This window comes from Halalkalibacillus halophilus DSM 18494 (assembly GCF_000423105.1).
Taxonomy (GTDB): domain Bacteria; phylum Bacillota; class Bacilli; order Bacillales; family Alkalibacillaceae; genus Halalkalibacillus; species Halalkalibacillus halophilus.
Window position 1 is genome coordinate 113,538 of sequence record NZ_KE383978.1, and the last position, 57,671, is coordinate 171,208.

The 57,671-nt window shown below is 38.7% G+C and carries 64 protein-coding genes, 1 pseudogene and 1 riboswitch (2 of these 66 cut by a window edge); of the genes and pseudogenes, 28 read left to right on the forward strand and 37 right to left on the reverse strand.

Annotated features, from left to right (window positions below):
- The 4 genes in view from G532_RS0112355 to G532_RS0112370 are tightly spaced (at most 20 nt apart) and all read right to left on the reverse strand, a layout consistent with a single transcriptional unit that may run on beyond the window.
- Positions 1-125, reverse strand: the 5' portion of a protein-coding gene (locus tag G532_RS0112355) for a GerAB/ArcD/ProY family transporter (protein WP_027965067.1). It extends 1,003 nt beyond the left edge of the window; only the first 125 of its 1,128 coding nucleotides appear in the window; its start codon is at positions 123-125; its stop codon lies off the left edge, out of view.
- 20 nt (positions 126-145) lie between these two features.
- Positions 146-364: a hypothetical protein gene (locus G532_RS0112360; RefSeq protein WP_156882594.1), complete on the reverse strand. Its 219-nt coding sequence runs from the start codon at positions 362-364 to the stop codon at positions 146-148.
- Between the two features lie 5 nt (positions 365-369).
- Entirely contained in the window at positions 370-1,563 is a 1,194-nt protein-coding gene (locus tag G532_RS0112365; RefSeq protein ID WP_169513913.1) for a Ger(x)C family spore germination protein, read from the reverse strand.
- Between the two features lie 5 nt (positions 1,564-1,568).
- Complete coding sequence (locus G532_RS0112370) at positions 1,569-3,083, reverse strand: spore germination protein (protein ID WP_027965070.1); 1,515 nt, start codon at positions 3,081-3,083, stop codon at positions 1,569-1,571.
- Between the two features lie 195 nt (positions 3,084-3,278).
- Between G532_RS0112370 and G532_RS0112375 the strand changes: the two genes are divergently transcribed.
- From G532_RS0112375 to G532_RS0112385, 3 genes are read left to right on the forward strand one after another with little or no spacing between them, the layout of a single operon-like run.
- Positions 3,279-4,205 (forward strand): prenyltransferase, encoded by a 927-nt coding sequence (locus tag G532_RS0112375; protein WP_027965071.1) that lies wholly within the window; start codon positions 3,279-3,281, stop codon positions 4,203-4,205.
- Positions 4,206-4,225: 20 nt separating this feature from the next.
- Complete coding sequence (locus G532_RS0112380) at positions 4,226-4,951, forward strand: DUF3784 domain-containing protein (RefSeq protein ID WP_051189172.1); 726 nt, start codon at positions 4,226-4,228, stop codon at positions 4,949-4,951.
- 44 nt (positions 4,952-4,995) lie between these two features.
- Positions 4,996-5,979, forward strand: coding sequence for an HNH endonuclease (locus G532_RS0112385; RefSeq protein ID WP_027965073.1), 984 nt, complete (start codon positions 4,996-4,998; stop codon positions 5,977-5,979).
- Position 5,980: 1 nt separating this feature from the next.
- Here the strand turns inward: G532_RS0112385 and G532_RS0112390 are convergent, their stop codons facing one another.
- Complete coding sequence (locus G532_RS0112390; RefSeq protein WP_027965074.1) at positions 5,981-6,304, reverse strand: nucleoside triphosphate pyrophosphohydrolase; 324 nt, start codon at positions 6,302-6,304, stop codon at positions 5,981-5,983.
- A 102-nt stretch (positions 6,305-6,406) separates the two neighbouring features.
- Between G532_RS0112390 and G532_RS0112395 the strand changes: the two genes are divergently transcribed.
- Positions 6,407-7,075: an HAD family hydrolase gene (locus G532_RS0112395; protein WP_027965075.1), complete on the forward strand. Its 669-nt coding sequence runs from the start codon at positions 6,407-6,409 to the stop codon at positions 7,073-7,075.
- Positions 7,076-7,192: 117 nt separating this feature from the next.
- On the opposite strand, the gene G532_RS0112400 is transcribed toward G532_RS0112395, so the two are convergent.
- The 3 genes from G532_RS0112400 to G532_RS0112410 are packed head-to-tail and all read right to left on the reverse strand — an operon-like array spanning position 7,193 to position 9,326.
- On the reverse strand, positions 7,193-8,101 hold the full coding sequence (locus G532_RS0112400) for a glycine betaine ABC transporter substrate-binding protein (RefSeq protein WP_027965076.1): 909 nt from the start codon (positions 8,099-8,101) through the stop codon (positions 7,193-7,195).
- 16 nt (positions 8,102-8,117) lie between these two features.
- A complete protein-coding gene (locus G532_RS0112405; RefSeq protein WP_027965077.1) occupies positions 8,118-8,780 on the reverse strand; it encodes a cysteine hydrolase family protein in 663 nt (220 codons plus the stop codon).
- A gap of 12 nt (positions 8,781-8,792) precedes the next feature.
- Complete coding sequence (locus tag G532_RS0112410; protein WP_027965078.1) at positions 8,793-9,326, reverse strand: GbsR/MarR family transcriptional regulator; 534 nt, start codon at positions 9,324-9,326, stop codon at positions 8,793-8,795.
- 180 nt (positions 9,327-9,506) lie between these two features.
- Between G532_RS0112410 and G532_RS0112415 the strand changes: the two genes are divergently transcribed.
- From G532_RS0112415 to G532_RS0112430, 4 genes are all read left to right on the forward strand, one after another.
- Positions 9,507-11,222 (forward strand): sigma-54-dependent Fis family transcriptional regulator, encoded by a 1,716-nt coding sequence (locus G532_RS0112415; protein WP_027965079.1) that lies wholly within the window; start codon positions 9,507-9,509, stop codon positions 11,220-11,222.
- A 124-nt stretch (positions 11,223-11,346) separates the two neighbouring features.
- On the forward strand, positions 11,347-11,802 hold the full coding sequence (locus tag G532_RS0112420; protein WP_027965080.1) for an SRPBCC family protein: 456 nt from the start codon (positions 11,347-11,349) through the stop codon (positions 11,800-11,802).
- An 11-nt stretch (positions 11,803-11,813) separates the two neighbouring features.
- The gene (locus tag G532_RS15310) at positions 11,814-12,110 is read left to right on the forward strand and encodes a 4a-hydroxytetrahydrobiopterin dehydratase (protein ID WP_245570150.1); all 297 of its coding nucleotides are present in this window, start codon (positions 11,814-11,816) and stop codon (positions 12,108-12,110) included.
- Positions 12,111-12,227: 117 nt separating this feature from the next.
- Positions 12,228-12,506, forward strand: a complete 279-nt coding sequence (locus G532_RS0112430; protein WP_027965081.1) for an RNA polymerase alpha subunit C-terminal domain-containing protein — start codon at positions 12,228-12,230, stop codon at positions 12,504-12,506.
- A 37-nt stretch (positions 12,507-12,543) separates the two neighbouring features.
- Here G532_RS0112430 and G532_RS0112435 read toward each other — a convergent pair whose 3' ends face one another.
- Entirely contained in the window at positions 12,544-13,896 is a 1,353-nt protein-coding gene (locus tag G532_RS0112435) for a hypothetical protein (protein WP_027965082.1), read from the reverse strand.
- A gap of 72 nt (positions 13,897-13,968) precedes the next feature.
- Between G532_RS0112435 and G532_RS0112440 the strand changes: the two genes are divergently transcribed.
- On the forward strand, positions 13,969-14,304 hold the full coding sequence (locus G532_RS0112440; protein ID WP_035513019.1) for a thioredoxin family protein: 336 nt from the start codon (positions 13,969-13,971) through the stop codon (positions 14,302-14,304).
- Between the two features lie 125 nt (positions 14,305-14,429).
- On the forward strand, positions 14,430-14,813 hold the full coding sequence (locus tag G532_RS0112445) for a hypothetical protein (RefSeq protein ID WP_027965084.1): 384 nt from the start codon (positions 14,430-14,432) through the stop codon (positions 14,811-14,813).
- Positions 14,814-15,022: 209 nt separating this feature from the next.
- Here the strand turns inward: G532_RS0112445 and G532_RS0112450 are convergent, their stop codons facing one another.
- A complete protein-coding gene (locus G532_RS0112450; RefSeq protein ID WP_035513021.1) occupies positions 15,023-15,862 on the reverse strand; it encodes a putative RNA methyltransferase in 840 nt (279 codons plus the stop codon).
- Positions 15,863-16,021: 159 nt separating this feature from the next.
- Between G532_RS0112450 and G532_RS0112455 the strand changes: the two genes are divergently transcribed.
- Genes G532_RS0112455 through G532_RS0112465 form a run of 3 tightly spaced genes read left to right on the forward strand, consistent with a single transcriptional unit; the run spans position 16,022 to position 18,580 of the window.
- On the forward strand, positions 16,022-16,996 hold the full coding sequence (locus G532_RS0112455) for an ABC transporter ATP-binding protein (protein ID WP_425402136.1): 975 nt from the start codon (positions 16,022-16,024) through the stop codon (positions 16,994-16,996).
- Positions 16,996-17,649, forward strand: a complete 654-nt coding sequence (locus G532_RS0112460; protein WP_027965087.1) for an ABC transporter permease — start codon at positions 16,996-16,998, stop codon at positions 17,647-17,649. Before G532_RS0112455 ends, G532_RS0112460 begins: the two co-directional genes overlap by 1 nt.
- Positions 17,650-17,668: 19 nt before the next feature.
- Positions 17,669-18,580 carry an ABC transporter substrate-binding protein gene (locus tag G532_RS0112465; protein WP_027965088.1) on the forward strand — a complete coding sequence of 304 codons (912 nt, stop codon included), beginning with the start codon at positions 17,669-17,671 and terminating at the stop codon, positions 18,578-18,580.
- Between the two features lie 52 nt (positions 18,581-18,632).
- Here the strand turns inward: G532_RS0112465 and G532_RS0112470 are convergent, their stop codons facing one another.
- From G532_RS0112470 to G532_RS0112515, 10 genes are all read right to left on the reverse strand, one after another.
- Complete coding sequence (locus G532_RS0112470; RefSeq protein ID WP_051189174.1) at positions 18,633-19,328, reverse strand: haloacid dehalogenase type II; 696 nt, start codon at positions 19,326-19,328, stop codon at positions 18,633-18,635.
- 26 nt (positions 19,329-19,354) lie between these two features.
- Positions 19,355-20,362, reverse strand: a complete 1,008-nt coding sequence (locus tag G532_RS15315; RefSeq protein WP_051189175.1) for a sensor domain-containing diguanylate cyclase — start codon at positions 20,360-20,362, stop codon at positions 19,355-19,357.
- A 270-nt stretch (positions 20,363-20,632) separates the two neighbouring features.
- The gene (gene phoU / locus G532_RS0112480) at positions 20,633-21,289 is read right to left on the reverse strand and encodes a phosphate signaling complex protein PhoU (RefSeq protein ID WP_027965090.1); all 657 of its coding nucleotides are present in this window, start codon (positions 21,287-21,289) and stop codon (positions 20,633-20,635) included.
- Between the two features lie 54 nt (positions 21,290-21,343).
- Positions 21,344-22,168, reverse strand: coding sequence for a phosphate ABC transporter ATP-binding protein PstB (pstB, locus tag G532_RS0112485; RefSeq protein WP_027965091.1), 825 nt, complete (start codon positions 22,166-22,168; stop codon positions 21,344-21,346).
- A gap of 15 nt (positions 22,169-22,183) precedes the next feature.
- A complete protein-coding gene (gene pstA / locus G532_RS0112490) occupies positions 22,184-23,068 on the reverse strand; it encodes a phosphate ABC transporter permease PstA (RefSeq protein ID WP_027965092.1) in 885 nt (294 codons plus the stop codon).
- Between the two features lies 1 nt (position 23,069).
- Positions 23,070-24,026 carry a phosphate ABC transporter permease subunit PstC gene (gene pstC, locus G532_RS0112495; protein WP_027965093.1) on the reverse strand — a complete coding sequence of 319 codons (957 nt, stop codon included), beginning with the start codon at positions 24,024-24,026 and terminating at the stop codon, positions 23,070-23,072.
- Positions 24,027-24,087: 61 nt separating this feature from the next.
- Entirely contained in the window at positions 24,088-25,113 is a 1,026-nt protein-coding gene (locus G532_RS0112500; protein ID WP_027965094.1) for a PstS family phosphate ABC transporter substrate-binding protein, read from the reverse strand.
- A 209-nt stretch (positions 25,114-25,322) separates the two neighbouring features.
- Positions 25,323-26,516, reverse strand: coding sequence for an MDR family MFS transporter (locus tag G532_RS0112505; protein WP_027965095.1), 1,194 nt, complete (start codon positions 26,514-26,516; stop codon positions 25,323-25,325).
- A gap of 15 nt (positions 26,517-26,531) precedes the next feature.
- Entirely contained in the window at positions 26,532-26,846 is a 315-nt protein-coding gene (locus G532_RS0112510) for a DMT family transporter (protein ID WP_027965096.1), read from the reverse strand.
- Complete coding sequence (locus tag G532_RS0112515) at positions 26,846-27,181, reverse strand: DMT family transporter (protein WP_027965097.1); 336 nt, start codon at positions 27,179-27,181, stop codon at positions 26,846-26,848. Before G532_RS0112515 ends, G532_RS0112510 begins: the two co-directional genes overlap by 1 nt.
- Positions 27,182-27,231: 50 nt before the next feature.
- Positions 27,232-27,329: riboswitch (guanidine-I (ykkC/yxkD leader) on the reverse strand.
- Between the two features lie 125 nt (positions 27,330-27,454).
- Here G532_RS0112515 and G532_RS0112520 point away from each other — a divergent pair.
- Positions 27,455-28,252, forward strand: coding sequence for an ion transporter (locus G532_RS0112520; RefSeq protein WP_027965098.1), 798 nt, complete (start codon positions 27,455-27,457; stop codon positions 28,250-28,252).
- Between the two features lie 175 nt (positions 28,253-28,427).
- On the opposite strand, the gene G532_RS0112530 is transcribed toward G532_RS0112520, so the two are convergent.
- From G532_RS0112530 to G532_RS0112585, 12 genes are all read right to left on the reverse strand, one after another.
- Positions 28,428-29,048 carry a spore coat protein gene (locus G532_RS0112530; RefSeq protein WP_027965099.1) on the reverse strand — a complete coding sequence of 207 codons (621 nt, stop codon included), beginning with the start codon at positions 29,046-29,048 and terminating at the stop codon, positions 28,428-28,430.
- Positions 29,049-29,410: 362 nt separating this feature from the next.
- Positions 29,411-30,547: a bifunctional cystathionine gamma-lyase/homocysteine desulfhydrase gene (locus G532_RS0112535; protein WP_027965100.1), complete on the reverse strand. Its 1,137-nt coding sequence runs from the start codon at positions 30,545-30,547 to the stop codon at positions 29,411-29,413.
- Between the two features lie 3 nt (positions 30,548-30,550).
- Positions 30,551-31,474 (reverse strand): PLP-dependent cysteine synthase family protein, encoded by a 924-nt coding sequence (locus tag G532_RS0112540; RefSeq protein WP_027965101.1) that lies wholly within the window; start codon positions 31,472-31,474, stop codon positions 30,551-30,553.
- A gap of 1 nt (position 31,475) precedes the next feature.
- Entirely contained in the window at positions 31,476-31,949 is a 474-nt protein-coding gene (locus G532_RS0112545) for an S-ribosylhomocysteine lyase (RefSeq protein ID WP_027965102.1), read from the reverse strand.
- A gap of 47 nt (positions 31,950-31,996) precedes the next feature.
- Positions 31,997-32,632 (reverse strand): class I SAM-dependent methyltransferase, encoded by a 636-nt coding sequence (locus G532_RS0112550; RefSeq protein WP_027965103.1) that lies wholly within the window; start codon positions 32,630-32,632, stop codon positions 31,997-31,999.
- Between the two features lie 133 nt (positions 32,633-32,765).
- Entirely contained in the window at positions 32,766-33,560 is a 795-nt protein-coding gene (thiD, locus tag G532_RS0112555) for a bifunctional hydroxymethylpyrimidine kinase/phosphomethylpyrimidine kinase (RefSeq protein WP_027965104.1), read from the reverse strand.
- A gap of 76 nt (positions 33,561-33,636) precedes the next feature.
- Positions 33,637-34,875, reverse strand: coding sequence for an MFS transporter (locus tag G532_RS0112560; RefSeq protein WP_027965105.1), 1,239 nt, complete (start codon positions 34,873-34,875; stop codon positions 33,637-33,639).
- A 395-nt stretch (positions 34,876-35,270) separates the two neighbouring features.
- Complete coding sequence (locus G532_RS0112565) at positions 35,271-36,008, reverse strand: ABC transporter ATP-binding protein (RefSeq protein ID WP_027965106.1); 738 nt, start codon at positions 36,006-36,008, stop codon at positions 35,271-35,273.
- 6 nt (positions 36,009-36,014) lie between these two features.
- Positions 36,015-37,619, reverse strand: a complete 1,605-nt coding sequence (locus G532_RS0112570; RefSeq protein ID WP_027965107.1) for an ABC transporter permease — start codon at positions 37,617-37,619, stop codon at positions 36,015-36,017.
- Between the two features lie 171 nt (positions 37,620-37,790).
- On the reverse strand, positions 37,791-38,855 hold the full coding sequence (locus tag G532_RS0112575; protein ID WP_027965108.1) for a Fe(3+) ABC transporter substrate-binding protein: 1,065 nt from the start codon (positions 38,853-38,855) through the stop codon (positions 37,791-37,793).
- Positions 38,856-39,022: 167 nt separating this feature from the next.
- Positions 39,023-39,955, reverse strand: coding sequence for a cysteine synthase A (gene cysK / locus G532_RS0112580; protein WP_027965109.1), 933 nt, complete (start codon positions 39,953-39,955; stop codon positions 39,023-39,025).
- Positions 39,956-40,033: 78 nt separating this feature from the next.
- Positions 40,034-42,022, reverse strand: coding sequence for a PAS domain-containing protein (locus G532_RS0112585; RefSeq protein WP_027965110.1), 1,989 nt, complete (start codon positions 42,020-42,022; stop codon positions 40,034-40,036).
- Positions 42,023-42,125: 103 nt separating this feature from the next.
- On the opposite strand from G532_RS0112585, the gene kynA reads away from it, so the two are divergent.
- Positions 42,126-42,953 carry a tryptophan 2,3-dioxygenase gene (gene kynA, locus G532_RS0112590; RefSeq protein ID WP_027965111.1) on the forward strand — a complete coding sequence of 276 codons (828 nt, stop codon included), beginning with the start codon at positions 42,126-42,128 and terminating at the stop codon, positions 42,951-42,953.
- 471 nt (positions 42,954-43,424) lie between these two features.
- On the opposite strand, the gene kynB is transcribed toward kynA, so the two are convergent.
- Both kynB and kynU read right to left on the reverse strand, forming a co-directional pair.
- Positions 43,425-44,042: an arylformamidase gene (gene kynB / locus G532_RS0112595; RefSeq protein WP_035513024.1), complete on the reverse strand. Its 618-nt coding sequence runs from the start codon at positions 44,040-44,042 to the stop codon at positions 43,425-43,427.
- Positions 44,043-44,057: 15 nt separating this feature from the next.
- Positions 44,058-45,332 (reverse strand): kynureninase, encoded by a 1,275-nt coding sequence (gene kynU, locus G532_RS0112600; protein WP_027965113.1) that lies wholly within the window; start codon positions 45,330-45,332, stop codon positions 44,058-44,060.
- A 112-nt stretch (positions 45,333-45,444) separates the two neighbouring features.
- Here kynU and G532_RS15320 point away from each other — a divergent pair, with 112 nt between their 5' ends.
- The 8 genes and pseudogenes from G532_RS15320 to G532_RS0112635 all read left to right on the forward strand — a co-directional run bounded on the left by G532_RS15320 (position 45,445) and on the right by G532_RS0112635 (position 51,335).
- The gene (locus tag G532_RS15320; protein ID WP_035513025.1) at positions 45,445-45,999 is read left to right on the forward strand and encodes a flavin reductase family protein; all 555 of its coding nucleotides are present in this window, start codon (positions 45,445-45,447) and stop codon (positions 45,997-45,999) included.
- A 19-nt stretch (positions 46,000-46,018) separates the two neighbouring features.
- Positions 46,019-46,603 carry an anthranilate synthase component II gene (locus G532_RS0112610; RefSeq protein WP_027965114.1) on the forward strand — a complete coding sequence of 195 codons (585 nt, stop codon included), beginning with the start codon at positions 46,019-46,021 and terminating at the stop codon, positions 46,601-46,603.
- Between the two features lie 4 nt (positions 46,604-46,607).
- Positions 46,608-48,341 (forward strand): aminodeoxychorismate synthase component I, encoded by a 1,734-nt coding sequence (pabB, locus tag G532_RS0112615; RefSeq protein WP_027965115.1) that lies wholly within the window; start codon positions 46,608-46,610, stop codon positions 48,339-48,341.
- Between the two features lie 65 nt (positions 48,342-48,406).
- Entirely contained in the window at positions 48,407-49,432 is a 1,026-nt protein-coding gene (locus G532_RS0112620; protein ID WP_027965116.1) for a threonine aldolase family protein, read from the forward strand.
- A 41-nt stretch (positions 49,433-49,473) separates the two neighbouring features.
- On the forward strand, positions 49,474-50,136 hold the full coding sequence (locus tag G532_RS0112625) for a lytic transglycosylase domain-containing protein (protein ID WP_051189177.1): 663 nt from the start codon (positions 49,474-49,476) through the stop codon (positions 50,134-50,136).
- Between the two features lie 138 nt (positions 50,137-50,274).
- Positions 50,275-50,364: pseudogene (locus G532_RS15915) on the forward strand (DUF2200 family protein); the annotation flags it as partial.
- Positions 50,365-50,550: 186 nt separating this feature from the next.
- Positions 50,551-51,003, forward strand: coding sequence for a hypothetical protein (locus tag G532_RS0112630; RefSeq protein WP_027965118.1), 453 nt, complete (start codon positions 50,551-50,553; stop codon positions 51,001-51,003).
- A gap of 5 nt (positions 51,004-51,008) precedes the next feature.
- Positions 51,009-51,335, forward strand: a complete 327-nt coding sequence (locus tag G532_RS0112635) for a helix-turn-helix domain-containing protein (protein ID WP_027965119.1) — start codon at positions 51,009-51,011, stop codon at positions 51,333-51,335.
- A gap of 211 nt (positions 51,336-51,546) precedes the next feature.
- On the opposite strand, the gene megL is transcribed toward G532_RS0112635, so the two are convergent.
- A complete protein-coding gene (gene megL, locus G532_RS0112640; protein ID WP_027965120.1) occupies positions 51,547-52,716 on the reverse strand; it encodes a methionine gamma-lyase in 1,170 nt (389 codons plus the stop codon).
- Positions 52,717-52,936: 220 nt separating this feature from the next.
- On the opposite strand from megL, the gene G532_RS0112645 reads away from it, so the two are divergent.
- Positions 52,937-53,305: an iron chaperone gene (locus tag G532_RS0112645; protein WP_027965121.1), complete on the forward strand. Its 369-nt coding sequence runs from the start codon at positions 52,937-52,939 to the stop codon at positions 53,303-53,305.
- 63 nt (positions 53,306-53,368) lie between these two features.
- Here G532_RS0112645 and G532_RS0112650 read toward each other — a convergent pair whose 3' ends face one another.
- Positions 53,369-53,944: a membrane lipoprotein lipid attachment site-containing protein gene (locus G532_RS0112650; RefSeq protein ID WP_027965122.1), complete on the reverse strand. Its 576-nt coding sequence runs from the start codon at positions 53,942-53,944 to the stop codon at positions 53,369-53,371.
- A 503-nt stretch (positions 53,945-54,447) separates the two neighbouring features.
- On the reverse strand, positions 54,448-55,341 hold the full coding sequence (gene rarD, locus G532_RS0112655) for an EamA family transporter RarD (RefSeq protein ID WP_027965123.1): 894 nt from the start codon (positions 55,339-55,341) through the stop codon (positions 54,448-54,450).
- 196 nt (positions 55,342-55,537) lie between these two features.
- On the opposite strand from rarD, the gene G532_RS0112660 reads away from it, so the two are divergent.
- From G532_RS0112660 to G532_RS0112675, 4 genes are all read left to right on the forward strand, one after another.
- Positions 55,538-55,828 carry a HesB/YadR/YfhF family protein gene (locus tag G532_RS0112660; protein WP_027965124.1) on the forward strand — a complete coding sequence of 97 codons (291 nt, stop codon included), beginning with the start codon at positions 55,538-55,540 and terminating at the stop codon, positions 55,826-55,828.
- Positions 55,829-55,840: 12 nt separating this feature from the next.
- Positions 55,841-56,287 carry a hypothetical protein gene (locus tag G532_RS0112665; protein ID WP_027965125.1) on the forward strand — a complete coding sequence of 149 codons (447 nt, stop codon included), beginning with the start codon at positions 55,841-55,843 and terminating at the stop codon, positions 56,285-56,287.
- Positions 56,288-56,437: 150 nt separating this feature from the next.
- On the forward strand, positions 56,438-57,418 hold the full coding sequence (locus G532_RS0112670; RefSeq protein WP_027965126.1) for an ArsR/SmtB family transcription factor: 981 nt from the start codon (positions 56,438-56,440) through the stop codon (positions 57,416-57,418).
- Between the two features lie 27 nt (positions 57,419-57,445).
- Positions 57,446-57,671: the start of an MFS transporter gene (locus tag G532_RS0112675; RefSeq protein WP_035513026.1), read on the forward strand. It continues 1,010 nt past the right edge of the window; only the first 226 of its 1,236 coding nucleotides appear in the window; it begins with the start codon at positions 57,446-57,448; its stop codon lies beyond the right edge, outside the window.

Consider the following 57,671-nt stretch of genomic DNA (forward strand, 5'->3'; position numbering starts at 1 on the left):
GAAATCCATGCGTCCTGCTTTGCTTGTATAGCCAAGGGTGAAGGAACAATTAAAATGGAGCTACCGACAGTAAATAAAATAACTAAGAACATAAATTGGCGAGGACTTATTGACTGGTTATCCATCTTTCCTTCACTCCCTTTTGCTAACCTAAGATTAGCTTATAAAAATCTTCTATATAATCAAGCGGATTAGGCAACGACACATCCAGTGTTTGTAATACACTGATTGAGGTGAAAAATAGTAAAATAATACTAAAGCTCCATATGTCTTTTCTCTTTCCATTTTTATTTAGAAATGGGTATTGCAAAGCAAAGATTGCAATAGCTATAAAAATAACCGCAAAAGCGTACCACATATTCATTCACCTTAACTTTCCTTAGTAATCGGCTGTGTGGCACTGCCTTTTCTACGGAGTTCCACTTTGACTTGTATCTCTACCACTAATTCTTTGAATTGTTCATCCCAATTATTTTCAACAGTTTTCCAGTACTTTGGATTTTTTCTATGAATTAAATCACCAAAGCCGAATATATCAGTCTCAAATTCATTTTGATTAATTGCTATGGATTCTTCTATGAGCCTCGTGATCTCCTCCTCCGTTTGCTGGTTTAATTGTTGAATGACATCTGCTTGGCTTAAGTCTACTGGGCAATCGATCTCCGCAATATTTCCTTCGAGATTTAATTCAATCGAGATAGATGGTTCGTCATTCTCAAACGTTACACCCATATTGTTATCTCCTCTTAAAATCTCGATTCCCGCCGTTCCCTCAGAACAAGGGTGAGTCACTACAGAACTGTTAATATCGCCTTGAGTATAGTTATAACCCAGGCTTTCATCTTCATTCATCCAACCAACTAACTGATCACCTTTCAACACCCCAAGATGATCTATAGTTATCTTAGTTGGAGCATCAATATTTTCTACATTCGATATGTTGGTACCAGATTCTGCTGGACCCTCCATAAGCAACCCAGTAATAACTGGATTTTGCCCCTTGTTTCGGATTTGAGTGATCAGTTCGTCAATGGTTATTCCGTGCGAGGAACCGTGGTTTTCTTCTACTGCTTCAATGGAGTGCATCAGTTTATTCGCAGGAATTTTCTCGTAGGGTGTAAGAATACTTAATAGTGTTTCTACATCTGTTTCTTTAGAAATGGTTACATAAAAGCCAGTTCGAAATTCATGGTCGCGATAAAATAAATCTAGCGGTTGCATAATCCCTTCTTCAGCTAAGTCTTTTCCAATCACAACAAGTCTCAATTGTGATAAATACATCTTACGTGGAGATTTGTGTGTCATTTTTCTAAATGCTTCTAATAGTGTTTTTCCAGTAGTCGAATAAGTAGAAGCTGGTGGGCGTGTGGTTGGTGCTTCCGTTGCGATTTCGGAAGGATTAATCACTTGTGTGACTAAGAGATATTCATCATCCTCTGTTTTATCTATTCCTGCTGCCACTACGATTCCAAGTTCATCTAATTCATCGCTGTCCCAGCAACCTGAAAGAAGGGCGCCGCATAATAATACTGTTATTAGGAAATAACCACGTTTGATAACCACATTCATCAGTTCTCCTTTGAGGTAGAATCCACTCGCTGTTGGTCCTTTTTTGTCATAGAGCTGGGACGTGATAGAAGACCCCAGTGTGGAAATCGAACGAGCACATCCTTTTGATCCTTTGGCATAAAAGGAGCAAATGGGGCCATATATGATTTCCCAAATGATTTTAAACTACATAAATGAAGGACCATCGCAATCATGCCAAGAATAATTCCATATAAACCAAAGGTAGCTGCTAGGAGCATTAATGGAAACCTTAGTATGCGTACGGAAATAGCCAAATTATAAGCCGGAAATACAAAACTACAAATGGCTGTAATAGATACGACAATTACCATAGCAGGAGAGACTAGGCCTGCTTGAACCGCAGCTTGTCCCAAAACCAAGGCACCTACAATTGAAACGGCAGAACCTACTGGTTTCGGAAGACGCACCCCGGCTTCACGCAGTACCTCGAAGGTCAACTCCATCATTAATGCTTCTGCTAATGCTGGGAAAGGGACCCCTTCTCTCTGGGCAGCTAAACTGATTAATAAAGGAGGAGGGATCATCTCTTGGTGAAAGGTTGTAAATGCTATATAAATAGAAGGCATAAATAAGGCGACAAAAAAACAGAACAAGCGTAAAATTCGTACGAAAGTGCCAATATCTGCTCGTTGGTAATAATCTTCACTAGATTGCATGAAATTGACGAATAACGCGGGAACTAATAGGACGTTTGGTGTGCCATCTGTAATAATGGCTACTCTACCTTCTAATATCCCACCTGCAATTGCATCCGGCTTTTCAGAATTATAAACGGTAGGAAAAGGGGAGTATTGAGCGTCTTGAATAAATTCCTCTAAATATCCACTTTCTAAAATTCCATCAATATCTATTTGATCTAAGCGCCTGTTTACTTCATCAATTACTTCCGATTCGGCCGTCCCTTCTAAGTAGACGACTGTCACATCAGTTTTTGTTTTTGTCCCAATCTTTTTAGGCTCCATCCGAAGATTAGAATCTTTAATTTTTCTTCGAATTAAGGCTGTATTAGTTCTCATCGTTTCTGTAAATGATTCTTTAGGTCCCCTTATTACACTTTCAGAAGTGGTCTCCTGAACGCCCCTATCTCTCCAGCCTTTGGTGCTTGCTGCGATTGCTTTAGATTGCTGTTCCAGGAGCAAGATCGTTTCACCAGAAATTAACCTTTCGAAAAGCTCGTTGTAACAATCTATTTCTTCTGCTTCTCCAATAGGCAAGGCACTTTCTTTAATGGATTCAAAAAGGTTGTGATTAGGCTTTTCAGTTGGCATCTCTAGCATCAAAGCTTCGAGAATGAAATTTTGAACAGAATTATTATCTACCAGCCCATCCATATAAATGATAGCTGCTGGAGTTTGATGGATCATCACTCGTCGGATTACAAGGTCAGAACTGTTCCCCATGGAAGTTTTTATTACTTCTAAGTTATCTTCTAAGTTTGGAGTGAGCGCGTTAGAAGCGGTTTGTGATTTTCGGTTCTTAGATTTTCGCTTCAATGAACTCCCACCTTTACATGCTTGTTTTTGGTTATTTTGCTCTAAAAAGAAGAAATTATAACTGTTGTCTGATAAAGTTCGAATAATTACCGTGATTGATTTATAATTAATTTAATATTCAAACGGATAAATACATAAAGTTTCAGAGTTTCCAAAAACCATTTAATGCGCTGCCGGTGATCAAGGGGAGAAATTATGTTCAGTCAAGGTGTATCTACTATAAAAACAGGCTGGTTACTACTTCGTGCTATAGCTGTTATCTCTTCTAGTATCGCCACCATTGTCTCGACGATGTTGCCTTTATATCTTTATTTCACTGTTCCAAACAGTCAATTGATGATGACTTTTACACTTTTAGTCGTTGGTGCTTTTATTATTCATGGTGTACTAACACATTTACTAAATGACTATATTGATGATCAGTCAGGTACAGATGCACATAGTCCCGGGATTTTGTCAGGCGGGAGTAGAGTTATTCAAACTGGATTGATCACATCTTCGACAATGTGGATGCTTGGGAAAGGGTTAATTGTATTATTAGTTATAACGACAATTGCTTTTGTAATATTTGAATTTTATATTTTAGCTATCTTGCTGATTGTTGGTATGTGGGGAGCGATTTCTTATTCTCTACCTCCATTAAGGTTGAGCTACCGCCCGTTTGTTGGGGAATGGGTTTCTACTTTTCCTTCTGTTCTGTTTTTAGGGCTCGCTGGTGCTTGGCTTACTTTGGGTACAACACCTGAATGGGCGGTTCAGAATGCTACGATTAACGCCCTCTTTTGTATTGCTTGGGTGATGGTTCACCATATCCCTGATCGTGAGGCTGACGAACAGGCACAGCCAGTTAAGGAAACAAGTGTTGTTTGGGCCGCCAATAAATTTGGTGTTGGATTTAGCCGTTTACCAGCTATTTTATATTTTGCCATGACAGGTTTATGTGCCTTTTGGTTAGGCATGGATCGAATGTGGGCGGCAGTAGGTGTATTGGTGATTGTAACTATTATTATCCGATTGATTGTTAAAATGGATGTAAATGACCATCAACAAGTCTCTAATTATGAGAAAATCATGCTTATTTTAGCTATGATTAATGCCGTTTGGATAGGGATTTTTATATAAAATAGATATGGGGGATAACGGTGTCTACTGGAATGATTATATTTGTAATTGTCATGGGTTGGACTTTACTAATTATGGGTGGAATCACTTATTTATTATATAAACAGAAAGACTATAGTTTAATATCAGGTTTTTCAAATCGGCCGGAAGAAGAACAGGAATATTTAATCGAAAACGGTTATATGGAAGCCATTAAAAGGATGATGCTACATAGTACATTAATTCTAGCACTTCTTCTCGTTTTAGGGGTCTTATCCGTACCCTATGCCCTCGAAGTAGGATTTGCCGTGTTTATTTGTTATATATTAGGATACACCGTTCAACTTCAAAAATATGAGGTGCCCCATAAACGGAAAAGAGGTTACTGGATTACTGGTTCGATTGCCCTCCTGGTGGTTGGAGGAATTACCGCTTTAACGGTTTATGCATTTATACCGAATCAGGTGACAATTACAGAAGGACATTTAGAGATCTCTGGCATGTATGGTGGCGAATGGACTCAGGAAGAAATTCAGGAAGTGACCTTATTGGAAGAGATGCCACCTGTGAATGTGCGAGTAAATGGCTTTGCGATGACGAATTTAAGTAAAGGTAAATTCCGCGTCGAAGGGTATGGTACTGCTTTATTGTTCTTAAGGGGTGATGCTCGTCCGGTACTATACGTGTCAACGGAAGACGAGGAGATATTTATGAATGGTGAGGATGAGGGGCAAGTTCGAGGTTGGTATGAGGAATTGAGTAGATGAAAATACCATGATAGCCTTACGTTTCTTAAAAAAGAGGTGATTTTATGAGTCATAAACTAAAAGTTGGAGAACTGAAAGAACATTACCTAGTAGATGAGGATATATGGAGAGTTTTCTCTATTATCCTCTCTAATAAATCAGCGAAATCTTCTACATATAAATATGCCCTGGTGAAATCACTTATAGAGAATTTATATTCTGTAAATGACAAGCTGGAATTAAGCTATGACCAATTATCATATAGTTTTACTAAAGTGTATTGGAACTTAGTCATTCATCATCACCTAGATAAACAAAATAGAGGTAGTAAAAATGCTAGAGCAGTTACGGTAATCAAAGAATTTAAAGAGAAGCATGATATACCTAACGAATTCAGCTTTGATAAGATAAATCATTCGTTACAATTAAAACTAGTATCTAAAATGAAATCTGTTATGAAGGAAAATGTGTTCGGTGCATTATACGGGGATACCAAAGCTACTTTTTACGAATTTAATCATTATAAAGAGTATTTTAGATTTCAACCCAGTGTCCACCGTTTTATGTTAAATTACCAGCTTTTATTAGTGAATTTAACTAATTATCACATGGCTAAAATGATCGAAGAGTTGAATGAAGTTCCGAGTATTAATTATTTATTAGATAAAGTTGAAAGTATCGCAAAACGTAGCTCCCTGAAACCTTATGAAAAAATATTATTAAATTATTTCGAAGCGAATTGTTTTTATTGTAGTAAGTCTTTGTCGAATTCAGAGAATGTAACGCATGTCGATCATTTCATTCCGTGGTCTTTTGTGCAATCAGACCAAATTTGGAATCTGGTATTATCCTGTAATAGGTGCAATACTTCAAAGAATGATAAGTTACCAGACAGAAGTTATCTGGACATCATCATTGATAGAAACAAACAGTTAGTGAATCAGCCTCCATTAGAAATCGATTCCATGGAGAATTACAAAGATAATAAAATTATATTACTTTATGATTATTCTATTAAAAACGGTTTTGATAAAATCTGGACGCCTTAGTTCAATCTTCAACATCTTTTAAATAGACTTTATGCTCAAATCCACCGCGGGTTTGAGCTTTTTCAACTCTCGATTTCTCGATGTCTTCTAATGCGATTCCATTCATCTTCGCGATCATGTTCGCTACTTCAAACACATCGGCTAGTTCTTCTGTCTTTTCTTCTGGGTTTGATGCGTGGATTAATTCTTCTACCTCTTCAATTAGTTTTAAATTTAATGCGCGTTTAAACTCTTTGTTCGTAAGTGTTTCCGTAGTACACTGTTTTCCGCTATTTCTAATCATTTGTGGAATATTATTTCTGACAAGTTTATTGTAAGTTGGCATAGAAACACCTCATCATATAGTATTTAATCTGGCTCATGCTTGATTATAACATCTATGCTACAATATAATTACTAAAATAATCCATTTAATGAGGTGTTGTTTGTGGCAGTGGTAACCGTTGATTTCGATGGAACGTTGTATCAAGGGAATTCGTTTAAAGTAATGTTTAAAGTTGCGAAGCAGGAATATGGAATAAAGCAGTGGTCGATTGTAGGTTTTGGTGTGGTGAAGAGTGTCATTCTTGGAATTTTTAAAGGGAAGGAAGCTTTTAAGCATCAATTCTTTCGTTCTTTTGTCCGTTCGATGAAAGGAAAGTCGAAAGAAGAGCTTCAGGAATTTTTCACGGTACTTGCTCAAAATGACTTGGAAAAGGTGAATGAACCACTAGTGAAGAAGGTGAAAGAACACCGAGCAAATGGTGATGATGTTGTTGTGTTATCAGGGGCGTTGATTCCATTTTTGCATGCGTTTGTTCGGGAAGTTGATTTAGAAGATGTAGATACCATTGGGACGCAATTAGAATATGATTCGAACAATATATGTACAGGCCGTATGAGTAAAATTGTTAATGGCGATGAAAAGGTAAACCAGATCACCCAATGGCTTAAGAGAAATAATAAAAAAAAAGATAGCGAAACGCTTTACGCCTATGCAGATAGTGATACAGATATGCCTTTACTTCATATGGTGGATCACCCTGTAGTAGTGAATCCTGATGAAGATATGAAAAAGGCAGCTAAGGATAATCACTGGCAGATTTTTCAAGGATAGGTTCGATTTAATTCGACAATATTTCCCGGGAAATAAAAATACGCAGCATAGTTGGTGCGACTATGCTGCGTTAATGTTTGGTGTGCTACAGTTGTTACAAATTCTCTGTACTTAATTTTATTGATCTAACCACTCGTCAACTGTGTCGCGGTTTTCTTCAATCCACTCTGCAGCTGATTCTTCAAAATCTACATCGTTGTGTTCATAGTCGTACATCATTTCTTCTAAATCATTCACGTCAATTTCCCACTCGGAAAGAATCTCATGGGCGCGTGTATATTCGTCATTTTCTTCGATTCCATCATAAGAAAGCACGTAGACATTATCGTGTTGAAAGTGCCCTTCTGTGTCTTCTAAAAATTTCAAATCATGTTCTGAAAACATGGAGTGTGGCCTCCAACCAGTGATCACTACAGGCTCTTCATTAGAGAGTTTTGTGTCTAGAACTCCAAGCATCGCAGCTTCACTGGAAGGGACAAGTTCAAATCCTTCTAGATCGTAATTTTCATCTTCCATCACGCTATGAGAAATTTCTACAATACCTGCGCCTTCTCCAATCGTAACAATTTCACCTTCGAATTCGTCTCCACGGCCTTCTAGGTCACCAATTGTATCTGCATCTACATATTCAGGTACGACCCAACCTAAAGGAACATCTTCATAACTTGTTGCCACTTGTTGTAGTTGATCTTCGTATTCATTCCATAATGCTTCTTCCGTGTATGGTAACCAAGCGTCCATGAAAAAGTGAATTTCTTCATTCGCCATACCTTCCCAAATGACTGGTTGATCAAGTAAAGTAATCTCTACATCATACCCGTCTTCTTCAAGGATTTGTTTTGCAATTTGAGTAGGCGCTTCGGTACTTGTCCAAGAAGTTTGTCCAAAGACAATCTCGCCACGTTCTTCTGTTTCTTGTGATTCTTCTGTGTCATTCTCTTGTGACTCTGTATCTTCTTCGCTCTCTCCACATGCTGCTAATATTAAGAAAGGTAATAAAATGACGCTAATCATAATTTTCTTCATGCAATAAAACCCCTTTTTATCTGTTTATAATCTCACTAAATTTTTCTTCCATCGTATCCTTGGTAAACTGCATCGTATCCGCTTGATCAGCTTCCCAAACAGAATATTTCTCTCCATTCATTTTTCGAATAAGGTTCTTACTATCATAAATTTTTAAGTTGTAGACCCAGTTCGCCATATTTAAAATCGCAGACTGGTGGGCACCTTCATTGCTAGCAGTACTCATATCATGGATTAAGTGGATATTGTAATCACGGAAGTATGCATCATAAACAGAAGTCATCAGACATCCATCCGTCACAAACCCACCAATGTATACATCTTTCACGCCTAAACTGCGAAGGGTGAGGTCTAAGCTTGTTTCAAAAAAGGCACTCCAACGATATTTGTCGATAACAAGTTCGTCTGACTCTGGTTTAATTTCATCAAATATTTCAATCTCAGAAGACTGGTCATTATAATATTTTGGGGTGCCGTCTTCGTTCAATGGTTCCCCTACTGATAAATTAACTTGGTCTGTACGATTGATTTGTCTTGTATAAATAATAGGTATTTCTAATGCTCTAAATTTTTCTAGAACTTTGCCTGCATTGGCAATGGCTTGCTCTACATTTAATAGTCCGAAGTTTGATTCTTTTTGTAGATCAATCAGGACAAGAGCTGAAGTTGATTTTTTCATTTGGAAGCTCCTTTAATCTTTCTTAGGTATATGGTTGAAAATATCTCCGGATTCCATCGTGTTTGCTAAGCGCATAATCCAATCAAGGTAATCTTTTGCACCTTCTGTTAACTCTAAATCCCTGTTCGCAATTCTTCTTGCTTCTTCGTCAGTAGAGTGGTGTGCAATATCTTCGATGGTTGGTTCCGTTTGGTCTACTGCTTTGGTTATTAAGTTTCTTTCTAAACGAATCATTTTAACAAAGAAATTAAGGAAATTACGTAGGAAATCTTTCTCCGCAATGAAGTGGTCCTTGCGTTCTCCTTTTCTCCATACCTTTGTCACCATTTCTGTTTCAATTAATTCTCTAATGCCATTACTAACACTTGCTTTGCTCATGGCAACTTGGTCTTTGATTTCATCCAGTGTCATAGGCTCTTCTGAAAAATAAAGTACACCATAGATTCTACCTACAGAAGGTGTAACTCCATAAATCACCATAGACTGAGCAATGGCACTAATAATAACGTCCTGAGATTCTTGTAAGCGCGCGTAATCATTGGACATAAAAATTCCCCTTTCCGGAAAGAGAGATTAAATATTTAATCTATACAGTATATATTATATGAATTAAACAAAATGTCAACATCCTTCGATATCATTCATTTAGTTATACTTTTGTGACAGTATTGCAAAATGCAAATAGGTATGATTATCTAGAATAAAATGAATATAGGAGTCGTTACTATGAGTATCAAGGTGAAATTCATTGCACCGTATCCTTCTATGGTTCAGTTAATAGAAGAAGTGAAGCATAATGAAAAGGATTTAATTATAGATGTCGAAGTGGGTAACTTACTAGATGGTGTTAAGATCGCACAAGAAGCGGAAAAAGAAGGCTATGATATTATTATTAGCCGTGGCGGGACTGCGTGGAGAATTAGAGAGTCTGTTGCAATACCTGTCATTGATACAAACATGTCCGGCTATGATATGTTGCGAGTTTTAACACTTGCAAATGACTTCCAAGTAAAAAAGGCGCTTGTTGGGTACCCGACAATGACGATGGGGGCACAGGCGATTATAGATTTACTGGAGTACCCCGTAGATTTATATACAATGGAGCACTTTGATGAGATCGATACTTTGATTCCATCCCTTCAAAAAGCAGGTTACACGATTGTAATAGGTGACGTTGGTACTATGGAAGCTGCCAATAAGTATGGCATGGAAGGTTTACTTATCCAGTCTGGAAGAGAAACGATTGTCGATGCTTTTGAGAAAGCGAGACAACAATATTGGTATCACCAACATAACCTTTCTATTAATCGATTATTAGTGGAAGCGTTAAAAGAAAAGGGAGAAGACTTTGTGATTTTCTCGTATGATCGAAAACTTATTTCTGAAACATGGAATGAATTCGATCAATGTCCACTTACAAAGGCGGAAGTAAATGAACTTTTAAAAGATGCTAGAAATATGGAAAAAGTCCATTGGCGCCGTTATCTTAAAGGCACGTTTCAAGTAGATGTTAAAGTAAAAAACATACAAGCTTACGGGGATAACTATACGTTACTTTCGTTTGTGCGTAGTGAGCAACAATTAAAAAGTTACTCCTGGGTAGAGGAAGAAGTTGTGAAGCAGAAACCAACAATTATTCATCAAAGTTACGCGATGGATGGAGTAATGCAAGTTATAGATGGTACGAAGAAGAGTCATCAATTGTTCTTTTTAGTTGGTGAAACTGGATCTGGACGTGGTATGATCGCGCGTTATATTCACTTTCTTAAAGAAGATAATAGAGTTTTATTAGATGTCGATGCGAGTCGATGTGATTTTGATGAGTTAGAGGAATTGTTGCCTGCGCATGCTCAAACCATCTTTTTGCGAAATGTACATTTATTAAAAGAACAACAATACATTCGACTGAGTAGTTTTATAACCGAAGCGATTGAACGTGAGAAAACAGTGATTGTATCAACGAATGAAAGTTTCTTGCACCATATGGAGTCTCCAGTTGCAAACCGTGGAGTAGAAATTTTTATCCCACCACTTCGAAATCGGATGGAAGATTTAAAAGGTTTAGTAATGTTTTTCATTGCATATTTTCATCAAAATATAGGCACAGACGTCATCAAAGTTCAAGAAGAGGCAGTAGAAGTATTGAAAGCGCACCATTGGGTTGGAAACGTGCGGGAACTCCAATCCTTTATGCAGACGGTTGTCATGGCGGAGAGGGGTTATGTTTTGAAAGCTACCCACATTCAATCGTATTTAGAGGGAAGATTAAATTCGGAACAAACCCCTCTTTACCAGCTTGATGGGACACTTGAAGATATGGAACTTAAAATCATCCAATCCGTTCTAGAGGAAGAAAATTTTAATCAATCTAAAGCAGCGAAACGATTAGGGATTAATCGATCTACTTTATGGAGAAAGTTAAAAAATGGTGAAAATTTTTAATAAATCAATACATGAAAAAAGGTAATATCGGGTATAGAATAGTTATAAGCTGAGACTAGTTGTGTAATCCTAGGTGTTTATTTACAATATGGGTAACACATATTTCTAGGAGGACGTAACAAACATGGCATTTCATAGAGAAGTTATCATCAATGCCTCAGTTGATGAAGTGTTCCGTGTCATTTCAACCTATGAGTTCGCGGAACAAATTAATGGCCCGGTTGTTAAAGTAGATTGGGTTTCAGATCAGCCGATTCAAGAAGGGTCAGAACTTAAAGAAACCCGTGGAATTAAAGGACAGTTTATTACATCTGTGCTAACTGTAACTGCATTTGAACCAAATAAAAAGTTCGCTGTAAAAAGCGAGCAGAACAACCTGTTTCTTCATTATACATATACTTTTTCTGAAGAAGTGGACGGGATTCGTGTTTCCTTCAATGGTGAAATTACAACAGCAGGTATTAGAAACCGATTATACAAGCCGTTGATTAATCGAATTATTAAAAAGGAAGACGGAGACCACTTAGAGAAAGTAAAAGTATATATTGAATCACCTAAAGAAGATTTGAAGGAGGACTAATCTTGACTACTGTGTCGAAAAATGAAGCCGAAAAAAAATTACAAGATCTTAATGGATGGGAACTTGAAGGAGACCATACAATCTCGCGTACCTTTAAGTTCGAACAGTATTTAGAAGGTGTGGATTTTGCTAGTAAAATAGCAAACCATGCAAATGAAAAGGACCACCATCCTAAAATGGTGATTGACTTTAACAAAGTTACAATCAGCTGGACCACGCATTCCGAAAACGGGTTAACTGATACTGATTTTGAGGGTGCAGAGTATTGCAACCGTTTATATGATATTAAGCAAGATACATCTAGATAAGTAAGGAGAGACCGTGCGAATGATAAAAAGTTTGCACGGTCTCTTTATATTAGTTAGACCTCTAAAACGCATAAAATGTTAATATGAAATGAATACATTGTGATTGGAGTGATCATTATGGCTGAAAAAATTTGTGAAAAAGGACATACCTTCTATAAAAGCAGTGATTGTCCAACTTGCCCGACCTGTGAACAAGAGAAAGCTCCAAGTAGTGGATTTCTATCCAAACTAAGTTCCCCAGCAAGAAATGCATTGTTGCATGAAGGAATCGATACATTGGAGAAACTATCCACGTTCACAGAAAAAGAAATTTTGAAAATACATGGAATTGGCCCTGCCTCCTTACCAACTATGAGGGATTCATTAAAGGAAGAAGGGCTATCTTTTCAAACATAAATTCCCTCGGTTGAAAAGTCGCACAGAAAATTCTCCTTTACAGCAGTAAATACCCAATCGTGATTCCAATCGATCCAAATAAAAGGGCATAGCCGATATTCCAACCTGTTAAACGGTAAGGATTTCGTTTTAAATATTGGTTTAACATCGTGATTGGGACATTAAATGTTCCTGTCATATCATTGGACACAACAGCAATAATCATAACAACAGATATACTTAATGGATTGATCGTGTCTAGGAATGGTGTCACGAACAGCCCTTGTAAACTTAATGTCACAAGTGGGTGGAATCCAACAAACGCAAGTACCATCGAGCTGAGTTGAATGAAGATGAATAGATATAGGGGTTGTGTTTCCATCCAAGCTAGCTGGGAGATGAATGGTTCAAATAACCCCGTTTCACCTACCACTTCGTTAAAAAATCCAACCGGTAGAAGTAGCATCATGAAATTTTGCATTGTCCAGACTTGCTCATGCCACACCTTCTGATTGTATCGGATAAAGGTACGCAATTTTTGAGTAAGCCATGCCCATAAAAAGGTGTATGGCATAATGACTAAAATAATCGCGTCAAAAAATTCTATTCCAAGTGTGACGTGTGTCAATGTTGCAAAGGCGATGAATCCTGCTAAGAATCCCACTAGTGATAATAGTTTCCAATAGGTTTCACGAGAGAGCTTTTCTTTCCCTGCAACAACTTGGTCAATGGTGTACTTACGAAACTTCAAATAACCAAGCGACATATCAATTGCTAGCATGGTTAAAGAGAATCCGAGTAGGATCGGGAGCAGGTGCAAGTAATAAGATCCTGTGATTGCGACTACTAAGGCAATATACACTTCAATCGGACTCCAAACATTTGCTGCTGCAAACGGTCTTAAGATCGAACGCGTTGCAAATTGTTGCGTCAGGGAGTCTTGAAAACGCGATGTTTTGTCTTTTACAAATTGATAAACTAACGGAATGGTAGATAGAAAAATAAATAGAGTTAGGATATAACTCGTAAAATATGACTTCGTATAAAATTTCCCAAGATGTTGCGTGTTCGTTTGTAAAACTTGATAAAGGGCCTCATCAAACTTTCCCACAATCATTAAATGATTAATAAAAGGAATTAAGTAAAGAAGTGATAGTAACAGCCCCATCGAGGTATAAAATAATATAAGATCTGAAATCGGCAAGTTGTACCAAATAAAAATTGCGCCGGCTACTAGTGTGAAAACCAATCCGATCAGTTGATATGTTTTATTCGCTCCTTTAACGGAAACAAGAAAAGCGAGTATTCCAATTATACCTTGTAAGTACAAGAGAACTTGGGAATCTATGAATAGATGTATAATATAAAGTGCAACAAAACTTGAATATAAATGAAATTGTATACGGTTCAACGTAGCACCTTCTTTCTATGAAGCAAGTATAGTATAACAAATGAATTTCAAATTGAAATCGAGGTGAAAGGAATGGCTTTTGCTAAACTGGATGATCTAGAAGCAATAGATGAAATAATCAAAGCGCACAAGTTTGTCTTTCTTTACATTTGGAGAGATGGATGCAGTGTGTGCCATGGTCTCTATCCGCAAATTGAAGCAGTTATGAAAAAGTATCCTCAGATCGAAACGGCTCATATTAACGTCGCAGAAGTCCCTGAAGTAGCGGGCAGGTTCGAGGTATTTACAGTTCCTGTTTTATTGTTATTTGTGGATGGGAAAGAGTATTTGCGAGAGGCTAGAATTGTACAGGTGGATCTGTTTGAAGAGAGAGTTAGAAAGTTAGTCGATAATTATGTTGATCAGTAGATAAGTCATTTTGTATGAAAGAGGATGCTACAACCTTTCACGAAAACGTCAATCGACTATAATAACAGTTCATTCCATATATGCTACGATGGAAGTAATATTTAGTCGTTTTTGGAGGGGTAAGGATGAATACTTATAGTAAACTATTACTAAGATTTTCCGCTTTATTTGCTTTAGTTGGGGCATACTTAGGCTCGCATATGGCAGGTGCGGGTAGTCCGGCTTTTCAAACGGTACACGCACATATTCTGTTGGTAGGTTGGTTAACATTATTCGCTTGGTCGATTTTTTATAAAGTGTATCAACCTGAAGTTGGATTACTAGTGAAGTTGCATGTGTGGACAGGAATTATTGGAGCATTCGGCTTAACACTTGGAATGTGGTTGTATTATTTACGTCCAATTGGTTTACCCGACCCGTTTGTGACCGTGTTTTTCATCGTTGGCGGAACGATTGCACTCATTGCCTTCTTCCTATTTGTGCTTGTCGTGTTTCGAAAAGTTGATTAATAAATAGAACTACAACTGGAAAGAGCGTTTTCCAGTTGTAGTTTTTTTATGGAGTTGCGCATTCGGGCGGAGGGGGATACTATTCGGGTACAAAAACTTGTATGCCGGCATAAGGGAGGTAGATTCGGGTGAAATAACTTGTATGCCGGCAACAAAAAGGGTATGCCGGCATCCAGCGTCTTTTGCCGGCATCAGGTGTGCTAACTAGATTACATTCTTTCGCCTACTAATACTTCCAGCTCCAGTGTGACGGGACTTCTGTATTCTAGTTGTTCTACTGAATGATTTGCTGTTAAAGGAGTCATTTGTACTAAGTGTTTAAAATTTTCCTCTGAAACATGTTCACTAGTTTCTATTTTAATGCGGTCTTTTAAATGAAAGTATTTTTTGAAGTGTGTTACTACTTGTTGATTCGTATATTCTTCCTTATCCGTTCCTTCATATAATTGATCGCGCAGTTCTTTTAAATAATTCGCTCCTGGAACTACTTTCACAAACAGGCCATCTTCTGTTAGCACATTTAGAAATGATTGATAGTTAGATGGTGATAAAATATTTAAGATCACATCAAAGCTATTGTTTTGAAATGGAAGGTTGGCTAAGTCAGAAACGATCCAAATAGGTTCTGCGTAACCACTTGCAGCTACTTGAATCCCTTCTTTTGCTAGGTCCACTCCGACTGTGTGATCTTGGAATTTTCTCTTTTCAGCTAATTGATATAAATGTGACCCCTCACCAGTTCCAGCATCTAAAATTCGAATGGATGGAGAGGGTAAAGCTTCAACTAATTTATCAATTAATTCTTGATAAAATCCGGTTTGGCATAGCTGCTGTCTTGCTTGGAATAATTCCTTACTGTAATTGCTTTTTTTTGCTTGGGGAGCCAGGTTCAAGTATCCTTGTTTAGCCAAATCAAACCGGTGATTATTGCTACAGGTTAATTGGTGATCGTCCATGGTCATAGGGGAATTACATATAACACATTTGAACAAGTGTATATTTTGAGAGATTTTTTGTTTGGCTTGTTCTTTTTTGCTGATCATGCTCATTATGGTCACTCCGTATCATATAATCTATCTTCAGCATACGGGTTCTTGCTTGCCATGTCACCTAAGAAATCGTTTCGATCAAGCAGAAAAGGGGTATATAGGAAAAGTCTAGGGTTTTTTGTGCTTTTTGTGTACAATAATAAAAAAGTAGGAAGGGGAGTGATTAGGATTATAGAGGTGAAAGATTTGTGGAAACGTTTCCAAGATGGAACGGAAGCTATAAAAGGTGTTTCTGTGAAATTTGAAACGAATAAGCTTACTTGTATCATCGGACCGAGTGGTTGCGGAAAAACTACATTGCTAAAACATTTAAATCAGCTAGAGGCACCTACTTCTGGTGATATTTTAATAGATAATGAATCAATTTTTTCACAAGATGAAGTTGCGCTTCGCAGGAAAATTGGATATGTCATTCAAAAGATTGGCTTATTTCCGCATATGACGATTGCTGATAATATTTCGATCGTACCTAAACTTCTTAAGTGGGAAAAGCGTACATATCAAAAACGGGTAGACGAAATGTTGGAATTAGTCAGCCTGGAGCCAGATATTTATGCTAATAGGTATCCGCTAGAGCTAAGTGGCGGGCAACAACAGCGAGTTGGAGTAGCCAGAGCGCTAGCAGCGGACCCAAACATCATTTTAATGGATGAACCTTTCAGTGCACTTGATCCCATCAGTAGGGAGCAGTTACAAGAGCATTTACAAGAAATTCAAAAGAGATTAAAGAAGACCATTGTATTTGTAACGCATGATATGGATGAAGCGCTGAAAATCGCTGATAAAATTGTGTTGATGAAAGACGGAGAAGTGGAACAAATTGGTACTCCTGATGAAATTGTAAATCATCCAGCAAATGATTTTGTACGTTCTTTCATTGGAACGGAAAGAATGCAACGTTTCCAAAAAACATCGAAACGTGATGTTGGTAGTTTACGTCAATGGTATGTATCAGAAATAGATGTACCAGCCCAACCAGTTGAAGCCGACTATTCAGTTGCAGAAGCGGTAGAATTGATGGTGCAACAAGATGTTCTTGCTATAGAAATCAAAGAAGGCGAGCAAATTTTAGGGTATTTAACGAAGGATCGTATTTTAGAGGCGCTAGTCTTAGAAAGAGGTGACGCTTCTTAATGGAATTCTTCTCTAATTTTTACGACATTGTAGTTAGTAGATGGGATTTAATTGAAAGTGCATTTATCGAGCATATGTATTTATCATTTGTTTCGATCGCGATTGCTATTTTAATATCTTTACCTTTAGGAATGTGGATTGCAAAAACAAAGCGATTTGCTGAACCAGTCATTGGTGTAACGGCAGTCTTACAAACGATTCCGAGTTTAGCCTTTTTCGGTTTTTTAGTACCGATTGTCGGCATAGGTACGAATACAGCGTTAATTGCCTTAATTATTTACGCCTTACTGCCAATCGTGCGTAATGTTTATACAGGAATTATTCGAGTGGATTCATCCATGATTGAAGCTGCAACAGGAATGGGGCTGACGAAGTGGCAAAGGTTACGTCAAATTGAATTTCCGTTAGCTTTTCCATTTATCATGGCAGGTGTGCGTACAGCTACCGTATTAACTATCGGTGTAGCAACACTAGCTACTTTTGTTGGTGCAGGTGGATTAGGGGATGTCATTTACCGTGGTCTGCAGTCAAATAATCAATACTTAGTGTTAGCTGGTGCAGTACCCGTTGCCTTGTTAGCTATAGGCTTTGACTTCGCACTTAAGTGGTTAGAAAATCGTGCAACACCAAAAGGAATGCAATTAAAGGATTAAGTATAGGAGGATTTTTTAGATGAAAAAATTATTATTAATAGGAATTATTGCTTTAATGACAGTTGTAGTAGCGGCTTGTGGAAGCGATGAAGAAGGTGGATCTGATCGTTCCTTAATTGTAAGTGGGAAAAATTGGACAGAACAATATATCCTTACTTATATTATCGGGGAATATATTCAAGAGAACTCCGATTATGATGTTCAGTATGAAGAGGGCTTAGGAGAAGTTGCTATCTTAACTCCAGCACTTGAAGATGGTGAAATCGACCTTTACGTGGAGTATACAGGTACAGGACTGGAAGCCGTTCTTGGTGAAGTGGTAGAAGAAGGAGAGTCTGCTGACAGTGTGTATGAACGTGTAAAGGAAGGGTATGAAGAAGAGTATAATGTGACTTGGTTAGAGCCTTTAGGTTTTGAAAACACGTATACACTAGCTTTTGCGGAGGATGCTGAATTTGAAGCCTCCACAGCAAGTGAATTAGTAGAACTTTCACAAGAAAGAGATATGATTTTCGGTGCACCGCATGCTTTTTATGAACGTGAAGGAGATGGGTACGACGCAATGGTTGAAACCTATCCTTTTGAATTCACAGAAACTCCAGGATTAGATGCAAATCTGATGTATGATGCTGTTCGCACAGGAGAAGTTGATTTAATTCCAGCATTTACTACAGATGGTCGGATTGAACGTTTTAACCTACAAACAACAGAAGATGACCAAGGATTCTTCCCTCAGTATGATGCTGTTCCAATCGTACGAATGGACACGTTAGAAGATTTTCCAGAACTTGAGGATTTGTTAAATGAACTTGCTGGCACAATGGATGAAGAAGTGATGCAAGATTTAAATGCGAGAGTAGATATTGATGAAGAGCGATATGAAGACGTTGCTCGAGACTTTTTAATCGAACATGACTTAATAGAGGAATAAACAAAAAGGCTAGGCTACGGATTAAGTAGCCTAGCCTTTTTATAGAAAAACCTTAATTACCTGCCAAAGAGCTTAAATCATCCATTATATAATTAGGAGGAAGGCTTAATTCGTCCTTAGTCTGTCCTGCTCGGTTCACCCAAACGGTCTGAAAGCCATAATTATTTGCACCGACTATATCCCATCCATTGGAGGAAACAAATAATGTATCTTCAGGGTTTGTCTTCGTATCCGTTTCTACAATTTGATAAGCAGCTTTAGTAGGCTTATACTGTTTCTTTGAATCGACGCTTAAGATGAAATCAAGTTGATCCAAGAACGCAGTACCTTGCAGTAAGCCACCTAACATGGTATTTGTCCCATTTGAAAAAACTCCAATATGATAGCCTTTTCTCTGTAACATTTTCAACACCTCTAGCGACTCTGGAAAGGCTTCGAGTTTCATGTAGGCAGCGAACAATGTATCTTCTTGATCGGTAGAAAGTACTTCTCCAGATGCATGAACCGCATGTCTTAATGCACGTCTAGTAACGCTATCAAAACTCTCATAACGGTCGATTAATTGAAGCAAAAACATATATTCGATTTGTTTTTTTCGCCATGTATGACTAATTTCTTCTCCTTTAAGTGGAAAAAGTTGATCACAGGCCTTTTTGACAGAAGAGACATCAAATAACGTTCCATATACATCAAAGACTATTGTTTTAATGTTAGAGTCTAAATGGAACGGGGGATTCTTTTCTTTCATGGTTAATTCCTCCAAAGAGTTGTTCTTTACTTACTCCGCGACTGATCTGATGTATTACTGTATAAGGAACTTTCGTGAATTACTTTGTTCCTACCAGAATTTTTTGCTGCAAATAAGGCATTGTCAGCTTTGCGAAGAATTGATTGTTGATTGTCGTCAGAAGAGAATGTCGCAACACCACAGCTAACCGTTATTTCACATTCCCCATATGGCATTGCCATCACTTGCATTCTTACACTCTCCGCTAAATCGACTGCGGTTTCTTCATCTGTTTCTGGCAAAATAACTGCGAATTCTTCCCCGCCGAATCGCGTGATAATATCCGTCTTCCTGAAACCATACATCAAAAGCTTTCCGAAGAAGATGAGAATTTGATCACCTACTAAGTGGCCCCACTCATCATTTACATTTTTAAAATGATCGATGTCTAACATGACGACAGAAAATGTTTTGGTAGAAGTCTTATGTGATTTAACTTGATCATCAAGAGATTCAATGAGTTTTCTACGATTAAATAAACCTGTTAATGTATCATAATAAGCTATTTGTTTTAACCGCTCATTTAATTCAATTAACTCCTGTGTTTTTTCTTCATTTTCTTCTAATAAGGTTTCTAACCTCTCTAATGCAGCCTGATTTGTAAGCAAAGACTCTTCTGTTTGTCTACTAATCGTTCGAATTTCATTTTCATACCTTATCCTTTTACTAAGTGGCATCACAACAAAGTTGATGTGTTTTTCATTACTCGAATTATTTTTCGATGCACTCATTAAAACTGGATGTGCATCTTCTGATTTTCCTTTTAAATGGATGAAAGCTTCTTGGATTTGACCATAAACCTCGATCTGTGGGTACAGAGAAGCGTTAAAATGAAATTGGTTTGCTATGGAAAATAGTATTTCTACATGCTGTCCTTCAAGTTCATCTTTGTTGTAACCTAACATGGTTAATAGTTCTTTATTACTATAAATGAGCTTGCCAACACTATTTATTGTGAATATGCCACAAGGTATGCGGTCCAGCTGATTACTCAATATTCTCACCTTGCTTTCTAAAAAAGTGGAGGTTAATTTTTATTATATTAGTTCTTTATACCCTGTTTGATAGGATTGAAAACAATTTATTATATAGTACGTTCGACAAAAAATGCGCTTACTAATAATTTAACACGTCAACGTAATATAGCAAGATTTAAAAGTGAAAATTTTCGGAAAATTATTTAGAGGAACATAAAGAACCGGCTTAGGGGGATAGCTAAGCCGGTTCCCGGGGTGATTCTATATCAATAAGGAGGTATGAGCAATTTAAGTATTTAAGTCAACGTGCTTTCCTTTGACTAAATAGATGATGCCTTCTGCGATATTCGTAATATGATCACCAGTGCGTTCTAAATAACGACTGATAAACGCCAGTTGAGTGATTGCTTCAATATCTTTTGGATTTTCAGCCATATGTTTCATTAAATTTTGGACTGTATGGCCATATTTTCGGTCGACTTGATCATCTAACTCTGCTATTTTATAGGCATATTCTAAGTCCTCTTCTACAAATGCATGTATGACTTCATCCATCATTATTTCTACATGGTTCCCAATGACGAGAACATCATTTTTATAGTCTGGTAAAGGTTCTTGACCAATACGTTCCACAGATTTAGCGACGTTTACAGCCAAGTCACCAATTCTTTCGATATCGTTTGTGACTTTTAACGTGACAATCAATCTTCTCAAATCAGTAGCGACTGGCTGTTCCTTCGCAATAAGCCAGATGGTTGTGTCATTGATTTTGTCTTCTAGATCATTGATTTCTTTGTCGCCATCAATGACTTCTTGAGCCTTCTGTAAGTCTTGATTGTCCAATGCTTGTATTGATTTCTTTAAAGCTTGCTTTGCCAGTGTATTCATTCGCATTACTTGTTGTTTGAGTTGACTTAATTTATATTCAAAACTTTCACGTACCATAGGAGACATCCTTTCTTGTTTCTCTGAATTGAATATCCGAATAAGAAGTACAGGTTAGCCGAAACGCCCTGTGATATAGTCTTCTGTTCGCTGATCGGATGGGTTAGAGAATAAGGTTTCTGTATCGTTATATTCCACCACTTCGCCATTTAGGAAAAACGCTGTCTTGTCAGAGATACGTGCTGCTTGTTGCATGTTGTGTGTGACAATGATGATGCTATATTTTTTCTTAAGCTCTTGGACAAGCTCTTCCACTTTAGAGGTGGAAATTGGATCAAGAGCAGAGGTTGGTTCATCCATTAAAATTACTTCTGGTTCGATTGCTAAACAACGAGCGATACATACACGCTGTTGTTGTCCACCAGATAAGCCATACGCGTTCTCTTTTAAGCGGTCTTTTACTTCATCCCAAATAAAAGCATCTCGTAAGCTTTTTTCTACGATTTCGTCTAATACTTTTTTGTTTTTAATTCCATGGATTCTAGGTCCATAAGCGATATTGTCATATACAGATTTCGGGAATGGATTAGGCTTTTGAAATACCATTCCGACTTTTGTTCTTAAGTCTTCCACTTGAAAATCACGATTTAAAATATTCGTGCCATTATATTTAATGTCACCACTAGTCTTCACAATTGGAACCATTTCCACCATGCGGTTTAACGTTTTAATAAAGGTCGACTTTCCACAACCGGATGGACCGATAATAGCGGTGATCTTCTTTTCCGGTATTTGTAAATTAATGTTCTTTAATGCTTGTGTGTTCCCGTACCACAGATTTAAATCGTTTGTTTCAAAAATAGAATTATGGCTTTCAGTGGATTGACTTTGTGCTTCATAGACTGTGTTATCTTTTCGTTCGTTTAATATTGTGTTCATCCCCAAACACCCCTTTTAAAATCTTTGTTGGTACTTGTTTCGTATAATAATTGCTGTTGAATTCAAAATGAATAACAGTAGTAATAAAATAATGATCGTAGCGGCTGCTAAATTCGCGTATTCGCTTGTTAACGATGCATCTAGTGTCCAGTAATAAATTTGCATTGGTAAAGCTGTGAAGCGGTCGGTTAATCCTCCTGGAAATGGTATTAACAAAGCAGGGATACCGATTACTACTAGTGGAGCAGTTTCTCCAATTGCTCGAGATAATGCTAGAATTGCCCCTGTTAAAATGCTCGGGATCGCAGTTGGTAATATGATGTTTTGTACGGTTTGCCATTTTGTTGCGCCCATGCCATAGGAAGCTTCGCTTAGAAACCCTGGGACTGCTCGTAATGCTTCCTGAGAAGCTACTATAATAATAGGAAGTACTAATAGTGACATAGTTAAGCCACCAGCAAGAACTGTGCTTCCCATTTCCATCAATCTAACGAATAAGGTTAAACCGAGAATCCCATAAACAATAGAAGGGACCCCTGCTAGGTTAGCAATGTTGGTTTGGATCAGCTCTTGAAGCTTGCCTTTTTTCGCATATAATTCAAGGTAAATCGCTGCTCCTATACCAATAGCCAAGGTAACTATGATCACTACAAGCATGAGCCATAAGGTACCTAGGATTGCTCCCATGATGCCGGCGTTTTCAAAATTAGTTGAAAGCGTACCAGTTAAGAAGTTCCAATCAATCCAAGCAATCCCTTGATACAAGACGCGAAAGATTAATATTGCGAGAACGATTAACCCAAAGAGTGTAGAACCGAGAAATAGTTTCCGCATCATCTTATTTGTTGTGACACGGCGTTTCATACGTTTTTCAACTTGTGCTTGATCCATGTAATTCATATTAGTATTCCTCCCTAAACTTGCGTGAAATATAGCGGGCAAGTAGGTTCATGCATAGTGTCATCACGAATAATGTCATGGCAACAGCATAGATACTGTAGTAAATAGTAGTACCTGCAGCGGCGTCTCCACTAGAAACCTCAACAATGAATGCTGTCATGGTTTGCATGGATTCGGTTACATCAAACCCAACATTCTTCGAGCTTCCACTTGCGATCGTAACAATCATTGTCTCTCCAATTGCTCTAGATATGGCCAGCACAAAGGAGGCAATAATTCCAGAAATGGCGGCGGGGATGATCACTTTAAATGTCACTTCAAGCTTCGTTGCGCCTAAAGCTAGTGCTCCTTCACGCATTGAGTTTGGTACGCTGTTCATTGCATCCTCAGATAAAGAAGCTACCATTGGTATAATCATAATTCCCATCACAATACCTGGGCTTAATATGTTCGTAGCTTCAACACTTGGCCAGACAGCTCGTATAATCGGTGTGACAAAGGTGAAAGCGAAAAAGCCATAGACAATCGTCGGTATACCTGCTAAAACTTCTAGCATGGGTTTTAACTTTTTTCGTAAACGCTCACTTGCATATTCGCTCAAATATATGGCGGCCATTATGCCAATAGGACCCGCTACTAATATGGCAATTAAGGTCGATAATAGCGTTCCATTGATTAACGGCAAGATTCCAAACTCAGGATTCTGACTAAGAGGTCGTAAGGTTGTGCCTGTAAAGAAATCCACAAATGATACACGTTGGAAGAATTCGATTGTTTCAGAGAATAATGTGTAAATGATCCCGACAGTTGTAAATACAGATACGAAAGCAAAAACAAATAGAATTCCTGGTATAATTTTGCCCATGACATGTACCAAGCTTTTTGAAGATCGCTTCTCGTTAATCAATTGTCGAACAGAGTGGGTAGAAAGCTGCTCTGACTTGGAATTGCTGGTCATATGGACACCTCCAATCAAAAAAATAAGGGGGATGAGAGGAAATCCCTCTCATCCATTGTTATTATTGAATATTTTCTATTTCGGATTTAATTTCATCTGCTTCTTCATCAGGGATAGGAGCAAATCCGGTTTCTCCTGCGAAATCATTTACTGCATCCATAACATACGTCGCGTAGTCTAAAACTGCTTCGTTCTCACTTGCATGGTTTACATTTAAATAAGTGAACACTGGACGAGTGAAGTTTGCATAATCTCCATCTTCTGCGATCGTGTCTAGAGATGGTTCAACTGGTCCGTCGCCAAAGTCAATGTTTACAGCTTTTACTTGCTCTTGGTTGTTATCGTAGTAGCCAAAGCCGAAAAATCCGATTCCATTGACATCTTCAGATACTAAAGTTACTAGTGTAGAATATTCTTGCTGTAGGTTTACATCTTCTTTTAAGTCTTGTTCTTCTAAAATTACTTCATAAAAGAATTCATATGTTCCGTGGTTTTCATTAGGTCCATACGTGTTAATCTTTTCATCAGGCCAATCAGAGTTGATGTCTGACCAGTTTTCTATATCACTATCTGCTAAGAAAATGTCGATAATATCTTCTTCCGTCATTTCGGTTGCCCAGTCGTTATCCGGGTGAATGACCATTGTTAGTCCATCTAACGCTACTTTCATTTCTTGAATATCGATTCCTAACTCTTCTGCCTTTTCAAGTTCTTCGTCTTTTATTTCACGTGAAGCGTTGTTAAAGTTCGTACCATTTTCAGCTAAAAATCTTTCAAAACCAGCACTTGTACCTGCACGACTAACTTCTACAGAAACACCTTGTTGTTCATTAACCATGTACTCTTCAGCTAATCTTGCCATAAGCGGGTAAACAGTTCCGGAGCCGTCAATGATGACGCTACCTTCAAGGTCTTCGTTTTCAGAAGTGGTTTCTTCGTCTTCAGAAGAACTTTCTTCATTACTGCTTTCGTCCGTTGTTTCCTCGTCAGCTGCACTGCTATCTTCGCCTTCATCATCACCACATGCTGCTAGGAACATGAGTAACACTAAACTGAGCAATACTAAAATCGATCCGAACTTTTTCACTTAAAACTCCCCCTTGGTAGGTTTTCAAATTTGATTACACTCTCATCATAAAGTGCAGCTAGGCGTATGTCTGTAAAGCTAACGTAAAGATATCGTTAAGAAATTGTAAATTGCTTATATGGCAAGGGTTAAAGGGGGATGTTAAAAAGAAAAACGACGCACAATTTGTCGTCGTTTGAAGTGTTTAAGTGTTATAGGTTCATATTTTTCTATATTTTTTCTTCTTCTGTTTCCTCAGGTATTTTCTTTTGGAGGATTCCAAGAATGGTTACTGTAATGTATGGGATGACTAGTAAAACTATCAAAATAGTAAATAAAATGAACATCGGATAATGATCGGCAATCAACCCTCCGAATGCAGGTCCGATCATCCTACCACTGGTTCCTACACTATTAATAATTCCTTGGTAAAATCCTTGCCTTCCTTTAGGCGCAAGAGACGCTGCAATGGTTGGGACAGCTGGCCAGACGAACATTTCACCTAAGGTTAAAATCACCATCCCCGTTGCGAAATCGAGAAACGTTTCTGCTTGGAGTAGATACGTAAATGATAAGATGAAAATGGTGTTCCCGATTAATATTTGTATTTTAGGCGAGGTAACATAAGTCGTGACAAATTTAACAAGTGGCTGCCCGGCAATAATTAGAAAGCCATTAATCGTCCACAATATACTATACTGATTAATTTCGATTCCAAGGTCCTGTGTGTATGCCGCAATAGTAGATTGCCACTGGACATAGGCGACCCAAGCCAGGAAGAAACCAATACTTAAAACAAGAAGTGCTACAAACGATTGCTTGTTTTTAATTTTCACACCTTGGCTTAAGACAGTAGAATAGGAGCGTGTTTCTACTTTTTGATCCATTGGTTTAAAGGTAAAGAAGACTAATATGTAAAAACAAGCGAAAAGTGTTGCGTTCGCAATAAATATGTAAGAAAACGAATAGTATGCAATAAACCCGCCCATGGATGCTCCTAGTGCAACTCCCATGTTTTGTGCAACGTAAATAGCATTGAATGGCTTCCTACCACCTTCTGGCCAAATAGAAGCTGCGAGTGCGTACATAGCTGGAACAATTACTCCAGAGCCAAACCCCATCGTGATTAATAAAATGGAATAGGGAAGGAGACTGTGGAATTGTGTGAGCATAAGCGCGGAGAGGAGGGTAACACTTCCTCCTGTAAGCATCGTACGGTACCCACCGAGTCGGTCAAATAGAGTGCCCCCGACTAGATTGCCGATAATCGCTGCCCCTTGATTTAGTAGTAAAATCATTCCGGCAAATGCAAGTGTCCGCTCCAATTCGTTATGCATATAGATTGTATTTAATGGCCAAATGAACGAAGCCCCAGTAACATTTATAGCCATAGCTAGTATGAGTAATTTAATTTGTTTTGGCATGTGATCACCTTGTTTCTATGAAATAAATTTGAGTCCAACTGTCGCGGCAATGATACAGAAAATGAACAATATACGTAAACGTGAAGCGGGTTCGTTAAATAGTAGAATACCCATGATTGTCACGCCCACTGTACCGATTCCAGTCCATACAGGATAAGCAATGCTCATCGCAAGTTCTTCCATAGAAAAAGATAATAAAGTGAAGCTAAGAATGAAAGAACCTCCAAGTAATATAAAGGATGTGAAATTCCGATGTTTATGAAGGTGGTTGATGGATAACACTCCAACCATTTCAAAGATGCCAGCAAAAATAAGTGCAGTCCAGTACATTATACTTCACTCCTTTCTAGTCGTTCAGAAACTAGTTTCAATCCAATAATTCCTATTAATAAAAGGATAATGAAAACTAATTTTTCCCACTGAAATGGCACGCCGAAAAACAAGATTTCTATTACTACGGTTCCTGCAGCGCCAATCCCAACAAATACGGCATAAGCTGTTCCAACAGGTAAGATTTTGGAAGCCATGATTAATAAATAAAAGCTAATAATGATCGCAAGCGAAGTTGCAATCCATTCTGGAAAGGTAGAAGCATGCTTCAAACCCACTACCCATAAAATTTCAAAAAATGCTCCAACGAACACTTTAATCCAAGCAAGTTGCATTTTCTCATCTCCTTTTATCCATAAAAAAATCCGCGAAATGAAGTGCATTCATCTCCCGGGCTTTTGTCCCTCCGTGTCACAGGAATCCTGTGTGTTTTCTCTCGGACCTGACCAAACAGAAATTTGCGGAACCCTAGAAAACATTTCTTATGAAATTAATAATAGTTTATCACGCAATCGTCGAAAATCCAACTAGACATTTTACACATGGAAGTGATATGTGTGGTAAAATGCTTAAAGTATTAGTTTGTAAAAGGTAGCGGGGGAGAAGCATTGAAACAACTACGATTATTTAGTGAGATAATAGTAAACCACCGTTTATTCCAACCATTTATTATTGCGTTAATCATTGTAAATTCAGTGATCGTGGGTATGGAAAGCTACCGTGGGCTTTATGAAGCTTACGGGGATTGGTTTATCCGGATAGATACAATTATTTTAACCATATTTACAATAGAGATTTTATTGAAATTATTAGCATCCCGTCCGATGTATCACTTTTTTAAAGACGGATGGAACGTATTTGATTTCTTAATTGTTGCAGCAAGTTTTATTTTCATGGGATCACCATTCGTGACCGTATTACGTATATTGCGTGTGTTACGTGTCTTCCGTACGATCTCAATGATTCCTTCCTTACGAAAAATGGTCAACGCATTAATTCTTACGTTGCCATCATTAGGAACGATTATGATCCTTTTAGGGATTATGTTTTACGTATTCAGTGTGATGGGAACGTTTTTGTTCCGCGATGTTGCACCAGAATACTTTGGCAATATCCAACTAACCATGTTGACGCTTTTCCAAATCATCACGTTAGAATCATGGGCAAGTAATATTATGCGACCAGTACTAGCAGAATTGTGGTGGTCATGGATTTACTTTATCGCCTTCGTGTTATCAGGAACATTTGTCGTCTTAAACCTATTTGTCGGTGTCATCGTAAATAACTTTGAGAAAATCGAGAAGATGGAAAACATGGACGAAGAAAATCCTGATGAATTAGAAGATGAAGTGAAGTTACTTCGTAAAGAGATACGTGAATTGAAAGAGATTATGCGAGAGAAATAAGGAAGCCAGCCGCTGTTAATAAATTGCGGCTGGCTTTTATATTGTGAAGTTTTACCTTAATGAGTAGAACATTTTCGAAAATGAGTAGAACAATCTCAATAACGAGTAGAACATTTTCCATAAAGAGTAGAACAATCTCAATAATGAGTAGAACATCTCCTCAAATGTAACTATTCTAGTGCTGTTGGGTGTTCGTTACGGTTTGATAACTATTCAATAGCTCAGTCATTGTTTGATCGTCAAACTGAGGCACTTGGTAATAATTTTTCTCATTTTGATAAAGGAATGTTTCATATGCCATTTCACATAAGTTAGGCACACTGTCTTGGAACACGCGGCGCATCACCGGGTTGGTAGTCTCAAGTGCAGCTGTTGTACATGCCGTTGCACAAGCTTTTAGATGGCCAAGCATAAAGCTCGAGTAGCACTGATCATCTAGTTGTTGTGGGTTTTGTTTCGGTTGTTGCGGTTGACTAGGTGTGAGACCGTATGTGACGTCATTCGCGGTTTCCATGTTATAGACAGAAGTTGTCTGTGGTGGTCGCTGGCCTGTTTGGTAAGCTTGCACCATAGTGTTGTACAGGTTGCTTAAGTATTCATACTGATTGGTCATAATGCCTTGTAGTTGTTGGCATTGAACATTTTGTTCGTATAATTTGTAGTGTTCCATTGCTCCGATGAGTGTTCCAATTGTTTCATGTGCGTCGAAAATTTCATGAGCACCATGACTTTTTTCCGTTGGTAAACTTTCGGATTGTTTTAGTTGATCGTTTGGGTTTTGATTTTGATGTTGCATATTCATCCTCCTTTAATTTGACTACGCTACTAGCATGGCAACTTTATGGAAAAATATGCACGGTTGATTTAATAAAATAATTAGTGATTTGGAAATAGAGGTTTACCGAGGAGAAATCAAACTTATAAATAAGTAGAGTTATGTACGAAACTTGAGAAGTATTCACTAAACTCAAAAGATATGTTCGAACATTTCTAGTTAACGTCTAAAATGTCCAAGTTAAGCGCTAAACTCGAGGAGATATGCTCCATTGTCAGGACTTAACGACGAAACTCGCCTGATATGCACAAAACTCATATTAACAATTTCAAACACAAAAAAAGCACACCAACCTTTTCAAAAAGTTGGTGTGCTTGCATCGGTTAATCTAATGCATGTTTTAAATCTTCTACTAAATCTTCTGCATCTTCAATTCCTACTGAAATACGAATTAATCCATCCGAGATACCTAACTCTAGTCGGCGGTCGTGAGGGATCGATGCGTGTGTCATACGAGCTGGCACGGAAATTAAGCTTTCCACTGCTCCTAAGCTTTCTGCTAAAGTAAAGTAGCGAACTTTGCTCAATACTTCATCTGCCTTTTCCGCTGAACCAACATCGAAGGAAACCATAGCTCCGAAACCATTCGATTGCTTTTGAGCGACATCATGCCCGGCATGACTACTAATCCCAGGATAGAATACTTTTTCTACTGTAGGGTGTTGTTGCAACAATTCAATTACGGATTTCGTGTTTTCTTCGTGCTCTTCCATACGAATTCCTAGGGTTTTCATCCCGCGCATCAGTAACCATGAGTCTTGTGGTCCTAAGATGGCACCAGAAGAGTTTTGAATAAAGTGTAAGTCTTCTCCAAGTTGGTCATTATTTACGACAACTAATCCGGCTACGACATCACTGTGACCACCTAAGTATTTCGTGGCACTGTGCAAGACAATGTCTGCACCGTGGTCAATCGGGTTTTGGAAATAAGGTGTTGTAAATGTATTATCCACAATCAGCAATAAATCATTTGCTTTAGCTACGTCAGCTGTTGCTTGAATATCTGTTACTTTTAGAAGGGGATTCGTCGGTGTTTCCACAAAAATAGCGCGCGTATTATCTTGAATCGCCGCTTTTGTTTCTTCTACATTACTTGTATCAACAAAAGTAGAGCTAATTCCAAGTCGATTCAACACACTAGTCATCACGCGGTACGTTCCACCATATACATCATCTGTAAATACGACGTGATCGCCACTATTAAATAACATCATTGTGGACGTGATTGCTGCCATTCCTGATCCAAAAGCAAATCCACGCACGCCATTTTCCACATCTTTAATTAATTCTTCTAATGCATGGCGTGTCGGATTTCCGGTACGGGAGTATTCATACCCCTGTCGCAGGCCGCCGATCCCATCTTGTTTATACGTACTAACTTGATATATCGGTGTGGAAACTGCACCCGTTTGCTCGTCACCAACAATGCCGCCATGAATCATTTGAGTTTTTTTACGCATAAATTATTCCCATCCTTCATATACATTTTGACTTAAGTAACGCTCGCTACTATCAGGGAAGACGGTCACGATATGGCTTCCAGGCTTAGCGACTTTCGCTTCATTTAAGGCTGCTTGAAAGGCTGCGCCAGAAGAACTGGCCACTAATAACCCTTCTTTTTGAGCGATATATTTCATTTGCTTAAAAGCAGTTTCATCGGAAATCGTGTGGATCCCATCAAAATAATTCGTATCCATATAAAAAGGTAAGAACTCCATGCCAATGCCTTCTGTTGCATGTGGCCCAGCAGCTCCCCCGTTTAGAATCGATCCTTCTGGTTCCACGATTACCGTTTTAATATTAGTATTTTGTTCTTTAAAGTATTTAGCACTACCCATGAAAGTTCCACCAGTACCTGCTCCAGCTACAAATACATCGATTTCCCCGTTTAAATCTTCATAAATTTCTGGTGCTAACGTTTTATAATACGTATTTGGATTCGCCTCATTATTAAATTGAGCAGGGGAGAAGGCGTTTTCCATCGATGCTTGTAATTCTTCTGACTTATCGATTGCACCTTTCATACCAAGCTCGGTTGGTGTGTTTACCACTTCAGCACCCAATGCCCGCATTAACGTTTGCTTTTCCATACTGAATTTTTGAGGAACGACAAATATGACACGAAAACCTTGGTTTACAGCCGCCAAAGCAAGCCCAATCCCAGTATTTCCTGCGGTTGGCTCGATGATCGTACCGCCTGGAGACAGTTGACCGCTAGATAGTGCATCTTCTAAAAGCTCCACACCTAGACGATCCTTCACACTACCGCCAGGGTTCATAAATTCTAGCTTCGCAAATAGTCGACATCCATTAGGAATGTCGACATTTGTTAGTTCCATTAAAGGCGTTTTGCCAATTAAATCTTGCACACGTGTTACATAGCCCATCTTACTGTTCCTCACCGAAAACATCATGCCATTCATCTTTGTGTTCTAGCATTTCTCGTGCGATTTCTTTTGCACCCTCTAAGCTATGATTGGCAGCCCAACCACATTGTACTTCATTACAAGCAGGAACTTCATCAGCTGCTAATACGTCTTGAAGTGTTTTTTCTAACGCTTCTGCAACTTCATCATAATTATCATGGTTTAAAACTGCTAAATAGAATCCAGTTTGGCATCCCATAGGTCCAATATCTATGACGTTTTCCATATGGTTTCGAATGTTTTCTGCCATGAGGTGTTCTATTGAGTGTAATCCGTCCATTTTCATGTGTGCTTTATTAGGTTGTTTGAAACGAATATCATACTTATGAATGGTATCTCCGTTCGCTCCTTCAGTAATCCCTACTAAGCGTACATAAGGTGCTTTTACTTTTGTGTGATCGAGATTAAAGCTTTCTACGTTCATTTTCTTCGCCATAAATAAATTCCCCTTTCAAAATTCTTCTTACTATCATGATAACGTAATTATATTTTTTTAGCATGAATGAGCCATACAAAGTCATTTAATTGTTCAAATTCTACTTTGAATCCATTTTCCTCTAATAATTCCTGCATCACTGGAAGAGTTGTGTAGTACTCACGCTCTAAATCCTCAGCAAGATCGTGAAACCCTTGTAGTTTCGCTTCTTCAATGATCTCATCATACGCCGACTGATCCAAAAACATCGTATCTGCAAAGACAATTTGCCCATTTTCATTTAAAAATCTATAGTAACTAGCAAATGCTTCCCCTTTTTCTTCATCTGTCAAATGGTGAAAAGCGTAGGAACTAACGATTGTTTCTGCCCCTGCTACTTGAGGATAATTCATAAAATCTCCATCATGAACAGTAATCATAGGGAATCTAAATTGTGCTTTCTTTCGCATGCTTGTATTGGGTTCAATAGGAATAACATTTTGTGTGTTTGATAGTAATTTTTCCGTTAAATTACCTGTTCCACATCCAAATTCTAGTGTTACTCCAGTAGCGAGTGTAGCTACTCTTTCTAATATATAATCATAACGTGCAAACACACGCTTATATTGCTCATTTTCTCCATGCACCGTGTCGTCATACGTGTCTGCCCACGTATCAAAAATATGCATAAATTCACGACCCATGCGGACTCACCTCTAATATTAAGTTTTCCTACCTATTTAGTAAGGATTAAGGTTATTATATCATGTTTGGTCTTGTCACGGCAAAAAAAATAGCCCATTTTTTATAAAATGGGCTATTGCCTACTAAGGTTATTTAAACGCGATTTGCGTATGCATTTACTGAGCCAACGTATTGATTTAATTCAAACCCCTGCTGAATCGCTTTGGAGATGAATTTTTTTGCTAACTTCATTGCTTCATTTGGATCTTTTCCTTGAGCAGTATAAGCAGCAATTGCAGAAGCAAACGTGCACCCAGCTCCATGCGTGTAATTTGTTTTGACAATATCATTTTCAAAAGTAACGAATTCTTCTCCGTCATAATACACGTCAATTGCTCGTTGTTCGTCCACGTCAGGCCCACCTTTAACAATGACATGTTTTGCACCTAAGTCATGAATACGTTTTGCAGCTTCTTTCATCTCTTCCACACTAGATATAAGAGGCATTTCCGCCAACTGACTTGCCTCAAAAAGGTTAGGAGTTGTAATATAAGCTTTTGGTACCAACACTTCACGCAGCGCCTTAGCGTTTTCAGGGTGAAGAGGTTCATCCTGTCCTTTACAAGCTAAAACCGGATCGACAACTGCTTTTAAATCATACTTTTCAATCGTGTCAGCTGCAAAATGAATAATCTCTTCTGTTGGAAGCATTCCCGTTTTCATCAAATCAACACCAACACCATCTAAGATCGTTTTGACTTGTGCTTTAACTGTAGATGTTTCCATCGGATAAACTTCATGCGCCCAATCTTTCTCAGGATTTTGCGCAACAATCGTTGTTAAAGCTGTCATGCCATAAACACCGATTTCTTGATATGCTTTCAAGTCGGCCTGGATTCCAGCGCCGCCACTTGTATCTGAACCTGCTAATACAAATATCTTTTTCATGATAAACCCTCACTTTCAATTTCCATTCCAACGTCTATTTTAACCTTGAGTCCATTTTAGAAGCAAATGTGAAAGTCTAGTAGGTCGACTTGGAATTCAAGGTTGCTTTCGATTGATTTTGTTCCTCTTTGTATTTCGTATAAAGTAATGCTAGACCGCACAGTAGTAATAGAATACTAGTCACATAGAAGACAGAAGCGATTCCAAAATAACCAGCAACGACACCACCCATGACAGGTCCAATCACATTTCCTAAAAATCTCAGACTTGTATTATACCCGAGAATTTCCCCTTGAATAGCAATCGGTGCCACTTGTCGCATGTAAGCCATTCGGATAGGGATAATACCTCCAAGTGTGACTCCGAGTAGAAATCTTAGGATGACAAGCTGCCACACATTAGTGACGAGTGCGCCAGGGAAGTAGACCACTGCTGCTAGTATTAACAGGAGGATCAAAATTTTATCATAACCAACCCTGTCGGCAATCATCCCCCACCTCCGAGTCATTAAGAGATTACCAAGTCCCGTAATGGAAAAGGCAATACCCGAGATCAGAGCAAGGTTGGCGGGACCGTTCAATTCACTAACGTAGAGTGCTAGAATCGGTTGCACAGCAAAGTGAGCTACTTGAATGAACATCGACACGATAATGACCATTAAAAGCATTGGTCTAGTAATGATATGTTGTAGCACTTCACGTTTCGAATAATGTTCCTTGTCGCTCTTTTCTCCATCTAAACGGTATTCTTTTAAGCCTAACAAGACAAATAGTCCTGCTAGAAAAAGTGCGACAGAAGTGTATTGGAACGTTTCCGCAAATCCAATCCAGTCAGCAAGTACACCACCTAATAACGGTCCCATTAGTGTTCCAGTAACTGTTCCCGTTTGAAGCGTTCCTAATACTCGTCCGGATATTCCTTTAGGTGTTTGCGTAGAGACCAGTGCTTGGGAAGTGGAAATGAACCCCGCGAAGATCCCCATTACTAAACGCAAAAGGAATAGTTGAATAACGGAGGTAACAAACCCCATTAAAAAGACGGATAAAGCTAAGCCAAAGCCCATCATCACAAGGATAGGCTTTCGCCCAAATTTATCACCGATTCTTCCCCAAATAGGTGAGAAGACAAAAGCAGTTAGGAACGTAATCGCAAATGTCCAACCTGCCCAGTTTCGTACATATGTTTCTGAAAAATCACCGAATGTCTCTATGTACAAAGACAAAAACGGCATTACCATTGTCATGCTGCCCGCAATAAAAAAATTGGCGAACCACATGATCGCCAAATTCCGCTTCGCAAGTTTTTCTTGATCCACAATGACCCTTCTTTCTAATCTTTCGCTTATCGTTTATTTCGTTAGTCTAAATATATCAAATTTTAGTAGAATTGTCGAATGGACTGTTTGATAGGGAGGGGAGAGGTTTTGGAAGAAGATGAGGGAATTCTAAGATGAGCGCCATTGCTAGATTTGTGGATATATGACGAGTTTTCTTGATATATTAGGACTTTTATGGATAAATCAATGACTTTCGTGGATAAGTAGTGGGTATTTCTGAATATAATAAATTTCTCGTGGATAAGGGGTGAGTTTTCTGGATATCTAAAGACTTTTCTGGATATCACGCTTCGCAAGTTTTATACGAATTCTCACTATCATGCAGTTGATCTCATAAAAAAGCGCAACCTCACAACTGAGGTCACGCTCGACAATTATACTCTAGATAATACGCGTGGTTTCACTGCTAAACGTTCAGAGAAACTACAATCCGTACCGAAAATTTCATTTGGAGTTCCTAGGTCAGCAATTTCTCCGCTACGTAAGACGACAATTCGATCAGCCAGCGCTTGAGAATCGTCCTGGTCGTGCGTTACGAAGATCGAAGTAACACCAGTAGATTTTAGAATGCGACGGAGCTCTTCACGAATTCTAATTTGTAAGTCGGCATCTAAATTACTGAATGGTTCATCAAATAGTAAGAGCTTAGGTTTCGGAGCCAATGCTCTAGCTAAGGCGACACGTTGCTGTTGTCCACCACTTAATTCGAAAGGGTAACGTTTTCTGTAATCTTGTAAATTAACAAGTTCTAAAACTTCTAAGACGCGCTGTTTCTTCTCTTTACGTGACCACTTCTGTAAACCGAATTTAATATTTTCTTCTACAGTCATATGTGGAAAGAGGGCATAATCTTGAAACACCATTCCAACCCCGCGTTTTTCCGGTTGGGTGAAGGTAGAATTACTACACATACAGTGATCGCCTACCATAATATTTCCGCTTGTTGGCATCTCAAGTCCTGCGATGAGACGAAGAATTGTACTTTTTCCACTCCCAGATTCACCAAGGATCGAAATAATTTCTCCTTGATCAATGGTCAGGTTGAAATCTTTAATTGTTTGTTCGTCAGCACCTTGGTAATTAAATGCTAAGTTACGTATATGAATGAACATATCACATTACTCCTTTTCTAAAACGTGATGGAAGACGTAGATCGCAATTCCACTAACCACAACGATAAAAATCGAAGGGATTGCTGCTTGATGAATCATTTCATCTGAAGCATATTGAAAGGCTTTTGTCGCCAATGTATCAAAATTGAATGGTCTTAATATTAAAGTTAACGGCAATTCCTTCATAATATCGATGAAGGCTAAAATAAACCCTCCGAAGATCGCTCCACGGATTAACTTCATATCGACTTTGAAAAATGACTTCGTAACACTCATGCCTAGCATACGCGAAGCTTCTGTGAAATTCGTTCCAATTCGGTCAAAGCCTGACTCAATGGAATTGTATGCTACAGCAAGGTATCGAATGACATAGGCAAAGACAAGCATGAAAATACTTGTACTCATAATTAAAGTTGGTTCTAAACCGAGCCATTCATAAAATCCGAATAATTGACGGTCTACTGACGTGAAGAGTGTAACCACCCCAACAGCAATAACCGCACCAGGTATAGAATAACCTATAATCGTTACTTTTGGAAAGGTTTTTGCTAACATTCCTCGGTTCAATCTAGCAAAATTACTAATAATAATCGCCATGACAACAATGATTGTGGAAGCAATGAATGCAACGGAGACGGAATTAATAATGAGCCCCAAGAATTCTGTTGCAAAAAACTGCTCGTATGTGTAAAAAGCCCATTGTAAAAGCTGGATAATGGGAATAATAAACGCGATTAAAAAGATGAACATACAATAACTAAAAGCAAGCCATTTCTGACGGCCCTTTAATTGAACGGGTTGCAGTAATTTTACTTTAGTTGTTGTGAAGCTGAATCGTTTACGACCACGCATGACTCTTTCTAAAATTAATAACCCTACCACAATAATCATTAGAGTTCCTGAAAGTTTAACCGCAGACTGTAAATCCCCCATGCCGAACCATGTTTGGAAAATGGCTGTCGTGAACGTCTGAATGCCGTAATATTTTACAACCCCGTAGTCATTTAATACTTCTAAAATAACTAAGCTAACTCCTGCTACAATGGCTGCCCGCGAGATCGGTAACACGACTTGAAAATAAATTCGCCAAGAACTACTTCCTAAAATCCGAGCATTTTCAATCAAGCCAGTAGATTGTCTCGCCAAGTATGCTTTCGTAATTGTGAAAACATAAGGGAAGAGGAAAAGGGTGAAAATAAATATCGCACCCGGCATATTCATAATGTTGAAATAATCCTGATTCACCGTTACGTCAAACTGATTTCGTAAAGTAGTTTGAATGGTACCTGTGTAGTTTAAAATTCCATGATACGTATATGCACCTATATAAGGAGGGATCGCCAAAGGTAAAATTAATCCCCACTGAAAGAATTTTCGCATTGGAAAATCATAAGCTGAAATAATCCAAGCTAAACTTGTTCCAATCATAAGGGTAAAAAACCCCACGAATACAATCAGGATTAGCGTGTTCTGTATATAGCTTTGAAGCATATATTCGCGAATATGCAACCAATTTTCATTTGGCTCTGAGAAAAACTGAACGAGAATAGACAAGTTCGGTAAAATAACGAACGATACGATCAAAATACTAAGGATCGTCCAGCCATTCATCGTTGTTTTTAATGATCGATACCACTTCAAAAAGACACGTCCTTTAATCCTACTAAGCAATCCTTCTCATCATACTACATAAAACGGCACTATTAAATGATAGAGGCCGCTCCTGAATCAGAAGCGGCTATAAGTTTTGAAGTTTGTTCACATATTTAGTTACATTACAATTTATTGCCAGCCGACTTCGTTAAACATTCTGACAGCGTCTGCATTGTTTTCACCAAGAATGGATAGATTGATATCTTGCTCTTCAAAATCTCCCCACTCTTGTAAAACGTCTGCAGGTTCTACGTTTTCATTTACCGGATACTCGTAATTTGCACTTGCAAATTGATCTTGTACACCTTCTCCAGATAAGTACTCGATTAATTCCACTGCATTGTCTACATTATTAGAATGTCTTGCTAATCCGATTCCTGAAACATTGATATGTGTTCCTGTTGTTTCTTGGTTAGGGAAAAATATTTCTAACTGTTCAGCTACGTTTACTTCTTCCTCATCAGCTGAGTTAAGCATACCGCCTAAGTAATACGTATTAAGAATCGCTACGTCACCTTCACCAGCAACCACGGCGCTCGCTTGGTCACGATCTCCCCCTTGAGGAGTACGCGCTAAATTCTGTACAATTCCCTCTGCCCACATTCTAGAAATGTCTTCTCCATAAATTTCAATGAAGGAAGCTAATAAAGATTGATTGTAGACATTTTCTGAAGAACGGATCAATACACGATCTTCCCATTCAGGATCTGCTAAAGCTTCGTAAGTAGAAAGCTCTTCTTCATCTACGCGGTCTGGATGATACGCAATAATACGAGCGCGTTTCGTTAAACCAACCCACTGGCTATCAACGTCACGCAATTTTTCTGGTACATTTTCCATCACGGTATCACTTTCAATTGCTTGTAGTAATTCTTGCTCTTTCGCACGGTGTAAACGTCCAGCATCTGCAGTAAAGAATAGGTCTGCTTCCGAAGCTTCTCCTTCACGCTCCATGCGTTCTATTAATTCATCTGCACTGCCGTTAATGATGTTAACTTCAATGCCTGTTTCTTCTGTGAATTCAGCGTAAATTTCGTCGTCTAGATCGTAGTGACGACTTGTGTATATGTTGACTTCTTCCTCTTCATCATTTCCTTCTCCATCACTTTCGTCCTCACTATTGTTACAAGCAGCAAGAACTAGTCCAGCTATAAGAATAATGAAAGCAAGAAGTGTAAATCTTGATTTAAGCATGTAAGTACCCCTTTTCTATTTATGTTTAATTGAGAATAATTATCAATCACACTCACTATTTTACTGATAATGATTCTCAAGTCAATTGTTTTTTGAAATTTTATTTAAAAATAAATCCTCTTCCACATAAAAAACACTCGCCTTTTAAGACGAGTGTCAGCAGGGGTTTATTCAAAATCAAATAGGTCTCCAGACAGATAGCGTTCTCCAGAATCTGGCGCAATTGCTATAATCACTTCGCCAGGTTGCTTGCGTTTGGCTACTTCAATCGCAGCATAACAAGAAGCACCAGCTGATGTTCCGACTAGAATCCCTTCTTTACGCGCTAACTTTCTTGTAATGTCATATGCTTGATCATCTTCGACCTGAAGGATTTCGTTATAAATCTCTTGGTTTAAAATATCTGGAATGAAACCTGGGCTTGTGCCGACAAGCTTGTGCTTACCAGGCTTTCCTCCAGATAGTACAGGGGATCCAGCTGGTTCAACGACATGAATTGTCATATCGGGATAAGCTTTTTTCAATTCCTCACCAGTACCGGTAATTGTCCCACCTGTTCCAGCCGTAGCAACAAATGCAGCTAATGGTTTATTGATCGAATCCATCGCTTCTTTAATTTCTTTAGCAGTTGTGAAGCGGTGAGCATCCGCGTTTGCGTGATTTTCAAATTGCATCGGCATAAAACTATTTGGTACTTCTTTGATCAGTTCTTTTGCCCGGGCAATTGCACCCGGCATTTTATCATCTCCAGGTGTTAGTTCCACTTTTGCACCATAAGCTTTCAAAAGATTGATGCGTTCCTTCGTCATCGTATCTGGCATAACTAAAATTGCTTGATACCCTCTGGCGGCAGCATTCATCGCAAGACCAATACCAGTGTTGCCGCTTGTTGGTTCTATAATGGTCGAACCAGGCTTAAGTTCACCAGCTTTTTCTGCTTCTACCATCATGTTATAGGCAGCGCGGTCTTTGACACTACCACTTGGATTATAAGCTTCTAATTTCAAATAGATATCTGCACCATTTTCAGGGCTTAATTTATTCAACTTCACTAATGGCGTATCACCAATTAGATCAGCTATATTATCTACAATGCGCATTTTAACACTTCCTTCGTTAGCATCTATTTCTTAGTTTACCAATAGGAATTGCAATCATTCAACGCTTTCGCTCTAACTTTATTGTAAATGAAGACATATAGCTGTCGTATCATCATTGCGGTAGAGATTTTCAGCTAAGTTACCTAAGAAGTTATAGACTTCATGAAAATCATCTGGAATTTCTCCATCCTTGATTTCATCGTACAATCCGTCTGTCATTAAGTGAAGAGAATCTCCGCGTTTTAACTGCAACTCATGTTCATCAAACATCACATCTTCTGAGAGCCCAATTAATCCACCCGGAGCTTTCTCAAGCGTCGTTTTACCATCCTTTGTTACCGCAAAATAATTAATTCCAGCAGCAACATAGCGAACTTCACCAGTAGTCAAATCAATATCAGCACAAAAAGCTGTAGCGAAATAAGAAGCAGGGAAGATCGGAATACACGCTTCATTTACCCATTCTACTTTTTCTTTTACCGACATGTTTCTTCTAGCAACTTGATTGAATAGCAGTTTAATTGTACTGGTCTGAAGAGCCGTTGCAACCCCATGCCCCATGACATCAATAAGATAAACGAATAGAGAATTCGATTGTTCATCATACTCATATCCATAGCTGTCGCCACTTACGTAGTTGCTTGCTCGGTGTAAAAATTTCATTTCATACGCGCGATTTTCTACATTACTTTGTAGCATCTCTTTTTGCAGTCTACCAGCATACTCCACGTCTTTTTGAAGTTGCAAGTTCAGTCGGATATCTTTACCAATTGCAACGATACCTTCAGGGTCGCCGTCATTGTTATAAACAGAGAGAAACTTCCATTCAAAAGGGATGTACTCCTTATCCTTAGTGATTAAGGCAGCTTCTTTTTCTAGACCACCTTGTTCTAATACCTGTTGAAGGGTGGAAGAGAAGTTTGGAATTTGAATGTAATCGCCCAATGAGTTGCTCATTACTTCAAACTCATGAAAATTAGTGAATTCAAACATACGAATATTCGTCTTACGAATGTTGCCATCAAGGTCCAACATAACGATTAACTCAGGAAGAGAATTAAATAAATGGTCCTGTTCGAAAACTTCCTGTATCAAGTGTTGTTCCACTGCTTTTCTTTTCGTAATATCTTGTTGCACGCCTATGAAGTATTGAACTTCTCCGTCCGATTCATAAACGGGATTAATACGTAGTTCATTCCAGAAGGTCTGACCACTTTTCGTATAGTTTAAAATTTCAGTATGAATGGCTTCTTTATGATTAATCGCATTCCGAATGTGATCAACCGTCTCAGAGTTTGTAAGACTTCCTTGGAGAAACTTACAATTTTGACCGACCGATTCATCGAACGTATAGCCAGTTAATTCGGTAAAAGCTTGATTGACATACAAAATAGGATCACCTGGCTGCGTCGCGTCTGTGATGACAATCGAAGAAGAAGAATTTTCAATGCCTGCACTTAAGTAAGTGTTCTTCTTCACTAGCTCTTGGATGCGTGTTTGATTTTCAGACAAACGCTGTACTTTTTGCTTGATTTCCAGTTCCGACATGACCCAGTTAGCGAATTTATTAAGATTAGCCAAGTCATCTTCTGAAAACGTACGGGGATTATTATTAATAATACAAATGGAACCTAAAATAAATCCGTCACTCAATTTTAAGGGCACTCCAGCATAAAAACCAATCGTACCGTCAAGGACCAGGGGATTGTTCTTAAAACGATCATCTTTCGTAGCATCTTCGACAATCATAGGTTCCTTATGTACTAATAAATGTTGACAAAAAGAGACTTCCCGCTCTGTAAACCCATCCTCAGCTATAGTGTCTGGAGCACCAATACAAGATTTGAGCCACTGCCGATCAGCATCAACAAAAGAAATGAGAGACATATCAGCGTTAAATAGATTTTTCGCTAAAGAAGTAATGTCATCAAAATTTTGTTCCTTTTCATCTAAATTTATATTAATACTATGAAGTGCACGTAGACGTTCGATTTCTTGTTCCATATCATCGTAAACTATCCCGTCATCCTGTAGCTTTTCACGCCACTTTTTCTCTATAGGATCCATGTTATTCCCCCCTTAAAATAAATCTTTACTTTAGATTTTATCATAGGTTCTAAATTTTCGGGGAATTTATGCTAAGATTGAGTAGAAAGGTGGTACATTTGAGATGACTGAACATGATAAGAATAGGATTCATACGGACTTCAGGGAGAAAATGACATATGGTGATTATTTAGATTTGGATTCCATTTTAAATAGTCAAAACCGTTTATCTGACCACCATGATGAAATGCTGTTTATTATTATTCATCAAGTGAGTGAATTATGGATGAAATTAACATTGCATGAGTTGTGGGCTGCAGTAGATTCAATCAAGGAAGAAAAGTACCAACCCGCATTCAAAATGTTAGCGCGAGTATCGAATATACAAAACCAAATCATCAAGGCATGGGACGTCTTAGCAACGATGACACCAAGTGAATATTTAGGTTTTCGAGACTCTTTAGGAAATGCTTCTGGCTTTCAATCCTACCAATATCGTATGGTGGAGTTTGCTTTAGGATATAAAACCCCACATGTGCTGAAAATATACGAGAAGGACCCAGAATTGCAGGCGAAATTAAAAGAAGCATATGAAGCACCAGGATTATACGATGTGGCCATTCAAGCACTGCATAATGAAGGATTTGCGATTGATGAAAGTGTAATCGATCGCGATGTGACCAAAACATACGAAGCAAATGAAAGCGTCGAACAAGCATGGACCGAAGTATATCAAGACACCGATCGCTACTGGGACTTATACCAACTAGCCGAAAAATTAGTTGATATTGAAGACTGGATGCAACAATGGCGTTTCCGTCATATGAAGACGGTTGAGCGAATTATCGGCCATAAGAAGGGGACAGGAGGATCATCAGGAGTAGGTTACTTGAAGCAAGTATTGGACCATTATTTCTTCCCAGAATTGTGGAACGTGCGCACGAAATTATAATCAATTATCATAAGGAAAGCGTTTGTTCTTTTAGAACAAACGCTTTTTTTTGATTCAGGTTGAGCCAATTGCCCGTCAGAGAGAGTCAATCGCTCGTCAGGAAGTCCAATCGCCCGTCAGAGAGGTCCAATCGCCCGTTAGCGAGAGTCAATCGCTCGTCAGGAGGTCCAATCGCCCGTTAGCGAGAGCCAATAGCTCGTCAGGAGGTCCAATCGCCCGTCAGCGAGCGCCAATCAACCGTCAGGAAGTCCAATCACCCGTTAGCGAGAGCCAATCAACCGTCAGGAGGTCCAATCGCCCGTTAGCGAGCGCCAATCAACCGTCAGGAAGTTCAATCAACCGTCAGTAGGCGCCAATCTTCCGTTAGAAAGCTCAATCAACCGTCAACGAGCGCCAATCAACTGTTAGCACGATCCAATCAACCGTCAGCACCTCCCATCGCTTAAAGTTCGATGCTAAGAGTCTTCCAAATTATAAATCCTCTAAAATAGCTCGCACCGGACTTCCATCCGCCCCTTCAATATTTAAGGGGAGGGCTGTCAATCGGTATCTTCCTGGTTCGATTTCGTTTAATTTTAATCCTTCTAAAATGTGGACGTTATTCGCTTCAAAGGCATGGTGGGTACTTAATGTTTTGCTATCGAGTGGGTCGACGGATGGCAGGTCGACCCCAAGTAGTTCAATCCCGTTTTCACGAAAAAAATCGCCTAATTCGTCATCTATTACGGGGAATGTTTCCGGAAATACGTGATCATCTTTCCAAGCGTTCGTTTTCAAGATTACTCGTTTTACTTCAGATAAATCTTCGTCCGCAAAGTCATTCACATTAATAATCTCCTTAGTAGAAACATCTACTACAAGTGCTTCACCAACAAACACGTGAAGTGGCAGTTGTTCGATTGTCATGCCGTGTTCGTTGAAGTGGTACGGCGAGTCGACATGTGTCGCGGTGTGGCAGCTTGTTGAAATCTGTCCTACATTTACTGAACCAGTTTCTTCTTTTGACCAAGTTAGCTCGTAGGAAAAAGGTGTGTCCCCTGGCCAAGTTGGCGTACGCCCATTTAACTTTCTAGAAATATCATAAATCATATTTATAAATCCTCCTTAAGCTATAACGCCGCGTTCATTTTTGTAATTTTTATAGAGTTCTTCTTTCATTATTTTTTCCATGACTTCGACAGTGTGGAAAACATCCGTATAAGTGACATAAAACGCAACTGGTGCTAAACGAATCACGTTTGGTGCGCGGAAATCTGGGATGATTTGATGTGCTTTTAAGGATTTACATATACGTGCAGCATCCGGGTGCTCTAAACATACATGGCCACCACGACGCTCGTCATCTAGTGGATTACCAATCTCGAACCCGTAATCTTCTAATTTTTCCTTTACCAAAAACATAAGAAAAGCCGTTGCTTGAAGTGACTTCTCCCTAATCTGATCAATTCCAGCTTCCTCAAATAAATCCATCGATCCAATCAATGGTGCAACACTTAAGACATGCGGCGTTCCAATTTGAAACGCTCCAGCATCCTCCGCAGGGGTAAAGGTATGCTCCATGTCAAATTGTTTTTGTTTATCAGATCCAAACCAACCTGTTAATCCGGGGGTGCGCTCAAAATGTTTTTCGTGGACAAATAAGCCCGCAACGCCGCCTGGACCGCTGTTTACATATTTATAGTGACACCAATACGCAAAATCAACGCCATGTTCATGAAACTCGTGTGGAATAGCACCAACGGAATGACACCCGTCGAACCCGATTAAAATTCCACGTTCATGCGCTGCAGTTGTTAATTTCTCCACATCTAATAACTGACCACTGCGGTATAAAACGGTAGGAAGGACGATTAATGCAATTTCATCTGTCATTGCCGCGATGAGGTCATCTTCACTAATTGTCCTACCATCCCGGCTTTTTACCTGGACAAGATGCTCTTCTGGGTCGTATCCGTGTAACTTTAATTGACTTTGTAACGCATAAATATCAGATGGGAAATTTAATTCATCTGCTAAAATTTTCGTGCGTGTTCCGGAAGGCTTGTAAAACGTACTTACTAATTGATGTAAGTTAGTCGTCGTCGAGCCTGTCACTACAACTTCTTCTTTTTTTCCACCGACAAGTCCAGCTACCCTTGCTCCGAGGTTTTCAGCCATGTAAAACCAAGGATGTTCCCCGCCAGTCCATCCATCAATTCCTAATGTGCGCCAAGCGTCCGTTACTTGATGTAAAGTCTTTTCCGCTCGTTTGGACATTAAACCAAGGGAGTTTCCATCTAAATAAATTTGCTCCTCATTTATATAAAATTCCTGTTTAAATTTCTTTAATGGGTCTTGTTGATCTAATTTTTCTGCGAAGGCTTTCGTTGCTTCAAACATCCTAATCCCTCCTAAGTTGATTTCAATATATCATAATTGAGGTAATGATGGCTCGTTTTCTGTTAAACTATGAAAAGATAGAAATGCGAATTCAGAAGGGAGCAACATCATAATGAGACAACCAACAGACCGCACTGTAATGCATAGTTATCCAGGAATGGTAGCGATTGTTACAACTCACTATAAGGAACAAGATAATGTCATGGCAGCGGGGTGGCATTCATACATTTCATTTGATCCCCCGATTTATGGTGTAGCAATTGGGCACGAACGCCATACATATAATATTGTAAAACAAGCTGGAACATTTGCGATTAATTTTCTCCCGATGGAAAAGGCTGAATTTATTCAACAATCCGGAGTTTATACAGGAAAAAATACCGATAAATTTTCACTCTGCGAAATGGGCTTTGACCGTGGTATTACAACCGACGCTCCGATTCTGCATGATGCTTACGTGGCTTATGAATGCCACACGATTGATGTAAATAAATACGGCGATCACGACTGGTTTGTAGGAGAAATGAAGAAGTTCTACCGGGATCCTGACTTATTCCAATCGGATGGACTTCCAGATGATGAAAAATTAACGATTCCGCTTTACCTCGGGCGTTCTGTTTACACTACAACAGGCGAACGAAAAGAGTTCCGAATCGATCAAGACTAGCGAGAAGAGGCGATTCCGCATGATTTTAATGATTGATCATAATGATTCGTTTACGTATACGATTGTTGATTATATAGAACAGTCAGGAAAAGAAGTAGAAGTTTTAAATGTCTCTGAACTAACATTGGACAAGGTCATTCAACGGAAACCAGAAGCAATTTTTCTTTCACCCGGGCCAGGAAACCCTAATGATTACTCCGTTACAATGGAAATCTTGCAGGCAACCTATCAAACCATACCAACATTCGGTGTTTGCTTAGGATTTCAAATGATTGTCCAAGTTTTTGGAGGAAAAATCGTTACTGCTCGTCAGCCAATGCACGGGAAAATAGCTCAGCTGACACATGATTCCAAAACGATATTTGAAGGTGCAAACTTGCCACTTCCCGTCACCCGTTACCACTCTTTGATTGCTGAGAAAGCGTCGGTTCCTCCGGCGTTGATTATTTCTGCAACAACTAACCTTGGAGAAGTCATGGCAGTTCGTCATCAAAAATTCTCGATAGAAGCTGTTCAATTTCATCCAGAAGCGATTTTAACGGAAGATGGATTAGCGATGATCAAACAATTTATAGAGTTATACGTTACCGAGAAAGTGAGCTGAAACAATGACGGATGTAAAATTGACCTTCCAATTCAAGCACCGGATGTTGCCAAATGAAGCGATGGAATTTACTAATCCTATTAAAATCTTAACCACAACAAAAGTGGAGGAGGTTCCTGAAATAATAGAATCGGCAGAAGCCTATCAAAAACAAGGCTATTATGTTGCTGGATATGTGAGTTATGAAGCTGCTGAGGCAATGATGCCGAACGTATCTTTTCATCAACCAAAAGAGCTCCCGCTTATTTGGTTTGCTGTATTTGAAGGGTATCATCAGCCAACGGGTAATCAAGCAACAACCTATGTATCTACCGAATGGAATCCTGATATTAATCGTGAGCAATTCAATCAGTCAATCGACGAGATCCATCGTTGTATAAAACAAGGAATCACGTATCAAGTCAATTACACATTCAGGCTGCGAACGATACTTGAACAAATAGATCGTGAAGCCTGGTTTTATCAACTAGCAGAAGCACAGCAAGCGAATTATGCGGCTTTTATTCAAACAGAGAGTCACGGCATTATTTCCGCCTCCCCTGAGTTGTTTTTTGCGTGGGAGGAATCCCTTATCGAAACGCGCCCGATGAAAGGGACCGCAAAAAGAGGGAAGACGTATGAACAGGACCAGCGTCAAATAGCATCCTTGAAAAACTCCGAAAAAGAACGTGCTGAAAATGTCATGATTGTAGATTTATTGAGAAATGATGTCGCGCGAATTGCGAAAACAGGGTCTGTAAAGGTGCCCAACTTATTTACGGTAGAAACGTATCCAACTGTCCATCAAATGACTTCAACGATTCAAGCGAAACCCAAGCCTAATACGAAGTTATGGCAAGTTTTTCAGGCGTTATTTCCCTGTGGATCAATTACTGGTGCGCCCAAAATGAGTACAATGAAAAAAATCTATGAACTTGAGACAAGTCCACGTGAAGTCTACTGCGGGGCAATAGGTGTATTGATGCCAGAAGGTAAAGCTGTATTCAATGTTCCGATTCGTACGGTGATTTATAACCGTGCTACACAAGAGGCTACATATGGTGTGGGTGGTGGAGTCACATGGGATTCCTCGGCGGAAGGTGAATTTGAGGAAACCGCCTCAAAAGCAAAAGTTTTAAATAAGCGTACGATTCCTTTTCAGTTACTCGAAACCATGCGAGTCAACGCACAAACGATTGATTATGAAAAAGAACATAAAAGCAGATTACTAGCTTCCGCCTATTACTTTCAAATACCAGTTACAGAGCAGGATGTAGATACAATTTTTCACAAAATCAAAGCGGAAACGAAATATGAGCGTTCTGTTAGATTATTAGTTGCACAGGACGGATCCTGGTCGTATCAAGAGAAAGAGAAGTCTCCATCTCGTAAGGATATTTTGAGGTTTTCCTTAGCAGAGAAACCCGTTGACGCAGAGGACATCTTTCTCTATCACAAAACAACAGAGCGCACGGTGTACAAAAATCGCCTAATCGCCGGTGTTGATGATACTTTGTTATACAACCGATCCGGGAAAATTACCGAATTCACAACAGGAAATCTAGCATATTTAAAAGAAGGTCGCTGGTACACTCCTCCTGTACAAGACGGATTATTAGCTGGGACCTATCGAGAGTTTTTGCTTAATGAAGGGAAACTCGAAGAACGGTCTTTACCATTAGATGAGTTAAATCAAGTGGAAGAAATAGCTTACTTTAATAGTGTTCGTGGGTGGATTTTAATTGAAAATTTAAAATAAAACAGCAATATGCTATGATTTGTGTACTAATGTAAGGATGAGATGAAGGTTTGGAGGCGAAGGTGATGATTGATTTAAGAAGTGATACAGTGACGAAACCGACGCAGTCGATGCGAGAAGCGGGGTACCATGCAGAAGTCGGCGATGATGTGTATGAAGAAGATCCAACCGTTACTATGTTAGAAAAAAAGACCGCTGAAATATTAGGAAAAGAAGCGGCACTTTTTGTAACAAGTGGGGTGCAAGGTAATCAAATTGCAGCTTTAACACATTGCCAACCAGGTAATGAAATCATTTTAGAGGAAAACTCACACCTGTTTTACTATGAAGGTGCTGCCATTTCAGCATTTGCTGGCGTGCAGCCCAGAACTATTAGAGGAACACGTGGGACGATGGCCTCAGCTGATGTAGAAGCGGCGATTCGACCAGAGGATGTCCATTTGCCGGAAACAGGCATGATTTGTGTGGAAAATACGCATAACCGTGCTGGAGGCGCAGTTGTTCCAGTGGAATCGATGAAAGAAGTAAAAGAAGTAGCAGATCGTCACAAAATACCAGTCCATCTAGATGGTGCAAGACTTTTCAACGCGGTTGCAGCAACTGGTATTTCCGCAAAAGAGTACGCCCAACACGTAGATACGGTACAAATTTGTTTATCAAAAGGCCTCGGTGCTCCTGTAGGTTCGATGATTGCTGGCTCAGAGTCGTTCATTAAACAAGCACGCAAATGGCGTAAACGTTTAGGTGGAGGGTTAAGGCAAGTAGGGGTTATTGCAGCTCCCGCATACATCGCTCTTACCGAAATGACGGAGCGACTAGTCCATGACCATGCCCACGCGAAACAATTAGAAGCTGGCATCCTCGATGTAGGGTTCGAAATAGCGGAGCGGGTGGATACAAATATTGTATTAATGGATGTGACCAGCACAAACGTCTCAGCAGCAGAGATGATTAACCTCCTAGATCAAGAAGGAGTAAAGGCTGTTGCATTCGGACCACAAACAGTGCGATTCGTCACGCATTACGATGTGGAAGAAATAGATATAGAAAGAACAATAAATATCTTAAAAAAGGTAAAAGATGTGGTATAATAGAAAAAAATGTCGGTAAATTACTTGGGGTGGATACGATGATGGATGTGAATTTTTTTCAAGCGATGATGCATTATCAACAAGCGATGGGACGTCAAAATGGCGTGTCGAATCATAATCAACTTGGTGGCATGAATGGAGACCAAAACTCTGCGAATGCATTTAGTGACCTGTTACAAATGCAATTAAACGGAGTGGGTAGTCATGCAGCAGCCCCGGTTAGTGCTTCGGGTTCCAATAGTAGTTGGGAATCTCTGTTCTTGCCAGGATCCGCACCACAGTACACACCAGCCTTTGAATCTGCACAGGAACAAACGATTAAACAGCTGCAAACGCAGCCTTCTGATTATGATTCTATTATTGATGAAGTTTCAAATCGTTACGGTGTAGACGGTGATTTAATTCGTTCGGTCATTCAAGTAGAATCTAACTTCGACCCATCCGTTGTAAGCCATGCCGGAGCAGAAGGCCTTATGCAGTTGATGCCTGGCACAGCCCAAGGATTGGGTGTAACAGATTCATTTGATCCAATGCAAAATATCGATGGTGGTACTCGCTTCTTAAAAGATATGATCGACCGCTATGACGGAGACATGGAATTGGCGCTTGCCGCTTATAACGCTGGACCAGGAAATGTAGATCGATACGGCGGCGTCCCTCCATTCGAAGAAACACAGAATTACATAAAGAAATTATTAGGATAACTAATAGAGAGTAGTTCCATTTTGAGTGGAGCTGCTTTTTATTTTTGTTTAGACAATTAAAGATGAAGATTATTTTGTGAGCGGTACGATGGGACGAAATTATATCCAGAAAAGTGACCACATATACTCGAGGCTTTAAAACCAACAATGCAGGAGATTTGCTATATAGATAAACTGATCGATCAATTAGCGAAAGGAAAAACGATGGGGAAGATTTTGCGAAAATAGAGGTTAACTGTGTAAATATTAAATTTTTTAGCAGTTTTAGATGCAAAATTAATCACTTTTCTTTAGTTAGGTAAAATTTCTAAGATATATTGTTTTCACAAAATGTGTAAAATTTAAAGTAACACGTTTTATGGAAAGGGGCATACAGTATAATTGTTTGAATATTTATATTGTATATGATATATTATGGCTATAATCAAATATTTAGAGAATGAACAAGGTGAGCAGCAAGCTTTTGATGAAATATCAAAAATTGCAGAAAAGGGTAAAGAATACCCATTATATGCTGAGTTAGCTTCATTTATTCTGCAAGGCTTGGATCTTTTAGAAGATGTTGGTGTTCCGCCAGATGGTGAACTTATACTAACAGGTAGGAATGCAAAAGACCATCTTAGGACATTTAAGATATACAAACCTCTCAAACATCACTCTCCGTTAATGGAATTTAGAATTAATTGGGAACAAATTGGTGCTTTTAGAGCTATTTTTTTCAGTATAGAAAAAGATGGAAAGGAAATACTATACTTCACAAGATCTTTGATTAAACAATCAACTAGTGATCCTGCTTTCGATAAAATTATTGAAGAAAGCGAATTGATGTTCAGGAAGTTTATGATAGATCAAAACAAAGGAGATTGATTCTAATGACTAAGAATCATGAGGATATAAAAAAGATTTTGAGTGAAGTTCCTGGTGCTCATGAACATATTATGAAACCATCCGTACAAAAAGGGAAATTATTAATAAAGCGTAGGATGGAGTTAGGGATGACGCAAAAAGAAGTGGTTGAAGCAATTAAGAAAAATGGTGGCTCGATCACGCAAGCGACACTCTCAAGAGCAGAGGGTGGAGATTCCGGAATAACAAATGGTACTTTTGATAAAATTGTTGAGATACTCGGTGGAGTGGAAGATATAAAAATGACTTTTAAGGATTTGCCCAAAAGACCAAAAGAAATAACTTATATGTAGTAATGAGGCTGGGACAGAAGTGTATGAAGCCATGAATATTCCGAACAAAGCAGATAAAAAGCGCAGTCTATTTCAGGAGCGAGTTAGTCGCACCGCCTTTTTATTGTTCGGATTTTCATATTAACACTTTGATTTGTCCCAGCCTCATTATTTGGTAAAAGCACTTTTGCAATCTTTTATGAACTGAATTGGTTTATTTAATTTAACACCTCTACCGCAACGCTTGCTCTAAATCCGCCCAAATATCCTCCCAAGCTTCTAAGCCACAGGAGATCCTTACTAATGAATCGGTAATTCCCATTTGCAAGCGACTTTCTTCTGGTACAACAGAGTGAGTCATGGTAGCAGGGTGTTGTATGAGTGTTTCCGTGTCACCAAGACTTACTGCTATTTTTATAAATGATAATCTGTTTAGGAATGCTTGTGCTTCCTTTTTCCCACCATCAAGTTCAAAGGCGATTACACCCGCGCCAAGTTTCATTTGCTTCTTGGCAATCTCATAGCTTGGATTTTCAGGGTCGAAAGGATAATGCACTGCCGTGATATTCTGGTGCTCCTTTAACTTTTCTACGATTTTTTCCGCGTTGGATGAATGTCGGTCCATCCTTACAGGCAACGTCTTTAATCCCCTAATTAATAGCCAAGCATCAAATGGTGAAATGGTTCCGCCAATATCTTTTTGAGTAGTCATAGCAACTTCTTCTATAAATTCCTGGCTGCCAACGACGATTCCAGCAATCACATCCCCATGTCCACCAATATATTTTGTGGCACTATGAATGACAATGTCACAGCCGAGATCGAGTGGTCGTTGTAAATAAGGGGAGGAAAAGGTATTGTCGACAACTACAGGAAGTTCAAATTCTTTTGCAACACGTGCAACCATTTCAAGGTCAATAATTTTCATCGTCGGATTAATCGGTGTTTCTACATAAATACAAGTCGTTTCAGGACGAATGGCCTCGCGTAATGATTCTTCGTTCTCCATAAAGCTGAAATCAGAGCTAATATTATATTTTGAGTGAAGCATTTCCAATAAGCCAAAGGTGCATCCATATAAACCTTGCGAACATAAAATATGGTCATTCGCTTTCGTTAAAGCAATAATTGTTGCTGAAACAGCGGCCATACCAGATGAAAAAGCCAGTGCAGCATCTCCGTTTTCAATAGCTGCCATTCGTTCTTCTAAGTTTTTAACAGTAGGATTGCCTAACCTGGAATAAATGTACCCATCTTGTTCCCCTGCAAAGCGTTGTTCCCCTTGCTCTGCACTATCGAATGTAAAAGTAGAAGTTTGATAGATTGGGGTAGCCAAACTATCGAAATGTTCCTTAGAGTCATATCCGTGATGAATGATTTCTGATTCAAATCGTTTGTTCATAAAAATCCCCCCTAAATAAATTTTCTCTCTATAAATTTAGTGTAACATAAATAATGAAAGCGCTTTCTTTTATTTTAATAGACGGGTAGAAAAAACTTTGTCGAGACTTGTCGTATTGGATAAAGCACGGTTATTCGTTCATGTTATAATAGAAAGAAAATAATGAGGAAAGTTCGTTCGCAAGTGAAAAGACTGAGGAAATTTAATGGAGGAGAAAATCATGGAAACTTTTTCGGATTACTTAGATACAATTGAAGAGCCGAAGCATCGAGAACGATTAGATGAAATATTAACATGGGTGAAGCAAACGTATCCTAATTTAGAACCAGTGATCAAGTGGAACACGCCAATGTTTGCCGATCACGGAACCTTTATCATTGGGATCGATAAAGCGAAACAACATATAAGTTTAGCACCAGAAGAAGTCGCAATGGTTCAATTCGCAGACGAAATCGAAAAGGCAGGGTATAGCTCTACCAAAGGATTATTCCGAATTAAATGGAACCAACCTGTAGATTACAATTTAATCGGAAGAATCATTGAGTATAATATGCAAGAAAAAGCCGAGTATAATAAATTTTGGAGATAATAAGTTTCTTCAACGTCAAAATACCCTCCTACTTATTAGGAGGGTATTTTTATTATGACACGCCTAAGAGTTCTCTATTATTTCTCTAGCTAACTCCTCGGCATCCCCTTCTCTGTCATCGGCTTCATAATACTGAATTAGATAATTAAGATCATCCACTTCGAAAGTGAGGTGGACGTAGTCTGAATCCTCTCCTTGAGGACCAAGGATGTGAACTTCATGCCCCTCAATTTCAATAACCTCTGCATTCTCACCCTCTCCATCAACTTCGCCTTCCAGAATAATTACAGAGGCAATCATTTCATCCATATATAAATCGCCATGAATGATTTCAATGAGAGGATTTGATTCTTCCCATTCTTCTTTGAAATTCTCATCAACCGGTTCTTCTAGAGAGTCATTATATTCAATAATGGCTCGCCAAGGTTCCCCTTTAATGACTTCCCCATCTTCCATATTTGTAGTATATTCAATGCGCACATTCCCAACTGGATAATCTAAATCAGGAATGTAAGGGTCAATCTCTAAATACTCATTTATCTCCCCTTTGATGTCTTCCGCTTCCGAAACACTTGTTTCTTCTTGGGCGCAACCTGCTAAAAAAAGAATCCCCACAATAAGTAATAAATATTTTTTCATACATATTCCCATCTCTAAATTGAATAAAAGTTCTTCTTATTAAGGGTGTTGCAGAAATGTACTTCTTAAAATTCTATTCCATAAATTTTCTTTATTGATAAAGATCTTCTGTTGTTTAGGTTAAGTATGTTTCGTCTATAAAGTTTGAGTTTTGTGCATATGGAGGGACATTCGAACATATCTTGATGATTTTCGCGTATAAGTCTTGGAGATTCGTCGTTATTTAAAAATTCTCGCGCATAACGTGTAAGAATGGTGCATAAGATCGTACTTTCGCACATTTACGATAGCTTTAGAATCTCAAACGCTCTTATCAAACGACTTTCAGACCAGCAACTCAAATAACTCGTTCATGATTACTATAAAATTCCCATTTTTTCTTTTCATTCTAACACAACAACTTAAATCCCAGTTGATTTATAATGAATTTTTTTCCTTATTTGTTATTTGTGTATGCCATTAATCATAGAAAAAGCACACCAAATGAATTTGATGTGCTTGACCTATGCGTGTGCATTTTTACGTAGATGCTTCATCCGTTCATAGGTATACAGAATTAAACCGATCCAAATCAACGTAAACGTAACCGCATGGACACTAGTGAAAGCTTCATCAAATAAAAATACTCCGAGTAAAAGCATAATCGTCGGTGCGAAATACTGTAAAAACCCAACCAATGAAAGCGGAATGCGTTTCGCTCCTTGGGCAAATAATAAAAGGGGGACAACGGTGACTAAACCTGCACCAATAAGTAAAAATCCTGTCCACGACATTCCAAGTGCTCCTACATTTACCCACTCTAAGTAGCTAATATATAACAATGCGATTGGCAGAATAATTAATGTTTCAATCGCAAGACCGAATATAGCATTTAACTGTACGACTTTCTTAAGCAATCCATAAACAGCAAACGACATTGCTAATACAAGTGCCACCCATGGAATGGAGCCAAACTGAATCGTCATAAACAACACACCAGTTAAGGCAAAGGCGATCGCAATCCACTGAATCCTAGAAAATTTCTCACCTAAAAAGAGAATGCCGAACAATATGCTTATTAAAGGATTTATGTAATACCCCAAACTGGCATCAAGGACATGGTTTGTATTAACTGCCCATATGTATGTGACCCAGTTGATACTAATCGCGATAGCCGCACCAGTAATTCCAAGACCTGTTCTCCAGTCTTTGAAAATAGATTTTAATTCTCCAGTAAATAGTCCCCATCTTTTTAAAGCTAAAATAAAAATGACCATAAATAAAAAGGACCAGACCATACGATGGGCGAGGATTTCCCAAGCAGGGACATGCTCAAGGATCTTCCAATATAACGGAAGGAAGCCCCAAATAATGTAAGCAAATGCAGCGTATATAGTCCCTAATTTTTCTTCATTCACTCGTTGCTCCCCCTCTCATGATGTATTTTAAAATATGTAAAGTACCAGAAAAGTTTAAGTGATTCTTCCATAGATTGCAATCATGTTGCTTAAATAGGTACATTTTCGGTTATGGTATAAAGAAGGGCTTACATTTGTTGTGAAGCCTAAGTTTCGATACACTTAAACTATTAAGGAAAAAGGGGCGTGATTTCAGATGGAAATTCATATAAAGGATGACGCAGCAAAATGGTTAATAGATGAAATGGATCTTGATAGCGGGGATGCTGTACGTTTTTTCCCGAAATACGGAGGGACTTCTGATTTTCAAGACGGATTTTCAGTTGCTATGGCAGTTGAACATGCCTCTAAACCCGTAGCAGAAGCGGAGCAAAGAAGTATTTCTTTTCAAATTGATGAACAGGACGAATGGTTCTTTAAAGAACAAGATTTGTATATAGGGTTAAAAGATGATGAAGTAGCTTTTAGTAATGAACCGATTGAGTAAAGAGGGATAAAAATGACTTGGACAAGAGAATCGGCGTTTGATTATTTAAAAGAAGTTTATAATGATGAAGTCATGCAACAAGAGAAGCGAAGAATCTTTAAACAATTGCATCGTCAGTTGTATGAACGCTTGGATGATTTAGCGATTAACCAGGCAATCAATGAACGAGCGGAGAAGCAATTGTATTTATTTAAGGAATTCACTTTCATGCCTGGGGATAATATTTTTCAATCGATGCGTTATTTATTCTTACTTGCTAGAGGAGAAGTAGAGCGCGACCGGGCAACGACGCGCCAGCACTTAGATCGTATCTATAATAGTTTGTTTAAAGCAGCTGGAATGCAGAACCCCATCATCCCAGAATCGTTTTGGGAAACGCCGCTTGGAGTAGCATGCACAGTGGCGGAAGAAGGAGTAGAAGCAATCTATCCAATGCTTGATGAAATGAAGGAAGCCTAGGTAACAAGAAGCACTCATTTAAAGATGGGTGCTTTTATTTTTGTTGTAGTTTGATGTTCATGAAATGTTATAGTTGATGAACATAAAATTATGTGTTTTAATATACATATAACATAACATTTAATAATCATTGAAAGAAGGGCTGGTATTATGAAATCAACTGTTATAGCTTCCCAAGTAATTGATTTCTTTGCGTTTTTATATAAAATCTCTAACATTCACGAAATAGAACAGGAAAATTATATCCGTGAAAAATTGGCAAATGATGACGTGGAAAAATGGATTAAGGAGATCTCCGAGTCATTAGGTCAACAAGACAAAAACGAGCTTGATCTATTTCTCCATACTGAATCACACATTGTTACGTTAATGTTCCCGGCAATTCATGAACAACAAGCACTGGACAATATTCCCAAAGCTATTGAAGTAATTAAAAATTTAACACCTGAGAAATTCCGGAAGCTATTGGAACCTAACGCTACAAATTCGGAAACTGCTTTAGAAAACTTAAACAATTTAAATATCCCTGATCCAGAGAAGTGGAAGTTAGTCTATTGCTATCAATTCCCTGAAGATACTATAAAGAGAATGGCACAGTTTCTTTCCAAGATGTATAAAGAAATCTATCAATCCTATGAAGAAAAATTGTTGGATCATAACTCTAAATATAGAGAAGAAATGAACAAGAACAAAGAGCATTTCTTATTAATGCTCCAAGATTATGAATTAATGGATGCCCAAACAGAGATCATTCTCGCTCCTTCTTACAGTTTAAATATAGGGCTTATGTACATGAGTTTAGGTGAAAATCTCTTTTTAGGCGTAGTCGGTGTTAAAAGGGAATCTGTAATGAATAATCAGCGCCAAGAACAGGAGCTACTTGAGATCTTAAAAATCATGACGGATGAACGACGTTTTCAAATCATGCGTTTGTTAAAGAAGCGGCCGCACTATGGGTTTGAACTAGCGCAAGAGCTTGGAGTATCAAACTCAACCATCACTCACCATATTAGTATTTTGCTGTCCCATCAGTTAGTAGAGTCTAGAAGAGATGAGAACAGAGTTTATTATTCCACGAATACAGAGGAAATGAAAACAGTCTTAGCTCAGTTAGAGACGTTATTTTCATAAAGAAATGAATGTAGAGGAGCGGTCATCATGACTGATCAATCGTCGGAACTTCAGCCGATCATAAAAAACAAACGCTTTATTTTATTTTTCATTACGTTTTTAGCTTCTAGTTTAAGTGTGTCTTTCTTCTTATTCACTGTGAATTGGTATGTCGTTGACGGCTTGGAACTCGAGGCAATGCTTGGACTTGTTTTTTTTGCAAGCTCTGTTCCACGTTTAGTGTTCATGTTGTTAGGAGGCGCCATTGCAGACC

Bases quoted from the DNA above. Each gene is read 5' to 3' on its own strand.
- G532_RS0112660 (WP_027965124.1), top strand. From the start codon at position 55,538: ATGGAAATTCATATAAAGGATGACGCAGCAAAATGGTTAATAGATGAA.
- G532_RS0112405 (WP_027965077.1), bottom strand. From the start codon at position 8,780: ATGAAAAAATCAACTTCAGCTCTTGTCCTGATTGATCTACAAAAAGAA.
- pabB (WP_027965115.1), top strand. From the start codon at position 46,608: ATGACGGATGTAAAATTGACCTTCCAATTCAAGCACCGGATGTTGCCA.
- G532_RS0112410 (WP_027965078.1), bottom strand. From the start codon at position 9,326: ATGTCCAATGATTACGCGCGCTTACAAGAATCTCAGGACGTTATTATT.
- G532_RS0112400 (WP_027965076.1), bottom strand. From the start codon at position 8,101: ATGAAGAAAATTATGATTAGCGTCATTTTATTACCTTTCTTAATATTA.
- G532_RS0112440 (WP_035513019.1), top strand. From the start codon at position 13,969: ATGGCTTTTGCTAAACTGGATGATCTAGAAGCAATAGATGAAATAATC.
- G532_RS0112625 (WP_051189177.1), top strand. From the start codon at position 49,474: ATGGATGTGAATTTTTTTCAAGCGATGATGCATTATCAACAAGCGATG.
- G532_RS0112620 (WP_027965116.1), top strand. From the start codon at position 48,407: ATGATTGATTTAAGAAGTGATACAGTGACGAAACCGACGCAGTCGATG.
- G532_RS0112420 (WP_027965080.1), top strand. From the start codon at position 11,347: ATGGCATTTCATAGAGAAGTTATCATCAATGCCTCAGTTGATGAAGTG.
- G532_RS0112360 (WP_156882594.1), bottom strand. From the start codon at position 364: ATGAATATGTGGTACGCTTTTGCGGTTATTTTTATAGCTATTGCAATC.
- G532_RS0112415 (WP_027965079.1), top strand. From the start codon at position 9,507: ATGAGTATCAAGGTGAAATTCATTGCACCGTATCCTTCTATGGTTCAG.
- G532_RS0112540 (WP_027965101.1), bottom strand. From the start codon at position 31,474: ATGGGCTATGTAACACGTGTGCAAGATTTAATTGGCAAAACGCCTTTA.
- G532_RS0112670 (WP_027965126.1), top strand. From the start codon at position 56,438: ATGAAATCAACTGTTATAGCTTCCCAAGTAATTGATTTCTTTGCGTTT.
- G532_RS0112385 (WP_027965073.1), top strand. From the start codon at position 4,996: ATGAGTCATAAACTAAAAGTTGGAGAACTGAAAGAACATTACCTAGTA.
- kynB (WP_035513024.1), bottom strand. From the start codon at position 44,042: ATGATTTATGATATTTCTAGAAAGTTAAATGGGCGTACGCCAACTTGG.
- G532_RS0112470 (WP_051189174.1), bottom strand. From the start codon at position 19,328: ATGAAAGAAAAGAATCCCCCGTTCCATTTAGACTCTAACATTAAAACA.
- G532_RS0112465 (WP_027965088.1), top strand. From the start codon at position 17,669: ATGAAAAAATTATTATTAATAGGAATTATTGCTTTAATGACAGTTGTA.
- pstB (WP_027965091.1), bottom strand. From the start codon at position 22,168: ATGAACACAATATTAAACGAACGAAAAGATAACACAGTCTATGAAGCA.
- G532_RS0112390 (WP_027965074.1), bottom strand. From the start codon at position 6,304: ATGCCAACTTACAATAAACTTGTCAGAAATAATATTCCACAAATGATT.
- G532_RS0112645 (WP_027965121.1), top strand. From the start codon at position 52,937: ATGGAAACTTTTTCGGATTACTTAGATACAATTGAAGAGCCGAAGCAT.
- G532_RS0112460 (WP_027965087.1), top strand. From the start codon at position 16,996: ATGGAATTCTTCTCTAATTTTTACGACATTGTAGTTAGTAGATGGGAT.
- G532_RS0112505 (WP_027965095.1), bottom strand. From the start codon at position 26,516: ATGCCAAAACAAATTAAATTACTCATACTAGCTATGGCTATAAATGTT.
- megL (WP_027965120.1), bottom strand. From the start codon at position 52,716: ATGAACAAACGATTTGAATCAGAAATCATTCATCACGGATATGACTCT.
- G532_RS0112565 (WP_027965106.1), bottom strand. From the start codon at position 36,008: ATGTTCATTCATATACGTAACTTAGCATTTAATTACCAAGGTGCTGAC.
- G532_RS0112535 (WP_027965100.1), bottom strand. From the start codon at position 30,547: ATGCGTAAAAAAACTCAAATGATTCATGGCGGCATTGTTGGTGACGAG.
- G532_RS0112530 (WP_027965099.1), bottom strand. From the start codon at position 29,048: ATGCAACATCAAAATCAAAACCCAAACGATCAACTAAAACAATCCGAA.
- G532_RS0112430 (WP_027965081.1), top strand. From the start codon at position 12,228: ATGGCTGAAAAAATTTGTGAAAAAGGACATACCTTCTATAAAAGCAGT.
- kynU (WP_027965113.1), bottom strand. From the start codon at position 45,332: ATGTTTGAAGCAACGAAAGCCTTCGCAGAAAAATTAGATCAACAAGAC.
- G532_RS0112445 (WP_027965084.1), top strand. From the start codon at position 14,430: ATGAATACTTATAGTAAACTATTACTAAGATTTTCCGCTTTATTTGCT.
- kynA (WP_027965111.1), top strand. From the start codon at position 42,126: ATGACTGAACATGATAAGAATAGGATTCATACGGACTTCAGGGAGAAA.
- G532_RS0112650 (WP_027965122.1), bottom strand. From the start codon at position 53,944: ATGAAAAAATATTTATTACTTATTGTGGGGATTCTTTTTTTAGCAGGT.
- phoU (WP_027965090.1), bottom strand. From the start codon at position 21,289: ATGGTACGTGAAAGTTTTGAATATAAATTAAGTCAACTCAAACAACAA.
- G532_RS15320 (WP_035513025.1), top strand. From the start codon at position 45,445: ATGAGACAACCAACAGACCGCACTGTAATGCATAGTTATCCAGGAATG.
- G532_RS0112665 (WP_027965125.1), top strand. From the start codon at position 55,841: ATGACTTGGACAAGAGAATCGGCGTTTGATTATTTAAAAGAAGTTTAT.
- G532_RS0112630 (WP_027965118.1), top strand. From the start codon at position 50,551: ATGGCTATAATCAAATATTTAGAGAATGAACAAGGTGAGCAGCAAGCT.
- G532_RS0112550 (WP_027965103.1), bottom strand. From the start codon at position 32,632: ATGGGTCGTGAATTTATGCATATTTTTGATACGTGGGCAGACACGTAT.
- cysK (WP_027965109.1), bottom strand. From the start codon at position 39,955: ATGCGCATTGTAGATAATATAGCTGATCTAATTGGTGATACGCCATTA.
- G532_RS0112510 (WP_027965096.1), bottom strand. From the start codon at position 26,846: ATGTACTGGACTGCACTTATTTTTGCTGGCATCTTTGAAATGGTTGGA.
- G532_RS0112375 (WP_027965071.1), top strand. From the start codon at position 3,279: ATGTTCAGTCAAGGTGTATCTACTATAAAAACAGGCTGGTTACTACTT.
- G532_RS0112575 (WP_027965108.1), bottom strand. From the start codon at position 38,855: ATGCTTAAATCAAGATTTACACTTCTTGCTTTCATTATTCTTATAGCT.
- G532_RS0112610 (WP_027965114.1), top strand. From the start codon at position 46,019: ATGATTTTAATGATTGATCATAATGATTCGTTTACGTATACGATTGTT.
- pstC (WP_027965093.1), bottom strand. From the start codon at position 24,026: ATGACCAGCAATTCCAAGTCAGAGCAGCTTTCTACCCACTCTGTTCGA.
- G532_RS0112515 (WP_027965097.1), bottom strand. From the start codon at position 27,181: ATGCAACTTGCTTGGATTAAAGTGTTCGTTGGAGCATTTTTTGAAATT.
- pstA (WP_027965092.1), bottom strand. From the start codon at position 23,068: ATGAATTACATGGATCAAGCACAAGTTGAAAAACGTATGAAACGCCGT.
- thiD (WP_027965104.1), bottom strand. From the start codon at position 33,560: ATGAAAAAGATATTTGTATTAGCAGGTTCAGATACAAGTGGCGGCGCT.
- G532_RS0112545 (WP_027965102.1), bottom strand. From the start codon at position 31,949: ATGGCGAAGAAAATGAACGTAGAAAGCTTTAATCTCGATCACACAAAA.
- G532_RS0112570 (WP_027965107.1), bottom strand. From the start codon at position 37,619: ATGAATGGCTGGACGATCCTTAGTATTTTGATCGTATCGTTCGTTATT.
- G532_RS0112585 (WP_027965110.1), bottom strand. From the start codon at position 42,022: ATGGATCCTATAGAGAAAAAGTGGCGTGAAAAGCTACAGGATGACGGG.
- G532_RS0112450 (WP_035513021.1), bottom strand. From the start codon at position 15,862: ATGAGCATGATCAGCAAAAAAGAACAAGCCAAACAAAAAATCTCTCAA.
- G532_RS0112635 (WP_027965119.1), top strand. From the start codon at position 51,009: ATGACTAAGAATCATGAGGATATAAAAAAGATTTTGAGTGAAGTTCCT.